Source organism: Rhizobium sp. BK379, assembly GCF_014193955.1.
In the GTDB taxonomy this organism is placed as follows: Bacteria; Pseudomonadota; Alphaproteobacteria; order Rhizobiales; family Rhizobiaceae; genus Rhizobium.
On record NZ_JACIAD010000006.1, the window covers coordinates 304042 to 361712 of the forward strand.

Consider the following 57671-nt stretch of genomic DNA (forward strand, 5'->3'; position numbering starts at 1 on the left):
GTACGGGAACGGGATATGAAGCTCGCGACGTTAAAAGACTCCACGAGAGATGGCCGGCTTGTCGTCGTCTCCCGCGACCTTACCCGCTGCTCCGAAGTCAGTCACATTGCCCGCACCCTGCAGGCAGCTCTTGATAATTGGGAGCAGGTGGCTCCGAGGCTCGAACAAATTGCTGAGGGCATCGAGGCAGGAGCACAGCCCACGATCCGGTTTCACGAGCACGATGCCGCATCGCCTTTGCCGCGGGCCTACCAGTGGGCCGACGGTTCGGCCTATCTCAACCATGTCGAACTGGTGCGCAAGGCGCGTGGGGCCGACATGCCGGCGAGCTTCTGGACCGATCCGCTGATGTATCAAGGTGGTTCGGACGGCTTCCTTGCGCCGCGAGATCCGATCGTGGTGGCTGACGAGAGCTACGGGATCGACATGGAGGGCGAGGTTGCCGTCATTACCGGCGACGTCGCCATGGGGTCCGGCCCGCAAGCTGCGCGCAATGCCATCCGTCTGGTAATGCTCGTCAACGATGTGTCGCTGCGCGGCCTCATACCGGACGAACTCGCCAAGGGATTTGGTTTCTTCCAGTCCAAACCGGCATCGGCATTTTCTCCGGTCGCGGTGACACCGGATGAGCTCGGGGAGGCCTGGGATGGCGGCAAGTTGTGTCTGCCGCTGCTTGTGAGCCTGAACGGCACGACATTCGGCAAGGCGAATGCCGGCATCGACATGGCGTTTGATTTTGGCCAGCTCGTCGCCCATGCCGCCAAAACCCGCAATCTGGTGGCCGGAACGATCATCGGCTCGGGAACGGTCTCCAACAAGCTGAATGGCGGAGCGGGCAGGACGGTCGGCGACGGAGGGGACGGCTACTCATGCATTGCCGAGATACGGACGATTGAGACGATCGAAACCGGGGCGCCGAAGACCCCGTTCATGAAGTTCGGGGATCAGGTCCGCATCGAGATGAAGGATCATGCAGGCCATTCGATCTTCGGGGCGATCGAGCAGACCGTCGAGAAATATCGATAATTCCCTCAGCCGGAATCGTCCTTTGAGGAGCAAGCTGCAGTGAACAACGTCGTTCTTTATGACTACTGGAGGTCATCGGCGAGCTATCGCGTCCGCATTGCGCTCAATCTCCTGGAGATCGATTACGAAACAGTGCCGATCAACCTGCTGGAGGGAGCGCACAGGAAGCCGGAATATCTGGCGCTCAACCCGCAGGGGCTCGTCCCGACATTGGTGATCGATGGGAAAATTCTGACTCAATCACTGGCAATCATCGAATATCTTTCCGAGCTTCGGCCGGAATGTGGGTTGCTGCCAGCAGATAGTTCCGATCGCCAGAAAGTGCGCGCCTTTGCATACGCGGTCGCCATGGACATCCATCCGATATGCAACACGCATGTCGTGGCGCATCTGATGACCGTAACGGACAAGAGCGACGCCCGCGAGGAATGGATGAAGCATTTCATCTCGGACGGACTTCGCAAGCTGGAGGCGATGATCGATCCGGCCGGCGACGGGTTCAGCTTTGGAGATACACCGACGATGGCGGACCTCTGTCTGGTTCCACAGGTCTACAATGCCCGCCGCTGGGGAGTGGATATGTCCGACTTCAAGCGGATCGTCGAGATCGATGGCAAATGCGCCAAATTGCCAGCCTTCCAGGCAGCCCATCCTGACCGCGCGAAACCCTGACGCAAAGACAGGTTTGCGGGAGTGCGTGAGCACAACCGATGAGCCCGCATCCCATCTCGCTGTGCTCCTCGAGCCGACCGCCGGTTAGCTTACGATGTCCGCTCGCATGAGCGCGACTGATCCTGTCTTACGCGCAGAAGAGGGGCGGACGATATCGCCGGCGTGGTGATATACTCGCTTGCGGAGGAGGTCTCGTGCTGGCCATCGAGGGGTTTGCGCGGTGACACAGGGCTTGGCCACGGCATTCCGCCGCGGCCCTGGAAGGGAAGGAGACAACGCATGAGCAATGTAGCGATCCACCCAATCGTGGATTCAGGATACCGGGCGACCGATGCGTCATTTGTCGGCGGCACGCTCGTATGCAATTGCGCGAGCAATCCGGTGAAAGTCCGCGTCAAGGGCGATATTGCCCATAACCATGCCTGTGGCTGCACGAAGTGCTGGAAGCCGAAGGGTGCGGTCTTTTCAGTGGTTGCCGTGGCGCCGACTGCCAACGTCGAGGTTCTGGAGAACGGAAACAAGCTGGCGGTCGTCGATCCGTCTGCGCTCATCCAGCGCCATGCCTGCAAGGATTGCGGGGTCCACATGTACGGGCCTGTCGAGCGCGATCATGCTTTTCAGGGCCTTTCCTTCGTTCATCCAGAACGGTTCCAGGAGAAAGGCTGGGCGGCACCCGGCTTTGCCGCCTTCGTATCGTCGATCATCGAAAGCGGATACGATCCCGGCAAAATGGGCGACGTACGTTCGCGCCTCAAGGGGGTTGGGCTTGAGCCTTACGATTGCCTTTCGCCCGGCCTGATGGACCTGATCGCCACCTGGACAGCGAAAAAAGCGGGGGTTCTCGCGGCCTGATGTGACGCAGATTCGCCGGATGCCGTCGCGATCCTCGCGGCGGTGCTCGGGCGCGAGATAGATTTCATGATATTGCACCGGGCAATTCGGCGAGTGCTCGGTATTTCAGCCGTCGACGTTCTTCGCGTGGATGTGCTCCGCGCTATCATAAGCCGCGCATCCCCTGAGGAAAATATCGACGCACATTCTCGCCCTCGAAGCGATCTCCTCGATATTCGGCGGCGGCAGCTGGCGCAGCATGGTGGCGCGTTGGGGCTCCATGATCATCATCCCGCGCAGCATGCCGCAAGCGGCGTGCGGGTCCTCGAGTTTGATCAGCCCGTGTTCCACCTGACGGCGCAGCCAGTTTTCCATCGACGCGTTGGTGCGCATGATCGCCTTGTCGTAGAAAGAGCTGGCGAGCTCGGGAAAGCGGTCAGATTCGCCGATGACGAGGCGTGTAATCGTGATCGTGTCCTGCGAAAGCGTCAGCATGCCATAGGCCATGAGCATGCGTTCCAGCCCCTGGCGGAGTTCGGCCGTTGCTAACGTGCCGGGATCGAGCGCCATGAGAAAGCGTTCCGTGCGATTCGAGACCATTTCGGAAAACAGATCTGCCTTGGTGGGGAACAGGCGATAGAGCGTCTTCGTCGAAACGCCGGCTTCCTGGGCGATTGCGGCGATGCTGACCGCGGCATAGCCATTCTCGTGAAACTGCTTGTTGGCGGCTTCGATGAGCACGCCGCGCGTATCCTCGTCACAACGCACCTGCGGCCTGCCACGTGGCTTCTTCTCGATATCGTGATTTTGGACCATCGTGATTTTCCAAATTCTTGTTGACTTCTCCTTTTTAACCCATATTTTGGAAAATATCAAGTTTCCTAAATTGGGCTTGAGCCGAATTTCAAGGCCGCAGCCGAGACGACGGCGACCTTCCACAAGGAGAGTGACGATGTCCGCCAAGAAGCTGTATGCCCTGAACAACAACGCCGCCACGGCCGATGGGCCGGTCACCGAAACGCCAGCGGAAGCCATGCCCGCGAGCCTCGATGCCGGCAAGACGCCGCGTGTCGCTGAGCCCGTCGCTCCGGCTGCGGAAGCGCCGGGTCGTAAACGTGTTGGCCGTTCCCTGCTGCTCGGTGTGGCCGCCATCGCCATCATCGCTGCGGCTGCCTATTATGGTCACGATTATTGGACGGTCGGGCGCTTCGAAGTCTCCACCGATGATGCCTATGTCAAGGCAGACAGCACGACGGTCGCTCCTAAGGTCTCAGGTTATCTTTCAAAGGTCCTCGTCAGCGACAATGAAACAGTGAAGGCCGGCCAGCCGCTTGCCCGCATCGATGACCGCGATTTTCGTACTGCGCTTGACCAGGCGAAAGCCGATGTCGCTGCTGCCGAAGCCACCGTCAATGCCAAGCAGGCTTCGCTCGACATCCAGCAGTCGACCATTGCCGCCGCTCGCGCCACGCTGGATGTCGACAAGGCCAACGAGACCTTCGCCGAGCAGAACAACAAGCGCTACACCAACCTTGCCACCAACGGTTATGCCCCGGTCCAGACGGCACAGCAGGCAGCGTCCGCGATTGCGGCTGCCCAGGCAACGATCGTTCGGGATACGGCGGCTCTCGACGCCGCAACCAAGCAGGTCGAGCTTCTGAATGCCGAACTTGCCCAGGCCAAGGCAACGCTTGCCCATGATCAGGCCGTCGCACAGCAGGCCGAGCTCAACCTCTCCTATGCGACGATCGTCGCTCCGATCGACGGTACGGTCGGCAACCGTACGCTGCGCGTCGGTCAATATGTCCAGGCCGGCACGCAGCTGATGGCTGTGGTGCCGACGACGGCTGCTTACATCGTCGCCAATTACAAGGAGACACAGCTGACCGATGTCCATGCCGGCCAGCCCGTCGCTATCGAGGTCGACATGTTCCCGGGCCGCACCTATCACGGCCATGTCGACAGCCTGTCGCCGGCAAGCGGACAGGAATTTGCGCTGCTGCCGCCCGACAACGCCACCGGCAACTTCACCAAGGTTGTTCAGCGTATCCCGGTAAAGATCGTGCTTGATGGTGATGCTGCCGAAAAGGGCGATCTGCGCCCCGGCATGTCCGTCCAGCCGAGCATCGACACCAAGGTCGATGCTACCAGCAACTAAGCGAAGGGGCAGGAGATCGTGTCATGTCCAGTATCGCAACAACATCAGGTGCCATCCCGCAGCCGGGTGCCAGCACCAAGGCCAGCACAAGGGATTGGATCGCCGTTCTCGCCGGCATGATCGGCGCCTTCATGGCGATCCTCAATATCCAGATCACCAATGCCTCGCTTCTCGATATCGAGGGCGGCATCGGCACAGGTGTCGATAACGGTGCCTGGATCTCCACCTCCTACCTGATCGGCGAGATCGTCGTCATTCCGCTGACGGCTTATTTCAGCAACGTTTTCTCGTTCCGCCGCTATATCCTCGTCAATTCCATCCTCTTTCCGCTCTTTTCGATGGCCTGTGCCTTCGCCCATGATCTCGGCACGATGATCCTGCTGCGCGGCCTGCAGGGCTTTGCCGGCGGCGTGCTTATCCCCATGGCCTTCACCATGGTGCTGACCAAGCTGCCGAAGAACCAGCAGCCGCTTGGCCTTGCCGTCTTTGCCTTGTCGGTCACCTTCGCCCCGGCCATCGGCCCGACGATCGGGGGCTACCTGACGGAGAATTACGGCTGGCAGACGATCTTCTTCATCAACACCATCCCGAGCCTCCTCATGGCGGCGGCTCTCGCTCTGACGCTTGAAAAGCAGCCGATGCAGCTTCACCTCCTGAAGGAGGGCGATTGGGCCGGCATCGTCACCATGGCAATCGGCCTTTCGGCTCTGCAAACCGTGCTGGAAGAGGGCAACAAGGACGACTGGTTCTCCTCGCCCTTCATTGTCAAACTCGCCATCGTGGCCTTCGTCTTCCTGGCCGCCTTCATCTGGATCGAGCTCACGGTCAAGAAGCCGCTGGTAAAGCTGCGCCTGCTTACCCAGCGCAATTTCGGTATCGGCGTGCTTGTCAATGTGCTGGTTGGCGTCGCACTCTTCGGCACCGTCTACATCCTGCCGCAATATCTTGGCCAGGTTCAGCGCTACAATGCCGAGCAGATTGGCAACGTACTCGCCTGGACCGGTCTGCCGCAGCTCCTGCTCATCCCGCTGGTGCCTGTGTTGATGAAGCGCTTCGACGCACGTTACATAGGCTTCCTCGGCATCTCGATCTTCGCGATCAGCTGCTTCATGAACATCACACTTTCGGCCAACAATGCCGGCGACCAGTTCTGGATCCCGAATATTGTACGTGCCATCGGCCAGGCTCTCGTTCTGACGCCGATCACCGCCATCACCACGGCCGGCATCGCACAGGCAGACGCTGCCGCCGCCTCTGGCCTGACCAACATGCTGCGCAATCTCGGTGGTGCGGTCGGCACGGCTTCGCTCGGCACCATCCTGACGAAGCGCGAGCAATTCCACTCGAACATCATCGGTCAGTCGATCACCTTGACCCGTGACGAGGTGCGCGACCGCCTGACCCAGCTGTCAGGCTACTTCACCCAGCACGGTGTCACCGATCCGGCGGTGGCATCGCAGAAGGCGATCGTCGCCCTTGGCCAGATCGTCAAACGTCAGGCACTGATCATGGGTTTCAGCGATACGTTCGCCGTCATCGGTGTGGTGCTCGCGCTGGCAGCAGTTGCTCTGCTTCTCACGAAAAAGCCGCAGGTCGGCGGAGGCGCGGGCGCCCATTGAGATGACGATCTCAATCCTGCCAGCCCAATCATCTGCAGCAGTTTGCACCCGGTCGGAGACGGCCGGGTGCACTCAGCTAAGTACCTCGGCATCAGCTTTGCGCCTTTCCGGCAGGGCGTCAGCAGATGGCACGGAGCCTTTCAGCAACGGCAGCAATTGGTTCCCCTGCCGCTTGATCTCCGAGAGATAAGGCGTGTCTGACAGCACGAAATGAGTGATGCCGAGCGCCTGGTACTTCCGCAGCGCGCGTGCGACATCCTCGGCGGACCCCACGAGCCAGGTCGTGCCCGCGCCGCCGCCGCCGAATTTGCCGGGCGCGGTGTATAGATTGTCGTCGAGCACTTCACCGCGCTGATGAAGATCGAGCAGCCGCTGCTGCCCTACGGCGACAGCCCGTTGGTGATCGTGCCAGCCGACACCGCTATTGTCAGCCATCTCCGCAACCTTCGCTTCGGCATCGGCCCAGGCCTCTTCGGTGGTGTCGCGGACCAAGGTTGTAATCCTCAGCCCGAATTGAAGCGGCGGCAGGTCGCGGTCGAGATCGCGGCTCAGCCGCTTCAAACGGTCGATCCGTTCGCGCACGCCATCGAGCGGTTCGCCCCAGAAAAGCTGCACGTCGGCTTCGGTGGCCGATACGCGCTCGGCCGCCTCCGATGCGCCGCCGAAATAGAGCTTCGGATGGCGACGCTCACCGCGGGCCTCGATGCGCGGCACCACGGTGGATTCGGTGACCCCGAAGTGCTCGCCTGCATAGGTGACGTTTTCCTCCGTCCATAGTTTTCGCACCAGCCGCATGAATTCCTTTGTGCGCGCATAGCGATGCGCCTGATCGCCTTCACTGTCGCCATAGGCCGCCAGATTGTCCTTGCCGGAGACGATGTTGACGCGCACGCGCCCACCGGTGAGGTGATCGAGCGAGGCTGCTGCCGAAGCGAAATTCGCAGGCCTCCAATAGCCGGGACGGATCGCAATCAGCGGCTCGAAGGTCGTCGTCCGCGCCGCAAGTGCGGTTGCAACGGTGAAGGTGTCCGGACGGCCCCAGCCTGTGCCGATGAGCGCACCCTTCCAGCCGTGCTCTTCGAGAGCCCTGGCATGGCTCGTCAGCGTTTCCAGGCTGTTGTGGCTTTCAACGGCGGAATCGCCGCGGTGGCCGGGTTTGACGGCATTGGGGATATACCAAAGGAATTCCGGATTGCTGGTCATGCAATATGTCCGCGGTTCTCTATTATCGAATTATCTGGAACGGGCGGCTGGGATTTTCCGCGAGCCACTCCGTATCTTCTTGGCGATGGATTACCCCGCCGCCCTGCTTTCTTCGCTTTCCTTCACCCTCAGAGCCAAGCCGTTCGGCGGGCGGTGAAGACCGAGATTCTCGCGCAGTGTCGCGCCCTCATAATCTTCACGGAACAGGCCCCGCTTGCGCAGGATCGGCACGACCTGATCGACAAAGTCAGTCAGTCCGGTCGGCAGGATCGGAGGCATGATGTTGAAGGCGTCGGCCGCGCCATTGTCGAACCATTCCTGCATCGCGTCCGCCACCTGTTCCGGCGTTCCGACCACCGTGCGGTGGCCGCGTGCAGTGGCGACAGCCAGATAGAACTCCCGTAGTGTCAGGTTGTTGCGGGAAACCAGATCGGTGACCAGCTTGAGGCGGCTCTTGTTGAGTTCGGTGCTGTCTGGAAGCGGCGGGGCCGGATCGTCCAGCGAATAACCCGAGAGATCGACGCCCTTATAGTGGCGTGACAGGATATTCCAGGCGACCGAGGGGTGGACGAGCGACTGGATATAGTCGTAATTCGCCTTGGCCTCAGCCTCCGTACCGCCGAGGACCGGGAAAATGCCAGGGCTGATCAGCAGCTCGTCCGGGCTGCGCCCGTAGCGGGCAAGACGTCCTTTGACGTCCGAGTAGAATTCCTGAGCGTCTTCCAGTGTCTGATTGGCGGTAAAGATCATCTCGGCGGTGCGTGCGGCGAGCTCGCGCCCGGGCTCCGATGCACCGGCCTGGACGATGACTGGATAGCCCTGAACCGGGCGGCCGACATTCAACGGTCCGCTGACACTGAAGAACTGACCCTTGTGGTTCAGCTGATGCACCTTGTCAGGATCGAGGTAGACGCCGCTTTCCTTGTCGCGGATGAAGGCATCGTCCTCATAGGAATCCCATAAGCCCTTCACCAGATCGACGAATTCTTCGGCCCTTGCATACCTGTCGGCATGAGCCGGATGGCCGGGGATAGAGAAATTCTTGGAGACGTCGGCGCCCGTGGTGACGACATTCCAGGCCGCACGTCCCTTGGAGATATAATCAAGCGAGGCGAATTTGCGGGCGAGCAGATAAGGGTCTTCGTAGGTGGTGGAGGCGGTCGCGACGAAGCCGATATGGCTTGTGGCCTGCGAAAGCGCCGCCCACAGGGTGATCGGCTCGAAATGAGCGCCCTGCGCTGTGCGGCGCAGGGCTTCCGGATCTTTTGCGCGTTCCCAGCCGGCGGGGCTGTCGGCAACGAAAACGAGATCGAACTTGCCGCGTTCCGCCGTCTGAACCAGGTCGCGATAGTGATCGATATTCAAGCCGGCATCGGCCTGCGCGTCCGGGTGGCGCCAGGCGGCGATATGATGGCCCGTTGCCATGATGAACGCGCCAAGCCTTATCTGTCTTTTCTGACTTGCCATGATGACGATCTCCGTTGGTTTCAGGCGGCGCGGCGGCCCGGGGCATCAACCCCGAGCCGGCTCAGAAGCCGGGTTCGGATCTGTGCGAAGCGCGGGTCGCCGTGGTCGCGAGGCACGGCCAGGTCGATGCGCAGATCCTCCACCAAGCGGCCCTCGTCGAGCACCAGGATCCGGTCGGCGAGTGAGATCGCCTCATCGACATCATGGGTGACGAGCAGGACGGCGGGGCGGTGTTTTGCACAAAGCTCCCGCAAGAGATCATGCATCTTCAGCCGGGTCAGCGCATCGAGCGCGCCGAAGGGTTCGTCAGCCAGCAGCAGGGCCGGCTCGCGCACCAGCGAGCGGGCAAGTGCCACTCTCTGCTGTTCGCCGCCGGACAGTTGGTTCGGCCAGGCAGTTTCGCGTCCTTCGAGACCAACTTCGGCGAGCGCCTTGCGTCCGGCTTCCTGTCCGGTTTCACCCGGCAGGCCGAGCGTGACGTTCTGAATGACCGTGCGCCAGGGCAGCAGGCGGGCATCCTGAAAGACCACCGAAAGCCTTTCCGGGGTCTCGAGCGTACCCGTTCCCTTGACCTCATGATCGAGGCCGGCAAGGGCTCTGAGAAAAGTGCTCTTGCCTGATCCGCTTTTCCCGAGCAGGGCCACGAATTCGCCCTCACCGATATCGAGATCCACACTGTCGAGGATGGTCTTCGCCGAAAAACGTCGCACGAGATTTTCGACGCGGACGGCAGGCTTCAGTTGGCCAGAGTGCGGCGCCATGACAGGACCCTCCGTTCGAGCAGGCGGACGAGACCGTCCGAGACGAGGCCGAGCAGCACGTAGACCACGAGGCCGACGAGAATGACGTCGGTCTGGCCATAGGTGCGGGCAAGATCGATCATGTAGCCGAGGCCGCTGGTGGAATTGATCTGTTCGACCACCACGAGCGACACCCAGCAGAGCGTGACGGCAAAGCGCAAGCCGAGGAGGAAGCCGGGCAGGGCGCCGGGCAGCACGACCTGGAAGACAAAGTCCTTCTGGCTCATGCGCAGCGTCTCGGCGAGTTCGACGTAGCGGCTGTCGATGCTGCGCAGTGCGTTGTGGGTGTGGATGTAGATGGGGATGATGACGGCAAGCACGATGGTCGTGACCTTCATGCTTTCGCCAATTCCGAACCACAGAATGAACAGCGGGATCAGCGCCAGCGTCGGGATCGCGCGTTTGATCTGGATTGGCCCGTCAATCAGCGCCTCGCCGATGCGTGATAGGCCGGCGATAACCGCGAGAGCCGTGCCGATGACGAGGCCGATGCTGAGGCCCAGCAGTGCGCGGGTCGCAGACGTCACGAAATTCTCCTGCAGGCGACCCTCGGCGATCAGCCGACCAAAGGCCTCGATGACCGTCCAGGGGGCAGAGAGAATGCGCGGATCGATCCATCCGAATGTCGATCCAGCGATCCAGGCAAGCACCAGCAATGCCGGGCCGATCTGAAGTCCGAACGGTATCTCGCGTCCGGGACCGAGCCTACGGCGAGCGCGGGAGGCTGCGTGTTTTGCTGTGGTTGTTATGCCGGCGCTCTCGCGCGGCGCTCGCCGTGAGGTCTTGACGTTATCTGCATCCCAGGTGGTTGCCATGCTTGCGATCTCCTCTCTTCGCTATGGAACGGCGCGCGTGATCACTGGCTTCTTGGCAGGGCGCCAGCAGCGATTTTTTCGAAGCGGTTGTCGAAGATCTGTTCGACGTCGAAGGGCTTGTAGCCAAGCTCGTCAGCCAGGAGGTTGATGGTTTCCTGATGGCGCTTCTTCACGTCTGCCCAGCTATCCGGAATGACCTGGGCGCCTGAGAGCTTGACGAGAAATTCGGCATCCTCGCGGCTGAGACCCTGCTGGCCAATATAATATTCCTTGATCCAGATCTCGGGGTTCTGATCGACCCATTCGGTTGCCCGTGCCCAGAGGCGGACGTATTCGGCCAGGGCGGCCGCCTTTGCGGGATCGTCCAGCACCCACTGCGGTGCATAGAGGTGGGAGGGGTCGTCACGAAGTCCGTGCTCGATTAGGCTCGCGCCATCGGAGCCATACTGGCCGACGTAGCGACGGATATTGACGCCGCCGAGCGGCGCAATATCGACCTGCTTGCTGGCGAGCGCCTTCGGATAGACGTCGCCGGTGCTCGGCAGTTCGACCAGTGTGGCGTCTTTCTTCGTCAGGCCTGCGGCATGAAGCGCACGAAGCACAAGTGTACCCTGGGCCTGGCCAGGACTGAAGGCGATGCGCTTCCCGCGGAAATCTGCGAGCGACTTGACATCGACGCCAGGCGCGATGCCGAAACGGTAGATTGGATTGGCAGTCGGGTCCTTCCGTTCGCGATAGGCGATGTTGCGGACCGGCAGGTTGTTCCAGGTTGCAAAGATCGACGGGATTTCGGCTACCGAGCCGACATCAAGTGCATGCGCGCGGAAGGCTTCGGATGTCTGGGGCCCACCGCTGAGATTTGCCCATTTGACTTCGAAGGTGAGTTCCTTGACGAGGCCGGAAACCTCGAGAGCCTTCTGTGTCACGGGATCGCCGATCGTCAGAACCGTCCCGGGCGGCACTTTGTCGAGCAGCGGTGCGCTTGCCTCTGTCGCTGCAACGTTGCTGAACATGCCGAGGGAGAGGAGCCCGAGCGCAACCGCTCCCAGAGTTTTTGCCAATGTCATCGTTGATGTTTCCCGTTTAAGGTTGCAATGTCAGGAGGCGATAACGGGAAGAGTGTCGAATTCTCTATTAAATCTATAGACTATTTATTTCTTTCGTTCGCCTGTTCGTGAAAAATCGTACCAATTGTGCCGGTGACGCGGACGCACGCATTGTTTGCTGAAGACGTGAAGATTACTGCGTGGGCGAGAAGACGCGGCCCGCCGTCGTAATGAGGTCGAGGTCAGTACAGTGAAGCCCATGCAATGCCGAGGGCTCCTCCTCGCGGATCATTGCAACCGGATCGCCTCTTAGCTTTCCGGAAACCTTGTCTTGCTTCGGGACGGCTTTGAAATTCTCGCACCGTGAGACTTGGTTACATTCCTTTACGTTCCGCTGTTAAAGTCACAGTCGAAATATCTGCTGAAGCGACTTAACAGTTGGGCTGACGATGCTTGGTGCCGAGATCCTTGCATTCCTCAAGGCGTGTCCAATGGCGGTGCTCGTGTTCGACACCGCTGGCCGCGTCATCTTTGTCAATGACGAAGCCGGACATCTCCTCCATCTCGAAAGTCAGCCTGCCGGAGTCGATATTGCCGAGCTCATGCACGAGTGGCCCTTGCTCTCAGGCGTCTCTACCGCCCTCGTTGGCGATCGTGCCGGTCATCGTCGATTATGCCGGGTACAGGTCATAAACTGGTCCACGGGTGCAGAGACGGTCACAGCCGCTTTCCTTGAGCCTGTCGATGACGAGCGTCCTGCAGGTTATGCGGCGCGCGAGGCAAATCTGCGCCTGCGCTATGTCATAGAGATGCTGCCGGAGGCGGTCTGTGTGTTCGACGCCAACGATCGCTATGTTCTCTGGAACCAGAAATATGCCGAGCTCTATGCTGATATAGCCGAGTACCTCAGGCCTGGCGCTGCGTTCGAGGATATTTTGAGGACCAGTCTCGCAGGGGACAGGATGCGTGAGCTCGTCGACGACAAGGAGGCCTGGTTCAGCGCTCGCATGCAGAAATTCCGTCAGCCGGTTTCGCAGGAGGAACAGCGGTTGCAGGACGGCCGCTGGCTGCGCCACGACGACCGGCGCACGCCCGACGGTGGCGCCATTGGTATGCGCATCGACATTACCGGCCTCAAGCAGCGAGAAGACTGGCTTCGCCAATTGTTCGATGCCAATCCCATGCCCATGCTTTTGTGCGATGGCGAGAGCCTCGCCATCCTCCAGGCCAACCAGGCGGCCGTCGATTTCTATGGCTTCCAACCAGCAACGCTATTGTCAAAGCGGGCCTGCGACATGCATGTCGACGGCGAACTCCAGGCATTTGAGAAGATCCTCCTTCATCTCGATGGTGACCGTGATGCACGGACGATCTGGCGGCAGGCGACGCTGGACGGATCGGAGCGCCATGTGCTGATCTATGTTCGCCAGCTCCACGAAGGGGCCGAGCGCCGGCTGCTGCTCACCGTGGCCGACGTCAGCGACAGAATTCTTGCCGAGGCTGAGGCCAACCGTTTGGCACATCACGATATTCTCACAGGCCTGCCAAACAGGATGCAGTTCTACAAAGCGCTCCAAAAAGCCCTTGCATCGGAGGACAGGGAGAGGGTCATCATCTGCTGCCTGGATCTGGATGGGTTCAAGCCCGTCAATGATACGTTTGGCCATGCTGCCGGCGATGAAGTCCTAAAAAATGTCGCCAACCGGCTGCAGATGCATGCGCAGGGCCATCTGGTCGCCCGCCTCGGCGGTGATGAATTCGCCATCCTGATGAGGGGGCAAAGAGGTGAGGCGATTGGTCTCGCCGAGCGCTGTATCGACGCCTTCGAACAGCCTTTTGCCATCAATGGTCTTGCTATCCGTCTCGGTGTCAGCATCGGCATTGCCGCGGTTGACGGAGTGGATGGAGAAGCGCTCATGCAGGAGGCGGACCGGGCGCTCTATCGTGCCAAGGCTGATGGCCGCAACACCTGGCGCATGACACCTCTCGATCTGCCTGTTCCGAAGCGGGCATAGGCCTGATCGGCCCGTCAGTTCTCCTGATTTGCAGCAAGCAGCCAATCACGAAGCGTTTTTGCCTCGCGCGAGAGGCCCTTTGCCTCGATGAGCCAGTAAGCCTTGTCCATATCGATAGCCCGGTCGAAGAGGGAAACGAGCGAACCTGCCGCGATCTCTTCTGCGATCAGGGCGGTCGGGCAAAGGCCGACGCCCTGGCCGCTGATCAACGAGCCGATCATGAGATTGAAGTCGGCAAAAATAGGTCCGGCTTTCGGCGAGGAATGGATGCCGGCGCCTGACAGCCAGCGCGCCCAGGCATCGGTCGTCTCGTCATGCAGGATTTCGCAGGCAAGCAGGTCGGCTGGCTTTTGAAAGGGGCCATGCCGGGCAAGGAATTCCGCCGAACAGGTTGGTCTGGTCTCGGCATCGAGGAGCTTTATGGCGCAGGAACCCGGCCGCACGCCGTGGCAGACGAGGAGATCGGCACCTGCCGCTTCAGGCGTCCTGGCATCCAGCGCGTAGACGATGTTGATCCGGATTTCGGGGAAGGCAATTCTCAGCCTCGGCAGTTGCGGAATGAGCCATCGCACCGCCATGGAGGGAATGCATGCAACGCTGACCGGGCGGCTGTTGGCTTCCAGCCTCAACTGCCCGGCGGCGACTTCAATATGCTTTAAGGCATGCGTGACGGCCGAGCCGAATTCCCTGCCGGCGGCCGTTAACGTCACGCCACGGCTATGACGCAGAAACAGGGGGATGCGGAGCCAAGTCTCCATTGCCTTCACATGCTGACTTATGCCGGCGGGTTTCAGGTTCAATTCGGCAGCTGCCCTGACGAAGCTTTCGTGGCGCGCGGCTGCTTCGAATGCCCGCAGTGATGCGAGAGGAAAGTTTCTCATGGCAGGATGACTAAGCAAAACTTGTCCAGAGAGCAAGGGACAGCTCAGTTGCCCATTGGCGTGGCCCAGCTAAGAGTGCTCGGAGATTATTGCGTGTCATCGGGCGCAACACCCGAAGACCGCTAGCGGAGCGAAAATATCAGGATGTCGAAACAGTCGATCGTGCCAGTTCCTTCCGACGCAACCGAACGGCGGTCAGCACCGCCCGTGGTCGTTTACCCAGTCGAAACTCTGCCATCCGCCGATCTCGGTCTGCTCGAGGCGGCCCGCCAAACGCTGACGAAGGTCGGCGAGGTAATCGTGCCGCCGCGCGAGGCAGGCAGCTTTCACGTTCCGCAGGGTCATTTCTTTCGCATCGTCAGTATCGACGGCCCGCAGGTCGGTGACCTCAATCTGTGGAACGCTGCAGACCTCTCCGAACGGTTTTTCAGCGGCAAGACACGAGCATTGCGGGCAACCCATGTCGGTGTCGGCGATCGTCTCTGGAGTACGCTGCCCTACCTGCGCCCCATGGCGACGATCACCTATGACAGCCTTGGCTGGTATGGGTGGGATGATGACGGAGCTGGCGTTCATGATGTCATCGGCACACGCTGCGACCCCTATACCAACCGATTGCTGAAGGGTAGCGATTACCATTACTGCTGCCATTCGAACCTGACGCGGGCGCTTGCGGCCGAGAGCGGCATGCCGCTCGAGCAAGCGGAAATGCACGTGCATGACGTCCTCAACGTCTTCATGTGCACCGGCTTCACTAGGGATACGCACCAGTATTTCATGAAGGCAAGTCCGGTACGGCCGGGAGATTTCATCGAGTTCTTTGCCGAAATCGATCTTCTTGGTGCCCTGTCGGCATGCCCGGGCGGCGATTGCGGCGCAAGCCATTCGAGCGATGTGGCCGCCTGCTATCCGTTGAAGGTCGAAATGTGGAAACCTGATCCCGCAGCACTTGCCGGTTGGACGCCGCCGGTGCGAAATCCCTATCCGAGAACGCATCGATAACAAGCACGTCGAGAAACTCCTTCGTGAAGGAGCGGTCAGACGATCAGGATTGCCCTGAAATCGTTGACATTGGTGCCGGTCGGACCGGTTTCGAAGAGGTCGCCGATCGCCTTGAAGCCGGAATAGCTGTCGTTGGCGTCGAGCACATTGCGCGGGTCGCGACCGGCGGCGCGTAGCCGCTTGACAGTCCCCCCGTCGGCAAAGGCGCCGGCATTGTTTTCCGAACCGTCGATACCGTCGGTGTCGGCGGCAAGCACGTGGACGGCGCTGTAGCCATCGATGGCCAGAGCCAGAGCGAGCGCGAATTCGCCGTTGCGTCCGCCTTTGCCGCCCTTTGCGCGCAACGTCACGGTCGTTTCGCCGCCCGAGAGGATGACGACGGGTTTCGTGAAAGGCCGGTCGCGACCGGCAACCTCGCGTGCGATTGCCGCATGTACCAGCGCCACGTCGCGCGATTCCCCTTCGACGGAATCCGACAGGATCGCCGGTGCGATGCCCTGCGAGCGGGCGAGTTCGGCGGCTGCCTCGAGCGACACGCCGGCCGAAGCGATGATGTGGTGCTCGTGACCGGCAAAGACCGCATCGTCCGGCCGTGGCGCATCGGCCTTCGGAGAATTCAGATGATCCATGGCAGCCTGCGGCAGCTTGAGGCTGTATTGCTGGATAATTTGAAGCGCATCATGCCGGGTCGAGCCATCGGGAACAGTCGGTCCGGAGGCCACGTGAGCGGGGTTGTCGCCGGGAATGTCCGAGACGATCAGGCTGACGAAGCGGGCCCTGGTCGCAGCCGCCAGCCGTCCGCCCTTGATCGTCGAGAGATGCTTGCGCACGACGTTCATGGCCGAGATCGGCGCACCGGAAGCCAGAAGCAGCTCATTGAGCAGAATCTCGTCCTGCAGCGTCAGTCCGTCAGGCGGGGAAGGCAGCAGCGCCGAGCCGCCACCACAGATCAGTGCGATGACAAGGTCATCCTCGCTCAATCCGGCGACGGTCTCGATCAATCGTCTGGAAGCGGCAAGGCCGGCAGCATCGGGCACGGGATGGGCGGCTTCTATGATCTCGATATTGTCCGTTTCGCAGCCATAGCCGTAGCGGGTGACGACCACGCCTTCGAGCGGCCCATCCCACACGCTTTCCAGTGCGCGCGCCATCTGCGCGGCACCTTTGCCGGCGCCTATCACGACCGTCTTGCCCTTTGGTTTTTTTGGCAGATGCGCAGTGATGCCGGTCAGCGGATCGGCAGCGCGCACGGCTGCGGAAAACAGGCTGGTCAGGAATTCGCGGGGGGAGAACTGGGTCATGATGATCTCTCTGGAGATACGGCAGGAGCGGGTAAGCTTCCGCTTCGTTAGCGATGACAATCGACATATCGCTTGTCAATGGAAGAGCCGTCCCCAACCGTTCGGTGTGATTGATAATGGTCCCGATGCGGCTATCTATTGAAGAGAAAAGCAACAATCATTTGGAGAATTTGCAATGGTCAACGAACAGCAGTTGATCTCGAAGATTACCTGGCGCCTCATGCCATTCCTCGGAATCCTTTACCTCATTGCCTATATCGATCGTCAGAACGTCAGTTTCGCCAAGCTGGAAATGGTCGATGCGCTCGGCATGAGCGAATATGCCTACGGCCTTGGCGCCTCGCTCTTTTTCATCGGCTATTTCCTCTTCGAAGTGCCGAGCAACCTGTTCCTCGACAGGTTCGGCGCACGCGTCTGGTTCGCGCGCATCCTAGTCTCCTGGGGCATCGTCACTATCCTGCTCTCCTATACGCAGAACGCGACGATGTTCTATATCCTGCGCTTCCTGCTCGGCGTCTGCGAGGCAGGCTTCTTTCCGGGCGTGCTCTATCTTTTGACGCTCTGGTTCCCCTCGGATTATCGCGGCCGCATGGTTGGCCTCTTCATGATTTTCAGTGCGCTCGCCAACGCCATTGGCGCGCCGGTTGGAGGCATGCTGCTCGATCTCGATGGTTTCCTCGGTCATGCCGGCTGGCAATGGGTCTTTCTGGCGACAGGCATTCCGGCCGTCATTGCCGGTGTCATCACCTTCTTCTATCTCTATGACCGACCGGAAAATGCGAATTTCCTCAGCAAGGAGGAGAAGAGCTGGTTGGCAGATCGCCTGGCGTCCGAAAATTCCGGCATGGATCACAATGCCGAGAACGGCTTCAAGGCGCTCGTCGACCCCCGTGTCCTCCTGATGGCGCTTTGCTACATCGCCTTTCCGCTTGCCGCCTACGGCCTCAGTTACTGGCTGCCGACCATCGTGAAAGCCTTCGGCGTCAGCAACACCGTGAACGGCTTCCTCAACATCATTCCCTGGATCCTGGTGGCCATCGCCCTCTGGGCGGTGCCGGCTGCTGCGGACAAGGTGAAGACCAAGACACCCTATATCGTCATTCCCGCCTTCATCGGTGCGGCCTGCCTGCTGCTCTCGGCGCTCGTTCCGAACAATACGCTGCAGTTCATTTTCCTCTGCGTTGCCGCAGCGGGCATCTTCGCTCCACAGCCGGTCTTCTGGAGCCTGCCGTCCCGCTTCCTCAAGGGGGCGGGTGCTGCGGCCGGCCTCGCGGCCATCAATTCTGTCGGCAATCTCGGCGGCTTCGTCGCTCAGAACGTCGTGCCCTGGATCAAGGACGAAACCGGCAGCACGATTGCACCGATGTTCTTCCTCGCTATCTGCCTTGCCGCCGGTGCGCTGCTCGTCTTTGCTGTCGCCATGATCATCGCGCGTAAGGAGCATGGTGCCGTGCCACGCGGCGTCTGAGACCTTCGAAATGTCGAAGCCCCGGCATCACAGATACCGGGGCTTCGTTCCGCCAACGCTGCCGAGTGCTAGGAGGAAATGTCCTCGAGCTTGCGCCCACCGGTCTCGATCATCTGCGTTGCGGCAAGCGCACCGATCACAGCGACGATCCCGAACATGATGAAGACCGACTTGATGCCCTGTGCGCCGACCATGTAGCCGACCGTCGTCGGGCCGACGGCCGAGGCGATGCGAAGCCATGATGTGGCAAGGCCCGTTCCGACCGCACGCATGCGCGTCGGGTAGATTTCCGGCGTGTAGAGATAAAGCACGGCGTTGACGGAGCCGACGACGCCATAGGCAAGTGTCGCCAGCAGAATGAGCGACCAAAGGCTGTTTGCACCACCACCGGCGAGTGCGGCCAAGAGTACAGCGCCGATCAGGAAGGAGACGACGGCCCAGGTGCGCCGCCCGACACGGTCGATGCAGAAGGCGCAGACAAGCAGGATCACGACCTGTGCGACATTGGTCATCGAGGCTGCCCTCAGCGCGCTGCCGAGTTCCAGCGAATAGACGGTGTGATAGAGCGTCGGCATCCAGTTGTTCAGGCTGTTGGCCACGAAGAACGAGCTCGCCCAGAGGATCCAGGCGACGACGGTGCGCATGCGGAACGTCGGTGACAATAGTTCCCGCCAGCGGCTGCGTGGTTGAGGGGCCGCCGTCTGACTTTGCCCTCCGAGCGCCAGCGTTGCTTCGTTATAGGCGCGGTCGTCGAAGGAATAGCCGGGATCCTTGCGCCGTGCGCTTTCCTCGGCCTGGCGGATCACTTTTTCGGCTTCGTCGAGGCGGCCCTGGCCGATCAGCCAGCGCGGTGATTCCGGCAGCCGATAAAGCAGATAGGCAATCAGCAGACCGGGAATCCCGCCGAGCAGGAACAATGATTTCCAGCCAAAGATCGGCACGATCACTGTGCCCACCTGGCCCGTTACCATCAGGCCTATCGGAAAGATCAGCTCGTAGAGCATGAAGTTGCGACCGCGACCCTTGGCGCGCAGGAGCTCGCTGATATAGGTGGCGGCAACGGGCATTTCGCCGCCGACACCAATGCCCTGGATCAGACGGCAGATGAACAGCATATGGAAATTGCCGGCCATAATGCAGGCGACACTCATGACCGACATCAGTGCGGTGGCGGAGGCGGCCATGTGGACGCGGCCGAGCGTTTCCGCAAGACGGCTGAAGATAAGGGCGCCGACGAGCTGGCCGATATAGCTTGCCGCGATCATCCAGCCGATCTGAGCCGGCGTCAGGGCCCAGAGCTTGATCAGGATCGGTAGAACGAAGGCCAGCGAAAGCGCATCGAAGGCGTCGAGGAACGTAGCGCTCCCCATGATGATACGCGCCCGGCGATGCCAGGGCGTAAAAGGGATCGCTTCGAAACGGGCCGTCAGAAACGCGGCGCGGCCTGCCAGTCGTGTCTGTTGCGGGCCGTCGTGCGAAACATCGCCTGCAGCCGACCCGGCAACCAGTATGCTATTGTTGTCGTGCATATCATCCTCCCAGATCGGCACGTTTTAACAGGCCGGCGGCATCCCCCTGCCGCCAGTTTCACCCTATTGGGTGACAGCTTCAATCATCTTGCCGATCGCCTTTGCGATGACGTCGCTACATTCGATTGGCGTCAGATGCCGGGCGCCTGGCAGGATCGTCAGGGAAGCCCCAGGGATTGCGTCCGCAAGCTGGCGTGCGCTCTCGATCGGGGTTGCATAGTCTTCTTCCCCGACAATGACCGAAACAGGGAAGTGAAAGCTGGAAAGCGCACTGCGTAGATCGGCATCGCCGAGCATGATGCAGGTCGCCTCATAGGCATCGAGATCGTTGCGGACAAAGATCTCCATCATCTCCTGGATCTTGCGTGGATTATCCGCCCTGAAACGGTCGCCAAACCAGCGGGTCGCCTGAAAGGCGGCCATCGAGGCGAGGCCTTCGGCCCGCGCTTTCTGAGCCCGTGCCCGCCATTCTTCAGGTGCCTTTTCCCCGTACCAGGCGGTGGTATCGATAAGGACCATTGCCGAAACGCGTTCAGGGTGGCGCGCGGCAAAAGCCTGCGTAATGCAGCCTCCCATCGAACAGCCAGCAACGATCACCTTATCCCAGCCGGCCTTGTCCAGAACCTCGGCGACGTCATCGGCGTAGCGTTCGATGGCGTAGGAAAGGGGCGCACGGCTGCTCCAGCCATGCCCCCGGCAGTCGATGCAGATGATCTCCGCCTGACCCTGCAGGCCTGAGATGACGTCCGTCCAGATACTGCCGTCAAGGGCAAGCGAATGGATCAACAGCAGGCGCGGCTTTCCGGGCGTGCCATAATGCCGGAAGGCGATGGTCGCCTCATCCGAGACGGTCACGAACTCGTAGTGACCGTCCATCTCACGGGTTTCTTGCTGCAACATCTGCTGTTCCGATCAGCCGGCCATGGCCAGCTCGTTTTCGCCGACAAGCGGCACGTTCCAGGCGTCATAGCCGTAGAGCCACGTCGTATCGTCGTTACCGCCCGACATCCATGTGTTGGCACTGGAGATGGCCTGAATGCGAGACGTACGCGGCTTGCGGTTCGCCTCGTAGCGGCGGAAGGCGCCTTCGATATCGTCATTGTCGACGGCCTCAAGGCAGCGCGCCAGCACTGCGGCGTCCTCGATCGAGGTTGCCGCACCCTGGGCCATGTAGGGCGTCATCGGATGGCAGGCGTCACCGAGAAGTACAACGCGGCCATCGCTCCAGCGCGGCAGCGGCTCGCGTTCGAGAATTGCCCATTTGTGGCAATCCGGGCAGGCGTTGAGAACCATTTGTACTTCCGGATGGAAGCCTTCATAGGCGGCTCTCAATTCCTTGACGTCGCCCTTCGCCGACCAGGATTCAGCCGTCATCCAGTCGGCGGATTCGGGAACGCTCGTGACGAAATAGAGCGAGCTGCGGTCTGCGGCCGTGTAGTAAATGACGATGTGCCGGTCGAGGCCCCACCATTTCGTTCGCGAAGGCGCGATCGTGCCACCGTTCATCAGGCTGGCATCGAAGACTGCGCGGTAGGCAATACGCCCCTTGTGCAGCGGTGCGTCGGGACCGACGATGATTTCGCGCACCAGCGAGTGAACGCCATCAGCGGCAATGACCGCATCGGCTTCGACCTTGGTGCCGTCGGCGAAGGACAGGCTGACGCCGTCGTTCTTCTGATCAAGACCGACGAGCTTCTTGCCGAGATGGACGATCTCGGGTGGAAGCACCGAGTAGAGTGCTTCGTGCAGATCGGCGCGATGCATACAGAGGAACGGCGCACCATAGAGGCTTTCCGGCATCGGCAGCTCGCGCTTGATCTCGCCGGTGTCCCAGACGCGGTTGAGGTGGGAATAGGGTTCGAAGGCAGTCTTCTTGAGGCGGTCGAGTACGCCGATGCCGCGTAGTACATGCGACGAATTCGGCAGCATCTGGATGCCGGCGCCGACGCGTGCAAATTTCGGCGCCTGTTCGTAAACCTGGACGTCGATGCCGACCTTGCGCAGCGTCGCCGCAGCGGCAAGCCCGCCCATGCCGGCGCCAATGATCGCGATCTTCGGTTTGCTCTTGGCCATGTCGTCTCCTCCTGATGTGCTCAAGTTGGGAGAAGCTTAGAAGCGTGACTTCTGCATGTAAAATATTTATATTGTTCAACACTTAAACTCAAAAAGTTCTAGGTGATCCGATGGAACTCCGGCATCTCAGATATTTCGTGGCGGTTGCCGAGGAGGGCAGTTTCAATCGCGCTGCCGAGCGCCTGCACATCCAGCAGCCACCATTGGGACAGCAGATCCGCGATCTGGAATATGAGCTGGGCGTCCAGTTGTTCGACAGGTCTCCGCGCAGGGTCGCACTGAACAGTTCCGGCGAGCTCTTCCTCGAAGAGGCACGCGATATCCTGAGACGCGCGCAATTGGCGGTCGACAATGTGCGGCGCTTCAGCAAGGGCGAAAGCGGCCGGCTTTCTGTCGGCTTTACGAGTTCGGCTTCTCTGCATGTGCTGGCGCCGCAGTTCCTCCAGCAGTTTCGCCGGGCCTTTCCACTTGCCGAGATTGTTGTCGAAGAGAGCGAGACCTATGAGTTGATTCTGGCCCTTCAGCAGCAGCGCATCGATGTTGCGCTACTGCACATCGATGCGAAGCGCTTTCCGGAGCTGACCGCACGGGCTCTATCCGAAGAGGATATGCTGGTCGCAGTCCCGCGCAGCCACCCCTATGCGAAGGCGGAAGATAAACCCATGACGCTCGATATGCTCCATGGTGTCGATATGGTCGTTTACCGGCGCACGGACGGGCCTGGGATATTCGAACGACTTACCGAAACTTTCCGTAGCGCCGGCGTTACACCACGGATCGTCGATGAGGTTTCTCGAATCATCGCCGCCATCAATCTGGTGGCCGGTGGCCGTGGCCTTACGGTGGTGCCGGCGTCAATGCGGGTGCTTCATCAGGAATCTGTGGTCTATCGGCCGCTATTGCCCGGTGAACTCCCACCCCTGCCGCTGTATGTCGCCCATCGGGCCGATGCGCGGCTTGCTCTCATCCGCAATTTCATCGATCTCACGGAAAAGATTGCATTCAGCTCACCCGGGACCGGTGAGGTCGCGCGAACCTAGCGGATTTCAGGCCGGTTCATCCTGCAGCGAGCGGCCGACGAGCGTCAGGAGCTCGTCCCTCACGCCGGGCGCTGCGGCGATGACCGGGCCGCCGGTTAAAAGCGTGCCCTCGCCGGGGAAGGCTTCGGTCCAGCCTCCGGCTTCACGGATCATCAAGAGCCCTGCCATGCAGTCCCAGGAGTTGATATGGGGTTCATAATAGCCGGCCAGCCTGCCGCAGGCGACCTGTGCCAGCATGAGCGCACCGGAGCCATTGCGGATAAACATGCCGCCCGCCTCCAGCAGCAGGTGGATGAAGATCGACACCGGCTTCAGCGGAACGCGGAAATTGGCGCCGACACCAAGAAGCCCGGTACCAATGCTGGTGGTCTTATCGACGTTAATCGCCTTGCCGTTCAGAAAGGCACCTTCTCCTTTCCTCGCCACGAAGAGATCGCCCGATGTCGGCTGGCAGATGAGGCCAAGCACGGTCTCATCGTCCTTCATGACGGCGATCGAGATGCACCACTGGTCTATACCGTGCACGAAACAGCTCGTGCCATCGATAGGATCGACAACCCAGAGATAGCCCGAGGGGCCTTCCGCCAAACCTTCTTCTTCCCCGAGCACGCCGTCATCGGGAAAGGTGGCGGTGATGCGGTCACGAATCATCGCCTCCACGGCCTTGTCGGCCTGGCTCACAACATCCTGGCCGTTCAACTTGTGGCCGGTTTCCAGCGAGGAGAGATCGGAAAAGTAGGAGAGCGCTTTTCCCGCCGCATCGAGGATTACATCCCTGGCAAGGACAAAGCGGGCGTCATCAGGAAATTCGCAAAGCATGAGATACTTTCAAGGGAATCAGGGTCTGAAGCTCTGGCGGATGATGAGCTCTGGAATGACCCGTTCATAGCCCGGTGACAAGTCCGGATTTGCCAAGCGCCGTTCCATCAGTTCGACGGCGCGCATCGCCATGACGAGCGGGTCCTGCCGGAAGGTCGTCAGCTGATAGCTGAGCCAGGATGCCTCGGGAACGTCGTCGAAACCGATGATGGCGACATCTTCGGGAACCCGCAGCTTCATTTCCTGCCGCACATGGTCCATCAGCCCGAAGGCGATCTGGTCGTTGGCGCAATAGACAGCGTCGGGGCGCACTTCTTTCGAAAACAGCGCGCGGCCCGCAGTAATGCCGCTCTCATAGTCAGAATCCGCACCGCGACCGATGAAGACCTCGGCGCCGAGCCCCTCTGCCGTCGACAGAAAGGCGCTTTCGCGCTCGATGATGCTGGGTGTACCGGTGTTGGAACCGGCGACCGCCAGCCGGCGCCGTCCGGCCTCGAAGAACATGGTCGCCGCCTTGCGGGAGGCCTCCGAATTGCCGGCGCGCACATGGTCTGCGTCCGGCTCGGAACGACCTATAACTACGAGTGGCTGCCCGTTGCGCTGCGCAAGCTCGAGGAAACTCGCCGGCGGCGAGCCCGACAGGATGATGATCGCCTCGGCGCGATGGCCGATCAACATCTTCTGGGCGGCCAGCAGCTCGTCCTCGGTCTGGCCGGTGTTGATGAGGATCGGAATACTGCCGCGCTGGATCAGGAATTTGGCAAGGGCGGCGGCGAGATGGGCGCGGAACCCGATCTCCGGTTTCGTGGCGACAATGCCGACGAGGCGGCTCTGATTGGCAAGCACGCCGCGCGCAAGATCGTTGACGTGGTAGCCGAGTTCCTCAGCCGCACGCAGCACCTTCTCCCGCGTCGCGGGCGCAACGCTTGCTCCCGGTGTGAAGGTGCGCGAAACGGCCGAGCGGGAAACGCCGGCAAGCTGCGCCACCTGTTCGGCGCTGACGAAGCGCATGCGCTCCTTCTTTGGCGCCTTGCCGTCGTTCACCGGACTATCAGTCATCGGCTTCCCTCAATCTCTCACGCACGACAAATTCCACCTTCTGGAATCAGCAGTCAGCATTGAAAACGGGTGTTGGGCGAGCCGCCTGCGTTCATTTCCATGGCGTTGCATAGGTACAACCATGTCGCACAGCCATGCAATTGACCAGGCCGACAACTAACGGCGGTTCTTTGCAGGCGAATGACAGATGAGGGTGTTCCAATTGGCGGGAATGGGTGGCAACTGGCGTGTCGCCGGCAGCTTTGGTCAATGCTGGAAAAGCATGGCCGGGATTGCAGTGCAATCCCGGCCGAAGGGGCGAGAGGCAGCGGCGATAACCGTAGATCAGGCCAACGCCGCTTTGGGCATCAGGCGATTCTTGAAGCCGTTAGTCGCAGACCCGCACGGTTTCGGTGTGATAGCCGCCATCATAGCGGTTGCGGACGTCACGATCTTCGTACCAGCAGCGCGGAGGCGGCGGGCCCGCATCATAATAACGGGGACCGTCGACATAGCGGGGGCCGCTGTTGACGATGGCGCCGCCGATCAGGCCGCCGACGACACCCGCTGCCAAGCCGCCGGCGATGGCGCGGCCGGTATTGTCGTGGTGATGATGGTCGCGGGCGGCAGCAGGCTGAATAGCCGAGCCCACAAGGGCCGTCGCAATCAACAGACTGCTAACAATTCTCTTCATAACATTCTCCTTAGTCGCAAATCGCCCCTATAGAACATAAAATGCTCCACGGCGGCGTTTGTTCGTTCAAATCTTGCACCTTTTGAGGCAAGCCGACCAATAAACGGCGCGCGGAGACCCAATTTCTGTGTTTTGCACTGAAATCCTCAGGGCGAAATCCGCCGGGTCAAACGCGCAATCGCAACTGGCGGCATCAGGTCGCCGATTCCGTTACTGTTTCTTCCAGCACGTCCTCGGGAATATCGTCGAAGGAGGCGTAGTTGAGGTTATAGAGCTTCGAGTAAAGCTTGCCGTTTTTCATGAGCTGCTGGTGATTGCCGCTTTCGACGATCTCGCCATTCTGCAGCACGATTATGCGATCGGCTTCGCGGATCGTTGCCAGCCGATGGGCGATGACGAGGCCGGTACGGTTTTCGAGCAGCTTCACCAGTGCCTTCTGGATCAGCATTTCGGTATAGCTGTCGATATTGGCTGTCGCCTCGTCGAGTACGAGGATCTTCGCGTCCGCCACCAGTGCGCGGGCAAAGGAGAGAAGCTGGCGCTGGCCGAGCGAAAGATTGCCGCCGCGCTCGCCGAGCATGCTGTCATAGCCCTGAGGCAGGCGCATGACGAAGTCGTGCGCGCCGACGGCCTTGGCGGCCTCGATTACCTGTTCGCGGGTGGCTTCCGTCTTGTGATAGCGGATATTCTCGAAAACGGTGCCGGTGAAGAGGAAGGGTTCCTGCAGCACCATGGCGATCTGCTGGCCAAGCGAATCCTGTGTCAGTTCGCGCACGTCATGGCCGCCGACAACGACCTGTCCCTGCTGCACCTCGTAGAATCGGTGGATCAACGACATGCAGCTCGACTTGCCCGAGCCGGTCGGGCCGACAAGGGCAACCGTCTCGCCGGGATTGACCCTGAAGCTTACGTGCTTGAGCACCGGATGCTTCGGATTATAGCCGAAGACGACATCGCGGAATTCGACGGAGCCGTCCATGTCGGGCGAAAGTACCTTGGCATCGGGAGCATCCTTGATGTCGACCGGCACGTCGAGCACGTCGGTCAGCCGCTGGCCTGACGCCATTGCGCGCTGCATGACCGAATATTGCAAGGTCAGAGAACGGATCGGGTCGAAGAAGCGCTGGATATAGAAGAGAAAGGCGACAAGCACGCCGACGTCGAGCGCCTGGTTCAACACGCGCGCACCACCGACGACAATGACGAGCGCCATGGCGATACCGGTCAGCGTATCGACAATCGGCACCATGATCTGCGCGTAACGGGCTGCGGTCAGATGCGTCAGCAGGTTGGCATGCGCCTTGTCGTCGTAAAGCGTGAAGTTGACCTCCTGCCGGTCCATGCTCTGGACGGCGCGCACGCCATGGATCGCTTCGGCCAGAGCGCCGTTCGCCACCGAATTGGTTTCATGCGCTGCCATGAAGGATTTGCGGGCGAGCGGCAGCCAGAACAGGCGCACGACGAAGAGAACCGGCAGTACGGACAGCGTCAGCAGGCCGAGCTTGAAGTCGAGATAGAGCATCACGAAGACGATGCCGAAGAGCAGGAAGATATCGCCGACGGACAACACGCAGGTTTCCAGGAATTCCTGCATCGAGTTGACGTCGCCCTGCAGGCGCGACATCAGCCGGCCAACCTCGGTCTTGTCCATGAAGGAGAGGGAAACGCGCTGGAGATGGGAGAACATTGCCTTGCGGATATCGAAGAGCACGTTTTCCGCGACGCCGCCGACCAGCGTTTCCTGAAAATAGCTGGCCCCGTAGTTGATGAGGATCGCGATCAGGAACGCGCCGATCGCCAAGGTCAGTGCGGAACCATTGTCATCGGGCTGCATGCCATGGTCGATCGCGTAGCGGATGATCAGTGGAATGAGAAGCTGCATGCCGGTAAAGACCAGCACCGAAATCACCGACAGGACGACATCACGCCGGTAGGGATGCACGAAGGCCCAGATTCGCTTGACGATATTGGAATCGAAGACCTTGCCGAAGATTTCCTCTTCGACACGCTGCGAACCGACGACCGCCCTTGGCGGGCGTCTGCCATCCTCGCGAACGTCTGGACGCTCGGTTTCCAGTTCCTCGGCCATCTTGTTTCCTCCTGCGCCGGTTTCTTACGCGCTCAAAGCGTCGTCGCCCGGTCGCACCTGCAGATCGTAAAGTGCCTTGTATCGGCCGCCGAGCGCCAGGAGCTCATCATGCGTGCCCTGCTCGACGATGCGGCCGTCCTCGATGAAGAAAATCTTGTCGGCATGCATCAGCGAGCTCAGACGATGGGCAACGATGATCGTCACCCGATCGGCGGCGTAGCGGCGCATGGCGCTGCGAATGCGCTGCTCCGTTGCCGCATCGATTGCTGCGGTCGAATCGTCGAAGACCATCACGGCTGGCTTCAGCATCAGAGCACGGGCGATCGAGAGCCTCTGGCGCTGGCCGCCCGAAAGCGAGACGCCGCGTTCGCCGACGACCGTGCCGTAGCCGGTCGGCAGGCCGAGCACGTAATTGTGGAGTTGTGCGCTTTCGCTGGCGCGCTCGATACGGCCTTCCTTGGCCCAGGGGTCGCCATAGGCGATGTTGTTTTCGATCGTCGTGGTGAAGAGGAAGGAATCCTGCTGTACGACGGCGACAGAGCGGCGCAGCGACTGCAGCTTCGCCTTGCGGATATCCTGCCCATCGATGGTGATCTTGCCGGCAGTCGCATCATAAAAGCGCGGGATCAGATGGGCGAGCGTCGACTTGCCGCTACCCGGCGGGCCGACGATCCCGATTGTCTCGCCACGCCTTGCTTCGAAGCTGACGTCATGGAGCACTTCATGCATCGGCGAGGCCGGATAGGCGAAGCTGACATTCTCGAAGCGCAGCGTGCCGTCGGTGACCGCCAATTCCTTGGCATCCGGCGCATCGCGCACGGCAATTTCGAGGTCCAGCAGTTCGAAGAGGCGCGTGCCGCAAGTCGAGGCGCGGGCGAAGGCGTTGACCATGAGGCCGAGCTGGCGCACCGGCATCTGCAAGATGGTCATGAAAGTCAGGAACGAGGCCAGCGTACCAACGGTGATCTCGCCGGAATGCACCTTGCCGCCACCGATCCACAGCACCAGGCCCATCGCCACAAAAAAGGAAAAGGTCATGGCACTGGTATTGATGACGCGGATACCGACGCGCTGGTGGGCAAGTTCCAGCGCATTCTTCGAGGCTGCTTCAAATTTCGAAAGCTCGTGATCCTGTGCTGCGAAGGCGCGAACGACACGAATGCCGCCGAGATTCTCTTCCATGATACGCGTCAGCACCGACAGCCGCTGCTGCAGGTCGAGCCAGGTGGCACGCAGGCGAAGCTGGGTGATTGAGGAGCGCCAGCCGACAAAAGGAACGAAAGAGAGCGCCAACAGCCCAAGCACGACGTCAGTCGACAGGAGCATATAGGCACCGATGCCGATCAGCATGGAGAGAAGGAAGACGCGCACGAGCGCCGTCGAGAAATACATACGAACGCCTTCCAGATCGAGCAGGCCGACAGTGATGAGGTCGCCCGAATGCACGGTGTCGTGGAAGGAAAAAGAGAGACGTTGGATCTTTTCATAGCAGGCAAGGCGCAGCTCATAGCCCATATGGTGGCCGACCGCCTCGCTGTAATAGTTCTGGATCATCGTGAAGATGCCGCGGAGCACACTGGCGCCGAGCAGCAACAGCGCCGTCGTCAAAAGCGCATCCTGTGCCTGCTGTCCAAGCGTGCCGCCGTGAAGCGCCACCTGCGTATGGTCGACCGCCTGGCCGAGCAACCGGGGAATCAGAAGCTGGAAGGTTGAGGCGATCAGGGTCGCGCCGATGGCAAGACCTGCTTGCCAAGGATGGCGGAAGGCCATGACGGTGATGCGGAACAGTGTGTAGAGGCCCTTGCCCCACCCTGCCGCGGTTGCAAGCGCCATCGAAGCCGAAGGCTTCGTCGCGCGTATGGACGCATCGCTGCTCACGGTATTTTTCCAATAGATGTGTGCTCGGACCAAGCGAGCCCGGAAAGACGGCAAATCCATGAAGGGATTGATAGCGCACCCACATTTGCCGATTCCGACAGGGGGTTCAAGTAAAGAATTCACCAGTTGGTTATTTTTACGTGAGCCTTCCTCGCGTTGAACGGTAACGCTACCGCCACACCCAGCTGACTACGTGCCGCAGGCGGATTCGTCTGCCGGAAAACGAAAGTCTCGGCGCTGTGCATCGCCAGTGGAAATCCATGTGGCGCGCATGTATGGTCCGCTCGCCAACCAGCACGAAGAGGGCGTTCGATGTCATCCACGGTCCGGATCGCAAATCAGTTTCTCACTGTCGACGTTTCCTCGCTCGGCGCCGAAATGCAGGCGCTGACATCAAGCGACGGCCGCTCCTGGGTCTGGAACGGCGACGCCGCCTTTTGGACCGGCCGTTCGCCGATCCTGTTTCCGATGGTCGGCAAGGCGCCGAATGACGTTCTGAAGGTTGCCGGTCACAGCGCCCCTATGGGCCAGCACGGCTTTGCCCGTCGCAGTGAATTCGCGCTGGCATCCTCGTCCGAAGCGAGTTGCCGCTACGAGCTTGCTGCTTCAGAGGCAACGAAGGCGGTTTATCCCTTCGATTTCCTGCTGGCCGTCATCCATAGTGTCGAGGGTCGGGCTTTAACCGTTGCCGCCGAAGTTACCAACCGCGATAACCGGCCGATGCCTTTCGGTATCGGTTTTCATACCGCTTTCCGCTGGCCGCTGCAGGATGCTGAAAACAAGCCGCACACGGTCACGCTGGACAATGGAGCCGAGCCGGCGCTCGTCCGCCTTGAGGGCGGCTTGATCTCGCCGAAGAAACTTGCTTCACCTTTTGTGGCAGGCAGGCTTGTGCTCGACCATTCCATGTTCGAGCAGGATGCCATGATCTTTCCGGAAGGTGCAGGCCCCGGTCTGCGTTATGGAGCCGAGGGCGGTCCGTCCATGCATTTCAGCTTCGAGAACCTGCCCAATCTGGCGCTCTGGACCAAGCCCGGCGCGCCTTTCCTCTGCGTCGAGCCCTGGCACGGGACGGCTGCCGAAAATGGCGGTTCTGACGACCTTGAGGGACGCCCTTACACCAAGGTGCTTGCACCGGGCGAAACGACGCGCTTTTCCTACACCGTCGAAATCCTCGCATAGGCGGGCTCGTTTTCCGTTTTGGATCAGGGTGTTGGGCAGGTGGTAAAATAAACCTCTTGCCACATCGAGCTTTTCACGCTTTCATACACGACTAGTTTAATAGACTATGCGGCTGGGATGAGGGTCTCGTCCAGCCAGGCCGGTTTCCAATGGAACCCGAGCCGGTGGTGAACGTTTTGCGTGGCCGCGTGAACCTGCCCAACGCATGACCTCGGACGTCCTGCGTTGAAACCTTGATCGAAACACATGCGGATGAGCCGCAAGGGAGTTGAGATGACGGTTCAGGGACTTTTTTCGAGTAAGGCGAGTGCGGCGGCTCAGATTTCCGCCGTGCCGCGTATTGCGATCGTCGGCCGCGGCTTTTCCGGCATGATGATGGCGGTGGCGTTGATGCGCACCGTGCGCACGCCTTTTCACCTCCAGCTTTTCGATCCGAACTCCACGGTGAACGGCGGCCAGGCGTTGGCGTCTGCAAGGTCTTCGACCATCCTCAATACGCGTGTGCGTGATCTCTCCGTTTCGCTTGGCGATCCCGATGATTTCAACGACTGGCTTTGTAGCAACGCCGAATTCCGCGCCGCCGTGCCGGCCGCAATTCCCGGCTTCCGGCAGATCTTCGTCCCCCGTGAAATCTTCAGCGACTATGTCTACCAACGCTTTTCAGAAGCACTCGCCGCCCGCCGGGATATCACCGTCCAGGTCTGTCACGATCCGGTCGTGGCAATTCGCAGGAGCCACGGCAGCCGATTCGTGCTTGAAAGCGCAAATCCATCCAATCCGCTTTTCGATACCGTGATCCTCGCGACAGGCTACGGCCTGCCTCGACCCGAGGTCGACGAGCCGGAGGTGTCGCCGGTCAGGGCGCAGCGTCTCGTCGCCCGGCCGCATACGGTGATGCTCGGCAGCGGTATCAGGGTCGTGGACCAGCTGCTGCAGCTTCGCGATGCTGGCTATACCGGCCAGGTGACAATCATTTCGCGACATGGTTTCCTGCCGCAGAGCCACACGCCGAATTCCGCCGATCCGGTTTTTCCGGCCGAAGCGCTGCCGCAAAACCTGCCGGACATCGTTAGTTTCATCCGTCAGGCCTGCCGCGAAGCGGAAGAGGAGGGGCGAAGCTGGCAGTCGGTCATGAACGGCCTTCGCAAGCATGCCCGCTCGCTCTGGCGGTCGCTCCCAGCCCGTGAGAAACGGCAATTCAACCGGCATCTGCGGGCGATCTATGACAGTCACCGCAACCGCCTGCCGGAGGCGATGCATCTGCGCCTTCAGCGGGAACTTGCCGAAGGTCGTACAGTGCTCAGGCGTGGCCGCGCCGGGCGCAGAGGTCTCAGCGGCCTGTTCTTCACGCCGGCCGGTTCGTCGAGCGAAGAAGTCATCCATGCCGAACGTATCGTCGATTGTCGCTGCCATGCGCCTGATCTTTCCGCTCCACTGATTCAAAGCTTGCTGGCGGCGCGCCTTGCCATGCCTGACGAGCTCGCGCTTGGCCTGGCTGTCAATGCCCGCGGCGAAACGTTCCTGGACGACGGCTCGTCGATCGATGGGCTATTTGCGGTCGGCCCGCTTGGTCTCGGCAGCCTGCCGGACATCGATCTCGTGCCCGAAATCGTTACGCAGGCCTACGCGGCCTCCGATCGAATTGCGGAGCGCTTCTATCCACGAAGCCAGGCGGTTTAGCGAAATTCGTCACTTCCTTTGGAACCATCTGCCTGGGCCGGCGTTATGCTGCGCTGGTAATTCGTTTAGAGGGGCAGATGGAAGCCGTGGATCGATATGACGCGTCTCTTCAAGGCGAAGGGCGTTTTCGTCTCCTTGTCGATGCGATCACCGACTATGCGATCTACATGCTCAGCCCCGAAGGTTATGTGACGAGCTGGAATTCGGGCGCTCAGCGTTTCAAGGGCTATCGCGCCTCGGAAATTCTCGGCCAGCATTTTTCCCGGTTTTATCTGGATGCCGATCGGGAGGCTGGATTGCCTGCACGCGCGCTCAGAATCGCCGCGACGGAAGGGCGCTTCGAGGGGGAAGGCTGGCGACAGCGCAAGGATGGTACACGCTTCTGGGCGCATGTGATCATCGATCCGATCCGAGATTCCTCCGGTGAGCTGATCGGCTTTGCCAAGATCACCCGCGATCTGACGGAGCGCAAGGCGGCCGAGAACGCGCTGAAGCGCAGCGAGGAGCAGTTTCGTCTGCTCGTCCAAGGCGTCTCCGATTACGCCATATACATGCTGGATCCTGAAGGCCACGTAGCAAGCTGGAATTCCGGCGCCGAGCGCATCAAGGGTTATACCTCGGAAGAGATTATTGGCCGGCATTTCTCCACCTTTTACACCGACGAGGACCGCCTCAACGGATTGCCGGCGCGGGCCCTGGCCACTGCGAGCCGGGACGGGCGCTTCGAAAGGGAAGGCTGGCGAGTGCGCAAGGACGGCTCGCGCTTCTGGGCGCATATCGTCATTGATGCGATCAAGGATGATTTCGGCGATATTATCGGTTTTGCGAAGATCACCCGCGACATCACCGAGAAGATGGAGACCCAGCGTGCACTGGAGCGGACTCGTGAGGAGCTTTTCCAGGCACAGAAGATGGAGGCGATCGGCCAGTTGACCGGTGGCATCGCGCACGATTTCAACAACCTCCTGATGGCGGTGCTCGGGAGCCTCGAAATCCTCAAGAAGCGCATGCCGCAGGATCCTGCTCTGTCGCCGCTTGTCGACAATGCCATGCTCGGGGCGCAGCGTGGTGCGGCGCTGACCCAGCGCATGCTCGCCTTTTCCCGCCGACAGGAGTTACAGGTCGAAAAGATCGATGTCTCCGCGCTCTTGCGCGGCATGATGGACATGGTCTCGCGTTCCCTCGGTCCGATCGCCACGCTTGAGACCGAGTTTCCCGAGAGCCTGCCGACGATTGCGACCGACCCGAACCAGTTGGAGGCGGCGGTGCTCAACCTCGTCGTCAATGCCCGCGACGCCATGCCTGGTGGCGGGCCTATTCGGATCAGAGCCACTGAGGAACTCGTGCCTGACGGCGGTACAATGCCGGCCGGCCACTATGTATGTGTCGCCGTTGCCGATGAGGGCGAAGGCATGAGCGACGAGACGCTGAAGCAGGCGGTGACTCCGTTCTTCACGACCAAGGGCATCGGCAAGGGAACGGGTCTCGGGCTCTCGATGGTGCAGGGGCTCGCTGCCCAGTCCGGCGGCAGGCTCGTGCTGAAGAGCCGGCTCGGTGAAGGCACGACAGCTGAGCTATGGTTTCCTGTTACCGGAGCCGAAAGCATCGTTAAAGAACCTGAACAATTCGTGCCGGAAGCCGCAAAGAACTCACGGTCGCTGCGCATCCTCGCCGTCGACGACGACGGGTTGGTTCTGATGAACACCACGCTCATGCTGGAGGATCTCGGCCATACCGTAATCGAGGCGATGGCCGGTGCTGACGCGCTCGACATTCTTCGCATCGAAAACGTCGATCTGGTAATCTCCGATCATGCCATGCCGCGCATGACAGGCTCGCAGCTTGCCGTGGCCATTCGCAACGAATGGCCCGATATGCCGATCATACTCGCGACCGGTTTTGCAGAGATTCCCGAGGGCTCCGGCATCACCGACATACAACGGCTCGGCAAGCCCTTCTCGCAGGCGCAGCTGGCAGAGGCGATCAATCGCATTGCCCAATAAACGCCTCGCTAAGAGGCTCTGCGGATTCTGATCTCGCTCCGTATGATATAGGCCAGGAGCCCCGCCACCATGAGCGCCAGCACATACCAGGTGATGGCGTAAACAAGGTGGTTGTTGGGGAAATCGAGTACTGTCAGTCCACCCACGGGCACGCCACCGGCATTGGGCGTCGCGTCCGCGTCGATGAAGAAGGGGGCAACGTTCGAAAGACCGCGCTTCCCGGCAATGGCCGTGACATCGCGCGAATACCACCGATCGGAAGCCGGATCATTGGAACGGAGCAGCATGCCCTTCGGCTCTGTCATGCGCATCAGTCCGGTGACCCTGGCCTGTCCGCCGAGCTCGCTTTCCGGTCGCGAGGCCGGATCGCGGCGATCAGGTGGGACAAAACCGCGATTGACGAGGATCGCGCTTCCATCCGCGAGCCTCAGCGGCGTCAGCACCCAATAGCCGCTGCCGAGCGCTGTCGAGGCCGTGACCAGCGTTTCCTTGTCGTTCTCGAAAATGCCTGATGCCGTTACCCGCCGGTATTCATCATCGGCGGGATTGACCTTGTTCCAGTCGGCTTGTGCGGGCGGCGCGACGGGCTGAGCATGGACGCGCGCATCGACGCGGGCGATCAGATCGAGCTTCCAGGAAAGGCGATAGACCTGCCAGGTGCCGAGGGCGATCAATGCGGCGGCGAGAGCCAGAAGCCCAAATCCCAGGATCGCAAGGGTGACGGGCGAACGCTGCCTGTCCGGATGGTCGGAAGAGATATCGCTCATTGACAACCGCAACGGGCGGCGTTGCCGCCGCCCGCTCCTTTGCCGTTACGGCATGTTTTTCATCATTTCAGGGCTCATCGGCATCATGTTCGTATTCAGGTGATACATGACCCAGAGCGAGCCCGAGAGCGCGATGGCGACGATGATGATCGTGAAGATCAGCGCCATGATCGTCCAGCCGCCTTCCGACTTCGTGTTCATGTGCAGGAAGAAGATCATGTGAACGACGATCTGCACGGCGGCGAGCGCCATCACCAAAATGGCAGTTACGGTATGGTTTTCGAAGACGCCGCCCATGACCAGCCAGAAGGGAATGGCGGTCAGGATGACGGACAGGACGAAGCCCGTCATGTAGCTCTTGAAGGTGCCGTGGCCAGCCTGATGTCCGTGGCTGTGGCCGTGATGAGCCTCGTGGGCATCCTCATGTACGGGTGCTTGCGAACTCATCCGAGAACTCCCATCAGGTAGACGAAGGAAAAGACGCCGATCCAGACGACGTCGAGGAAGTGCCAGAACATGGAAAGGCACATGAGGCGTCGGCGGTTGGCTTCGATCAGACCATGCATGGACACCTGCACCATCAGGGTCACCAGCCACACGAGGCCGAAGGTCACGTGCAGACCGTGTGTGCCGACCAGCGTGAAGAAGGACGACAGGAAGGCGCTGCGCTGCGGGCCGGCGCCCTCGTGGATCAGGTGCACGAACTCGTAGAGTTCGAGGCCGATGAAGGCTGCACCGAAGAGGCCGGTGATTGCCAGCCAGAACAGCGTTTCCGCCTTCGCGTTTCTCTCCATTTGCAGCATGGCGAAGCCATAGGTGATGGAGGAGAGCAGCAGCATCGAGGTGTTGATGGCCACCAGCGGCAGATCGAAGAGATCGGCCGGCGACGGACCGGCCGCATAGTTACGGCCGAGCACGGCGTGAGTGGCAAACAGCACCGAGAAGATCAGGCAGTCGCTCATCAGGTAGAGCCAGAAGCCCAGATTGGTGCTGTTCTCCGGATGATGATCTTCGGTGAGGTAGAATTCAGGCTTCTCGGCCGTGTCGATAGTATGATCGCTCATGGTCTCTTACACCTGCTCGGCAAGCAATTGCGTGCGCTTGCCTTCCGTTTCGGTGACTTCGTCCGAGGGGATGTAGAAGTCGCGCTTGTAGTTGAACGTGTGGCCGATCGCGACGACCAACATGGCGACGGCGGAGAGCACGACCATCCACCAAATGTACCAGATCAGGCCGAAGGCGAGCGTAATGCTGAAGGCCGACAGAATCGCACCAGTGCCGGTGTTCTTCGGCATGTGGATCGGCTTGAAGCCGCCGAGCGGGCGCTCGTAGCCGCGGTTCTTCATGTCATACCAGCTGTCATGATCGTGCACGACCGGCGTGAAGGCGAAGTTGTAATCCGGCGGCGGCGAAGAGGTCGACCATTCCAGCGTGCGGCCATCCCATGGATCACCGCTGTCGTCGCGCAGTTCTTCGCGCTTCCTGAAGGAGACGACGATCTGGATCAGGAAGGACGCGATGCCGAGAGCGATCAGCCCGACGCCGAAGGCAGCAATGATGAACCAGATCTGCAGCGACGGATCATCGAACTGGCTCATGCGACGGGTGACGCCCATCAGGCCAAGGATATAGAGCGGCATGAAGGCGAACCAGAAGCCGATCTGCCAGAACCAGAAGCTCATCTTGCCCCAGAAGGGATCGAGCTTGAAGCCGAAGGCCTTCGGGAACCAGTAGTTCACGCCGGCGAACATGCCGAACAGGACGCCGCCGATGATCACGTTGTGGAAATGCGCGATCAGGAACAGCGAGTTGTGCAGCACGAAGTCTGCAGGGGGAACGGCAAGCATGACGCCGGTCATGCCGCCGATGACGAAGGTCACCATGAAGCCGACCGTCCAGAGCATCGGCACCTCGTAGCGGATACGGCCGCGATACATGGTGAAGAGCCAGTTGAACATCTTCGCCCCGGTGGGGATCGAAATGATCATCGTGGTGATGCCGAAGAACGAGTTGACGGAAGCGCCCGAACCCATCGTGAAGAAGTGGTGCAGCCACACGAGGTAGGACAGGATCATGATCACGCAGGTGGCGTAGACCATCGACGCGTAGCCGAACAGGCGCTTGCCGGAGAAGGTCGCAACCACTTCCGAGAAGATACCGAAGGCCGGCAGGACGAGGATGTAGACTTCCGGGTGGCCCCAGATCCAGATGAGGTTGATATACATCATCGGATTGCCGCCGAGGTCGTTCGTGAAGAAGTTCGTCCCGGCATAGCGGTCGAGCGACAAGAGAGCGAGCGTTGCGGTCAGGATCGGGAAGGAGGCGACGATCAGGATGTTGGTGCAGAGTGCCGTCCAGGTGAAAACCGGCATCTTCATGAAGGTCATGCCCGGCGCGCGCATCTTCACGATGGTGGCGATCAGGTTGATGCCCGATAGCGTGGTCCCGACACCGGCGACCTGCAGGCCCCAGATATAATAGTCGACGCCGACGCCGGGACTATAGGCGGCACCCGAAAGCGGCGGATAGGCGAGCCAGCCGGTCTGGGCGAATTCGCCGATGAAGAGCGAGATCATGATGATGATCGCGCCCGCCGTCGTCATCCAGAACGAGAAGTTGTTGAGGAACGGGAAGGAGACGTCGCGCGCGCCGATCTGCAGCGGCACCACGAAGTTCATGAGGCCGGTGACGAAGGGCATCGCCACGAAGAAGATCATGATGACGCCGTGGGCGGTGAAGATCTGGTCGTAATGGTGCGGCGGCAGGTAGCCTTCGTTGCCGTTGAAGGCGATCGCCTGCTGGCCACGCATCAGAAGCGCGTCGGAGAAGCCGCGCAACAGCATGATGACGGCCAGAATCACGTACATGATGCCGATCTTCTTGTGGTCGACACTGCAGATCCAGTCGCGCCAGAGCGGACCCCAGAACTTGAAATAGGTGATGACGCCGAGCACCGCGATGGCGCCGATGACGACGCCGATAAACGTCACGACCAGAATCGGCTCGTGATACGGGATCGCGTCGAGGGTTAACCGGCCGAAGATGAACTTCAGGAGGTCAGGATTGGAAAACATGGAACAACCCGTTCATTATGTCTTACGACGCAAAGCGCCAGGTTAATTGTTATTGTTGAGCTGCGCAGGCGCAGGACCGCCGCCATTGCTCATGCCGGGCATGGAATGGCCATCATGCTGCATGTCCATTCCGGGCATGTTCTGCATGCTGTTGCCATCAGTGCTTTCGGCAGGCTCGCTGCGTGCGGGAGCGCCTGTTGCAGGTACCGTCGCCGCGGGCGCGACGATGCCCTCGTCAGCATGGCGATTGTCGTAGGTCAGCTTTTCGCGGTTTTCTTCGCTTTCCTTGCCGCCGCCGCCCATCATGTCGATGTGCATCATCTCGTTCATGCACATTTTGCCGGGCGTGGCGCACATGTTGAGGATCGCGTCGTAGAGATCGGCATCGGCGCCGGCATAGTAGCGCACTGGCTCTTTCTCGCTCGGCTTTTCGAGCTTCAGATAGGCGTCGCGGTTGAGCATCGTGCCGCGCTGCTTGACCTGCGCCACCCAGGCATCGAAGCCCTGCTGGTTCAGGCCGTGGAATTTGAAGCGCATATTCGAGAAACCTTCGCCGCTGTAATTGGCGGAGAAGCCGTCATATTCGCCTTCCTTGTTGATGACGGCGTGCAGTCTCGTCTGCATGCCCGGCATGGCGTAGATCTGGCCGGCAAGGGCGGGGATGAAGAAGGAGTTCATCACCGACGAGGAGGTAATCTTGAAACTGATCGGGACATCAACCGGTGCTGCGAGCTCATTGACGGTCGCAATGCCGAGGTCCGGGTACAAGAACAGCCATTTCCAGTCGAGCGCCACGACCTCGACGGTCAGCGGCTTGGTATCTGCCGGGATGGCGCGCTCCGCGTCGATACGGTCGAGCGGGCGATAGGGATCAAGCTTATGCGTCGAAATCCAGGTGACCGCGCCGAGCGCGATGATGATGGCGAGCGGTGCTGCCCAGATCACGATTTCGAGACGCGTGGAATGATGCCATTCGGGCGCGTAGTTCGCGGCCGTATTTGAGCGCCGGTAACGCCAGGCGAAAAACAGTGTGAGGAAGATCACCGGAATGATGATCAGAAGCATCAGCACCGTCGAGACGATGATGAGGTCGCGTTGCTGGGCAGCAATATCGCCCGAAGGCGACATGACTACCAAGTTGCATCCTGCCAAAAAAAACAGCGGCAAGATTAATAGAAGGCGGGAAAACTTTGGCAGTTTTTGCACGTCTCTAAGCTCTTTTTGTTTCGTTCAATTGCCGACTAAAGCACTGGCACAAGCAGCGATATGAGGTCTTTGGTCGCAGTGCAACATGCATTTTGCACCGCGGGAGAAGTCAGCTTCCACGGCGCCCCTAAAATCCTGATAACAGTAAGAAGGAATTTCTCCGGCGCCGCCTTGTGTATAGCTGAAAAGCAGGGCCTTGCCCAATAAAACTCTGGAATAGGTTGGGATAGGTATCACGCGATTTTGACGTCGCATCGATTTTTGAGAATTCGGCGTCAACTATTTACGCGATCAGGACTTGATAAGCTGCAAATATGGAACAAGATCAGCTTGAGGTGCTTTGTAAAAAGCACCTTGAACGAGGGAGGCGTTTCATATGGCTACTGTAGCCCATTTAGGACCATCATCTTCATCGCTGGAACGGGATGCGCGGCGCATCCACGATGACAAGCCGGTTTCGCCCGGCAGCATCGCGGTCGGCGTGGTGATCGGTCGCATGTCTGAATTTTTTGATTTCTTCGTTTACGGCCTCGCATCCGTACTCGTGTTTCCACAACTTGTATTTCCCTTCGCGCCGGATCGGCTGACTGGTACGCTCTATTCCTTCGCGATTTTCTCGCTGGCGTTTCTCGCCCGTCCCGTCGGCTCGGTCGTCTTCATGACGATCGACCGCTTCTATGGACGCGGCACCAAGCTCACCATCGCACTCTTCCTGCTCGGTGGTTCGACGGCATCGATTGCCTTCCTGCCGGGCTATGATGAAATCGGCTACTGGTCGATTGCGCTGTTGGCACTTTTCCGCCTGGGCCAGGGTTTTGCGCTCGGTGGTGCCTGGGACGGTCTCGCTTCCCTGCTCGCACTTAACGCGCCGCCGAATCACCGCGGCTGGTACGCAATGATTCCGCAGCTCGGCGCGCCCATCGGTTTTGCGCTGGCGAGCATCCTGTTCGGTTACTTTGTCGCCAATCTTTCCTCAGAGGACTTCCTCTCGTGGGGCTGGCGTTATCCGTTCTTCGTGGCCTTCGCGATCAATGTCGTCGCGCTTTTTGCCCGTCTTCGCCTCGTCATGACCAAGGAATTTGGCACGTTGCTCGAACAGCACGAGCTCGAAGCGGCACCAATCCTCGACGTACTGCGTGTCCACGGCCGTGATATCCTGATCGGCGCTTTCGTGCCGCTTGCAAGCTTTGCCATGTTCCACCTCGTCACGATCTTCCCGCTCAGCTGGATGAACCTTTATGGCAACCAGCCGATCGGCGCCTTCATGGTGGTTCAGGTCGTTGGCGCCATGGTCGGTATCTTCGCGATCATTGCGTCGGGTGTGATTGCCGATCGTATCGGCCGGCGTAAGCAACTGGCGATCTGCGCGGTGCTGATCGCGATCTTCAGCTTCGTTGGTCCATTCCTGATCGGCGCCGGCAATAGCGGCCACGATGCCTTCGTCATCATCGGCTTCGGCGTGCTCGGCCTTTCCTTCGGCCAGGCGACCGGTTCGATCTCCTCGCGCTTCGGCCGCGGCTATCGCTATACGGGTGCGGCCTTCACCTCTGACCTTGCCTGGCTCATTGGCGCGGGCTTCGCACCGCTTGTCGCACTTAGCCTGTCCAGCGAGTTCGGCCTGACCTTCGTCGGCTACTACCTGCTGTCGGGCGCGATTTGCACGCTCGCTGCCCTCGCCTTCAACAGGGCGCTGGAACAGCGCGAGTAGGCCACCGAAGGACACAACGAAAAGGCCCGCCTGGGAAACCCGGCGGGCCTTTTCGTTTACAATCTATATTCGGAGTTTCACTGTGCCATCTGCGGCTGCTTGGCTGAACGTGCGGCGGTCAGTTCGGCAGTCGTATGGTTGAGCCGGTCCGCGAGCACACGCATGATCTCCACGGCCATCTCCGGAAAATCGCTCAGAAGCTTGAGGAAATGTTCCTTGCTGATGCGCAGGACTTCGAGCGGTGAGGTGGCGCGCACGGTCGCGGTACGCGAGACATCGCAGAGAATGGCGATTTCGCCGACAATGGAATTGACCTCGACATCGGCGACCTTGATTTCGCCGGCAGGCGAGGAAACGATGATATCGGCCGTGCCTGACAGAACGACGTAGGCGGCGTCGCCGACATCGCCCTGACGGAACAGGTTTTGGCCTGGGTGGTACGTCATGCGGTCCGAGGTGAAGGCCAAGAGCTTGAGTTTCGCTGGTGCGATCCTCGAAAAGATCGGCACCCGCCGCAGCATTTCTACTTCATCTCTCAACAGCATGAGTGCTACACCCCCTGCCGCATGGTCCTTGATCATGCGCTAAAAACCAACTCCAAGCGCCTTGCAGGCGCCGTCTCTGCCGCCCCAATAGAGTATTACGATAACAGTTCCTTGAACATACCGTTTTTCTCGGAAAGTTCCGGATAGTTGCCCGCCTCGGCAAGATCGCCGCGATCGAAGAGCAATATTCGATCGAAGATTTCCGCCAGCTTGGCGTTGGACAACACCCAGATAATTGCCGGGCGTTTGCCTTCCTCGTGAAGGTCTTCAATGATGTTGTGGGTAATCTGGTCCTGGATGCGCTGGTCGAGCGCCGGGATCGGCCGGTTGAAGATAAAGTAATCGGAACGCTTGAGCAGCGCCCGGGCCAGATTGAGTTTCTGTCGCTGTACCCCTGTCAGGCGCTTGCCGCCGGAGCCGACATCGAATTCCAGCCCGATCGACAATACATCGTCATAGAGATCGAGCGCATCGAACAGTTCGCCCATGATCAGGCGGATGCGATCGGAAGCATCGGCCTGCTGATAGGCGATGCGGCCGAAGAGCACATTGTCCATCAGGCTCGCGGAGGCCGTGAAGCGGCTTATGTCATAACGCTCGATCAGCTCGGCGAGATCATCGGGGATGTTTTGATGGAACTGCTTGCGGGCATTGACAATCTTGTCCATCAGCGCCTGCGTCAAGAGACCGAAGCGGTGCCGCGGTTCGATATAGGCAAAGCTCAGGCGGATGATGCTTGCCCGGTCTTCAGGCGTAGCATCCTCGAAGCGCTTGCCCTGCAGCTTCTGCAGCAATGCCTGGTAGGTCGGAATGTCATCCGCCGTCATGAAGGTAAGCTGCTGGAAGAAGGGGTGGTCCGGCGGCAGGTCGTGGAAGAGTTCCACCGCGTTCTCGGCAATTTCCAGGCCCATCGCGTAAAGGTCTGTGCTCAGCCCGGTGTCGCGGAAGAGCTGCTGAAAATAGGGATGGCCGGCGAGCCGGCGGTTGTTCATCAGCGGCCGTTTCATTGTGCCGAAGAGGAGGTTTTCGCCAACAGTCGCCTGCGTGTTGTAGGCGTCGAAATCAAAGGGCACGACGATGGCGTCAAGATTTTCAGCGGCAAGTCGTTCGCGCAGCGATGTTCTGAGCTCCACGATATGGCTGCCAAGTGCGGTATGCACTTCGGTATTCACGGTCGAGCGCAATGCCAAATCCAGAATGTCCTGCGACATCAGCACGGCGTCGAGTACCGGCCGGATCGCTTTCAGCAGATCTTCAGGTCCCTTGGCGCCGGCAGAGTTATAGTCGACCCAGTCGCTGTTGAGATCGAGGATCGGATTGCCGGCCTTCTGTGATTCCGTGACATGCCATTTATATTCCTGCGCTGTCTTGTCGTCATATTCAGGCTCTTTCATCGGCGCGTGCTTCAGGCCGTAGAGCAGGTTGTCGCGCAGCGTGCCGTGGAAGAAATAACTGTCGGCAGAGGCATAGGAGATGCGCCGGCCGGTGATGGATTCGGGCAGATCCAGCAGGTCCTGTCCGTCGATGGTGATGCGGCCGGAATCCGGCCAGACGAGGCGGCCAAGCGCTTCGGCGAAGGCTTCCGCACCACTGCCGTTCGGTCCGACGATCGCAACCGTCTCGTTCGGCTTGATCTCGACCGAGACGTGATCGACGAGACGTGCGCCGCTATCGTCGCTGACGGAGAGGTTGGTGACGACGAAGGCACTCGTCAGGGGTGCCACCGGCGCGGTGGCGAGTTCCTGGATACGGCTGTCGATCAGCGGCTCAACATTGAATTGTTCGTAGACCTGGGCGTACTTGACCTGCACGTCCTGGCGCATCTGGTCCCAGTCGATCAATTCTTTCAGTGGGCCAGGCAGATCCTTGTACGCGGAGATAACGGCGACGAGCTGACCGATGTCGAGCCGACCTTGCAGCGCCAGATAACCGCCGATCGCGTAAAACAGGAAAGGTGTGACCTGGGCCAGGAAGTTGTTGATGAACTTGACCAGGAATTTCCACTGATAGAGGTCGTAGCGGATCGAGAAGATGCGTCCGAGGCGGGTCGCGATATCGGCGCGCTCGAAGTTGGATGTGTCGTTGCCGTGGATCGTGCCGATGCCGTCGACGATCTCGCCGACGCGGCCCGAGAGTTCACGTGCCGTCAGCTGGCGCTGGCGGCCGAGTTCGAGCAGACGCTTGCGCATGCGGGGAATAACCACCGCCTGCACGCCCACAATGGCAGCCGCGATCATACCGAGCCAGAAATTTTGAATGATGATGAAGGCAAGTGCGGTAATCGCCTGGCCACCGAGAAGGGCGGGGGAGACGAATGCGTCGCCGGTGAAGCCGCCCATCGGCTCCACCTCGTCCTTGATCATGGTGGCGATTTCAGCGGATTTGACCCGCTTGAAATGGGCAGGCGGGAAGCGCAGCACGCGATCGATGAGTTCGAAGCGGATGCGGCGCAACATGCGCTCGCCGAGCCGGCCCTTGTAGGTATTGATGTAGAACTTGAAAAGGCCGTTCAGCACCACCAGGGCCAGGAAGACCAGGCTCAACGCCATCAGCATCTGGAAGCGATTGAGTTCCAGGCCCTTGAAGAACTCGACATGCCCGATCAGCGGGATGTCATAGGCGATGTGCATGAAAATCTGTCTTGCACCAGGCCCGTCGAAGCCGTCACCCTGGATAGGTCCGTTGACGATTTGCTTCGGCAAGTCGAAGGACAAGAAGTAGGGTACCATGGAAGCGGCGACGACCAGCAGAATCCAGAGCTGCTGCAGCCGCGTGTTCTTCCAGATGTAGCGCGCGAGGCTTTTTTCCATGGTTAACCGTCAGACTGTGGGAAAAGTCCGCACTGCAATCCTGATGCTGGGGAAGAGGGAATCTCCGAGTACAGGACCATGCAGTCAGACCGCCGATATCGCAACGAAAACAAGGCGGAGCGGACTGATGTCGAAACGCCGATTCTCGCCGGAATTTTCCTTATATCACATGAATTTTAGAATAGGCGAGGGTTTCAGCCGATCATTGAACGAATGATGGCTGCACTTTTTGCGGCACCGTCTAAATCCAGCGAAACGGCGGGGCGCAACGGTGCTGCAAGTGCGCGTTCGACAGCGGTTTTGACATCGTCGAGCGTCAAGCCCGCCTCCGGCAGGATTTCGGCAAGGCCAAGTGCCTGCAACCGTTCGGCCCGCACGGTTTGCTCTGTCTCGCCTGCCGCCACGAAGGGGATGAGGATCGAGCGGCACTGCGTGCGAAGCAGGTCACCGACCGTGTTGTAGCCAGCCTGCGAGATCGAGACTTTGGCACCACGCAGCAGCGAGGGGAAATCCTTGCGGAACCGTACCAGCGTGACATTGGCAGGCGCATCCTGCGACAATAGGGCAAAATCAGCCGCGGGAAGGTTGGGGCCGGTGATCAGCAGCCATTTGATATCGGTAGGCAAGAGTACCGCCGCATCCCGCGCGGCGCGGATCAACTCCAGCCCGACGGCGCCGCCGCCTGCCGAAGCGATGATGTCGAACGTCTCGGATGGTTCGGGTGCGGGCGGCGGGGCAACGAGACCGGTGTAACGAATTCGATCAGCGATCTCAGGCGTCAGCGGGAACGTATCCTCCAGACGCACGAAGTTCGGATCGCCATGGACCAGCACGGCATCGAAATGCTCCTCGACCAGCTTGACGGTTTCCTCGTCACGGCCGGCCTTCCGGTTTTCCTGCAGGATATCGCGCACGGAGCTCAAAAGCTTCGGCCGCGGGTTGGCCCTTTCGATCGCATCGAGCAGGGGCAGCAGTTCGAAACGCATCTGCCGGCGGCCAAAGGGGAAGGCCTCGACGATGACGACATCTGGCTTTTCCTCTTCGAAGGCTTTTAGAAGGAGGTCGCGGCGCCTTGAAAGGAACTCCTCGCCTGCTGCCTGCCCATTGGCATCGGCAAGGCCGGAAAAGCCGATATTGCTGGCGACCACCGGCGGCAGCTCGATGGTCTTCACGCCTTCGCCGGGAAAGCCTGGCACCGGCAGGCCGCCGGTGACGACCGTGACGTCGAAGCCATCCTTTACCAGCGCATTGGCGATACGGCTGGCGCGCGCAATATGGCCGATGCCGAGCAGATGCTGGACATAGAAGAAGATGCGGGGAGCCGTCATGACGCCTTCTGCCATTCTGCCTCGAACAGGCCGCTCAACTGCCGGATGCTGGAGTGATAATCGAAATGGCCGCGCACGCGCTCTTCGGCCGCATCCCCCAGCCGCTTGCGCAGATCGGGATTGCGGATCGCCGTCTCAAGCGCTTTTGCAAGGGCTGCCGGGTCTTCCGGTGGCACGACAAGGCCGTTTTCGCCATCGCTCAGCAGCTCCGGCACGCCTGAGACATTGGTGGAGAGACAGACGAGTCGCTGGCTGGATGCTTCGACGAGCACATTCGGCAGCCCGTCGCGGTCGCCATTGGCGGCGATGCGGCAGGCAAGGGCGAAGATGTCGGCGCGGCGATAGTGATCGAGCACTTCTTCCTGCGCCAGTGCACCCTTCCAGGTGATACGGTCGGCAAGGCCGAGTTCAGCGGCGAGCTTCTTCAGCTTGGAAAGCTCCTCGCCGCCGCCGATATGATCCATGCGCCAGTTGATTTCCCGAGGCAGCAGGGCAAGGGCGCGCAGCAGCACGTCATAGCCTTTCTTTTCCACCGCCCGGCCGACGCTGAGAATGAAGGCGGGATCGGCGGAATCGCTGCCATCGCGGTTCGAGCGCTCGCCTGCAAAGTGGCCGAAGCGGGCGAGGTCGAGTCCATGATAACTCAGATGTACCGCGTCCTTGCGCGCCGTCAGTGCTTTCATGTGTTCGTAGCCGCTGCGGGTACAGGTGACTGCCCAGCGGGCACTTCCGAGCTTCTGGCCGAGGTCCCAGTCGGGCGAAGTCCAGATATCCTTGGCATGGGCCGAGCAGGTCCAAGGCGTGCCTGTCAGGATGCTCGCATATTCGGTCACTGAGGCAGGTGTATGGATGAAATGGGCATGCAGCCACTCGCCCTTGTCGGGCCATTCGCGCGCCAGTACCAGCGCCTGGCCGAGCCTGCGGAAACGATTGCGGGAGATATCGCGCGGCAGATCGGCGAAGAACCGTTTCATCAGTGCGCCGAAGCCTGGTCTGGAAAAACCGGCGAAAAGACCTTTCAACACACGGATCGGCTCCTCGTGCAGATATTCCGGCAGATAGACGACGCGCGCCTTGATTTCGTCATGCACGGGATGACGCTTCTTGTCGGTCGGTCGACGCATGGAGATCAGCGTCAGGTCGAAGCCGGCCTCTTCGAGGCCGAGCAATTCCTGGGCGATGAAGGTTTCCGAAAGGCGGGGGTAGCCTTTCAGCACGACGAGAATCTTGCGGCGTGGCGGCAAAGGAAGGCTCTTTATTCTGCGCCCACGAGAGAAAGGTGGCGTCCACGGCCGTCCAGCCATCCACCAACCGTGCGGGAAATCTGATTCAGCCCCTCCAGGTGCATGTTGCTGCCGCTTTTCGATGGCGGAAGCCGCGAGGGCAGGCGCTTCAGCGTCTCGGCCATGATAGTCGGGTCTCCGGATTGCTCCGGCAGCAGCATGTCGACCAGGCCGAGTTCGCTGGCGCGGCGGGCACGCAGAAGCTGCTCCTCGCGCGGGGCGACGCGCGGGACGATAAGGGCGGGCTTGTCGAAGGAGAGGATCTCGCAATAGGTGTTGTAACCACCCATGGCGACAACGGCAGTGGCACCGTCGATCAATTCCTCCATGTGATTGTCGAACTCGATCACCTCGATATAGGGAATGTTCTCGCCCTTGCGCACGAGTTTCGCGCGCTCGGCGGCCGGCATATAGGGACCGAGCACGACAAGCGCTTTCTGTGTCAGCGTCTCGTCGGCCTCATAGGCGTTCATGACGTCGTGGACGAGATCGGAGCCATCACCGCCGCCGCCGGTCGTCACCAGGATATAGTCGTCCTTGCGGGCATTCAGCGAGTTCTTGCCCTTGGAAACGCTGCGCTGCAGGAAGCCGACGAAATCCATCTTGCGGCGGACGCCCGAGGGCACGTCGAGGCCGACCAGCGGGTCGTAGAAATCCGGTGGTCCATAGACCCAGATGCTGTCGTAATACTGATCGATCTTCTGCATGATGCCGTTTTTCTTCCACTCGGCTTCGAGCAGATGCGGCGCGTCCATGACCTCGCGAAGGCCCAGCACCAGAGTGGTGCCGCGAGCTTTGAGATAGGCGAGCGTTTCCTCGACCTCGCCTTTTAGCCCCATCGGCTCCTTGTCAACGATGAAGATGTCAGGCTGAAAGGTCTCGGCGGTGTGCCGGATGCTCGATTCGCGCATCTTCAGCGTATCCTGAAGGTCGATATGGCTGGCGAGTGACGTATATTCGCCGTTTCGCAGCTTGATGACGCTCGGGATTTTCACGAAGTCGACTCGGGCACGGTAGTCGAAGGCCCCGGCAATCGTCGCGCCCGATATGATCAGAATATTCAGGCCGCGATAATCCTCGACGAGGGCATGGGCGATCGCCCGGCAGCGGCGCAGGTGGCCAAGGCCGAATGTATCATGGCTGTACATGAGGATGCGCGCATCTTCGAGACGTCTGGCCATCGGTGTGCCCCTTGAGGTGGACGACATACTTCTACCACCCCCGCATGCCGGAGGCCACGATGCGGCGGAGGTGAAACACCCCGCCGAATTCACCGCTATTTGTAGGGATCTGCCGCATCGCGCAAGCCGTCTCCCAGAAAATTGAATGCCAAAATCACCAGGACTACCGGAACGATCGGAAACAGCAGCCACGGATAGAAGGCGATGACGCTGACGCTCTTGGCCTCCGTCAGCAGGATGCCCCAGCTGGTAATGGGTGGCCGGAGGCCGAGGCCGAGGAAGGAAAGCGCCGTCTCGCCGAGGATCATGCCCGGAATGGAGATGGTGGCGGATGCTATCAGATGCGACATGAAGCCCGGCACCAGATGCCGGCCAATGACGCGCGGTGTGCTCGCCCCCATAAGCTGGGCGGCCTGCACATAATCTTCCTCGCGCAAGGCCAGAAGCTTGGAGCGCACGGCGCGGGCAAGTCCCGTCCAGTCGATTATGCCAAGGATGACGGTGATGCCGAAATAGATGACGATCGGGCTCCAGGTCACCGGCATGATGGCAGCCAGCGCCATCCAGAGCGGCAGCGATGGAAGGGATTGCAGGACTTCGATCAGTCGCTGCACGACAAGATCGAAGATGCCTCCCCAATAGCCGGCGAGCCCGCCGATGACGATGCCGAGCACGAAACTGATGGAGATGCCGATCAGGCCGATGGTGAGTGAGATTCTTGCACCGTAGAGGATACGCGACAGCACGTCACGGCCGAGACGATCGGTTCCGAGCAGGAACATCTGTCCACCGATCGCCGGGCATACAAGATGATAGTTGGCGGCGACGAGCCCCCAAAACTTGTAGCCATCACCACGGCAGAAAAAGCGGATCGGCTGGATGTCGTTTTGCTTGTCGCTGTATAGCCGGTGCAGCGTATCGATATCGAGCGTCATCTGCCGTCCATAGACGAACGGACCGACGAAATTGCCCTCGCTGTCGAAAAGATGGACGCGCTGTGGCGGCGAATGGATGAAATCGACGTTGCGGGTATGGAGCCCGTAGGGCGCCAGGAACTCCACGATCAAGATCATCAGGTAGACGGCGGCAAGGAAAATGCCTGAAGCCAGCGCCAGCTTGTGGCGCTTGAACTTCCACCACATGAGCTGCTTCTGCGAGGCAAGGTGGATACGCGACTGTGCCGAGGTCATCGTCTCCGTTGCGATCGGATCGAACGGGGCAGTCGAAACATAGTGCGGCAGCGGCGCACCGGGCGCGGGTAGGGGCGACATTATTTGGTGCTCCTGCCTTGCAGACGGATGCGGGGATCGAGGAAGCCAAGGGCGATATCGGAAATCAAGACGCCGATGACGTTCAGGAAAGCGAGGAACATCAGGAAGGAGCCGGCAAGGTACATGTCCTGGCTTTGCAGCGCCTTGATCAGCATTGGCCCGGTCGTTTCCAGCGACAGAACGATGGCGACGATTTCCGCACCCGAAATGATCGACGGCAGGATCGAGCCGATATCTGCGACAAAGAAGTTGAGCGCCATGCGCAGCGGATATTTGACCAGCGCCCGCATCGGATGCAGGCCCTTGGCGCGCGCTGTCGTCACATATTGCTTCTGCATCTCGTCGAGCAGATTGGCGCGCAGGCGGCGGATCATGCCGGCCGTGCCGGCCGTGCCGACGATGATGACGGGAATCCAGAGATGCGCGAGGATCGACTTCGCCTTTTCCCAGCTCATCGGCTGGTTGAGATATTGCTGGTCCATCAGATGGCCGATGGAAAGCCCGAACCAGACATTGGCGAAATACATCAGGATCAGCGCCAGCATGAAGTTCGGAATTGCAATGCCGAGCAGGCCGAGGAAGGTCAGGCCGTAGTCGCCCCAGCTATATTGATGGGTTGCCGAATAGATGCCGATCGGGAAGGCAATCAGCCAGGTTAGAAGGATGGTCGTGAAGGAGACGAGGATCGTCAGCCACAATCGGTCGCCTACGACGTCGGAAACCGGCAGCTGATATTCGAAGGAATAGCCGAAATCGCCATGCAGCATTCCCCCGACCCAGAAGAAGTAGCGCACGATCTCCGGCTGGTCGAAGCCGTATTGATGGCGCAGCTCCTCGATTTCCTGCAGGTTTGCGGTCTCGCCCTGGGCGCGCAGTTCGGCGATCTGGCTTTCGAAGAAGTCGCCGGGCGGCAGTTCGATAATGACGAAGACCAGCGCCGATATCACGAGCAGGGTCGGCACCATGGCGGCGATACGCCAGAGGATATAGCGGATCATCGCTTAGGCCTCCTTGAACCAGAAGGTGTCCGGCATGTAGACGCCGAGGAAGGAGGTCGGATCGAAGCCGTAAAGCGCGTGCTCCGGCACGTTCTGCATTTTGGCGGACCTGAGGATCGGCTGTAGCGTGCTGTTGATGAGGCCGATCGAAAAGACCTGCTGGGTATAGAGGGACAGCATCTTGTGCCAGATAACCTCGCGCTCTTCCGTCGTAGCACTTGCGCCCCACTGGTTGAGGAGATCCACAAGCTCGGCCGCCTCCGGCAGATCGGGCGCCTTGCCCTCCTGACCGGCCGAAAGATAGTACATGCCCCAGAGCGGCCATTGAAGCTGGTCATCCAGCGTAGGGGCTAGTCCATAGGGAGACATGTCGGCGGTCGGCACGCCGTTATCCAGCCCGTACCAGATCGACATCATGATCGAACCGCTCATGGCGCGATTGCGGAAGACGTCGCGCTGCGAGGTGCGGGTGAAGAGCGCCAGACCGATATTGGCCCAGTGATCGTGCACGAGTTCCAGAACGTCCGTGTCGAGATTGCTCTCGCCGGCTGTCTCGACGGTGATCTCGGCGCGGCGTCCATCAGGCAGCAGGCGGATACCATCGCTGTCGCGCTTGTCGAGGCCGAGTTCGTCGAGCAGCTTATTGGCCGTGTCAGGGTCGAAATTCACATAGGCGTCGGCATATTCCGGTTTGAAGAGCGGGCTTTCCGGCAGCACCGTATCGGCACTCGCCTTGCCGAGGCCGTAGAAGGCCACCATGTTGATCTCATGCCGATCGATTGCCAGCGACAGGGCTCGGCGGAAGCGTACGTCGCGGAACAGCGCGCGCCAGGTTTCGTCGGCGACATTGAGGTTCGGCAACAGCGTGATGCGCGAGCCGCGCGCCACCTTCCAGAGATTGACCTTCACAGCGAAGCGCTTTTCCGCCTCTTTCAGGAAGGTGTAGTCATTGAAGTCGATGCCCGTCGCCTGCAGGTCGGATTCGCCCGCGCCGGCCTTGGCGGCGATGATCGAGGAAGACGAGACGTTCAGGATGAAGCGATCGAGATAGGGCAGTTGCATGCCATTCTCGTCGACGCGGTGGAAGAAGGCATTACGCTCGAAGACGAACTGGTCGGCCGGCGGCGCCGTGCGGTTCTGCCAGGGATCGAGCGTCGGCAGATCGGGATTGTTGGGCCGGGAAGCGAGCGCCATCTTGATGTGCAGGTCGGCCCACTTCTTGGCGCGGTTCTTCTTCATCAGCTCTTCAAGCTTGGCCTTGTCCTGAAAGCCCTTGTGGAACTGTTTCAGGTAATGGCCCGGGCCATAGATAACGAGCGGCAGAGGTCCGGCAAGCGCCGACAGGAAAACCGGGTTGGGCTTGTCCCAGCTGTAGCGCACAGTCAGCTCGTCGAGCACTTCGAAGCGCGGCAGGGAGCCGTGCGGACGCAGCTCCAGCGCGCCGCCGCCGGGCGTCAGTTCCTTGTTGAGGATGACGTCTTCCCACCAGTAGCGGAAGGCTTCCGCCGTGAAGGGATGACCGTCCGACCATCTGTGCCCCTCGCGCAGCCGGAAGGTGAAGACAGTGTCATTCTCCGAGGTGAAATCGCGCAGGATATCGGGCTGGAACTGCAGCTTGGTGTCGTAGCCAACCAGCCGCGAATAGCCGTAGACGGTCATGTAGCGGATATCGCGCACACCGCCGATGATGGTGCGCACATTGCCGCCATAGGTGCCGGGCACGCGGCCCATCTCCTTGAGATTGACGATACGCGGCTCAGTCGGAATGCGCTCGGCCATTGGCGGCAGACTGCCGTCAGCGACCCTGGCCCTCAAAATTTCTGGCTCGGCGAGCTGCTGTGCCCGGAGCACCGAAGGCGCGATGGCCGAGCCGATCAGGCCGCCGAGAAAGATACGGCGCGTCACCATCAGACCAGTTCCTTCGCATCGGCACCCTTGCGGGCGCGCACCAGATGGCCGCCGCCGAGATCGGCAAAGGCAAGTTCGGAGGCGTCATCGTGGTCCGCCCTGAAGACCGGGCCCCAGTTCTGCTTGTCGGCTGCACCATTTTCCTGCAGCGCCTTGAAGTCGAGCGGCCGGTCGAGATCCGGGAAGGGAACGGCGGCAAGCAATGACCTGGTATAGGGGTGAACCGGATTGCGCAGAATGATTTCGCGCGGCGCGATCTCGACAATACGGCCCTTGCACATGACGGCGATGCGGTCTGCCATGTAGTCGACGACTGCGAGGTTGTGCGAGATGAAGAGGTAGGTGAGCCCCAACTCCTTCTGCAGATCCTTCAGAAGATTGAGGATCTGTGCCTGCACGGATACGTCGAGGGCCGAGACCGGTTCATCAAGGATGACAAGCTTGGGGCCGAGCGCGAGCGCGCGGGCAATTCCGATGCGCTGGCGCTGGCCGCCGGAGAAACTGTGCGGATAGCGGTTGAGATAGCGCCGGTCGAGGCCGATCGCACCCATCAGCGCCTCGACTTTGGCCTTGCGCTCGGCACTGTTGCCGCGATCATGGATTTCGAGAGGCTCGCTAAGGATATTGCGCACCGTCATGCGCGGCGAAAGCGAGGAAACCGGATCCTGAAACACCATCTGGATCTTGGTGCGAAGGTCCTGCAGTTCCGATCCCTTGACCGAGAGGACGTCGATCACATCCTTGCCGTCGTTGAACGTCACCGTGCCACTGTCAGGCGTGACCGCGCGCATGAGAATCTTGCTGACGGTCGTTTTGCCGCAGCCCGATTCGCCCACGAGCCCCAGACATTCGCCGCGGCGGATATCGAAGCTGACATCGTCGACAGCGCGCAAGATGGTGGCTTCCTGGCCACCGAAGAAGCTACGCTTGCGCGTCTTGTAGGTCTTGGAAAGATTGGCGACGGAAAGGAGCACGCCGGGCGCTTCCTTTTCAGCCGGCTTCTTCTTGCCGATCAGCGATTCCAGATTGACCGGGACGTCCCGCAGGGCCTTCAGCCGTTCGCCTGGCTTCATGTCGAAATGCGGGACCGCGGCCATGAGGGCCTTGAGATAGGGATGTTGCGGATTGCGGAAGATGGCCTCGACCGGGCCTGCTTCCATGATCTCGCCGTGATAGATGACCACCACTTCGTCGGCCATATTCGCGACGACGCCGAGGTCATGGGTGATCAGCAGCATCGCCATGCCGAGCTTGGCCTGCAGGTCGCGCAGCAATTCGAGGATCTGTGCCTGGATCGTCACGTCGAGCGCCGTGGTCGGCTCGTCGGCGATCAGCAGCGCCGGCTTGCAGATCAGCGCCATGGCAATCATCGCGCGCTGTCGCATGCCGCCCGAGAGCTCGAACGGATACATGTCGTATGTGCGCTTCGGATTGGAAAAGCCGACGAGGCCGAGCATTTCCTCGGTGCGCTCGCGTGCTTCCTTCTCGTCTGCCTTGGTGTGGATCAGCAAGACCTCGCTGATCTGGTTGCCGACCGTGTGGAGCGGCGAGAGCGATGTCATCGGCTCCTGGAAAATAGTCGCCATGCGCCGGCCGCGCAGGTCTCGCATCTCGGCGCTGTCGCGCGACAGCGAGAGAATATCCGTGGCCTTGCCATCCAGCGGGTCGGTAAACAGGATACGGCCGCCGGCATGGGCGGGGGCCGGAAGGATGCCCATGATCGACTGGCTGATAACAGATTTGCCGGAGCCGCTCTCGCCGACGAGGGCGGTCACTTTGCCTGGCAGAATCCGAAGATTGGCTTCCTTTACGACACGCAGCCGGTCGCCGAAAACGGAGAAGGCGACGTCCAGATTCTCAATACGCAACAGATCGGCAGCTGACGCCATACCAATGAAATTCCCCAGTCCTTATGTGTTCCCGTTAAGGCACACTATCGTACCGTCAACTGGGTGTCCAGTTGATGACAGGCATGGGAAAAAGCAACCCATGGCGCCTGTTTTACAAAGCGCTTGATGCAGGGGTTGTCATATACGGCGCAGCGGTCAAAGCGCTGCAATGTTCGCGTGTAGTTACTGGATGAATTTTTCGATAGGCGTGCGTTTTACCTGTTTCTTGTCGCGGTGAAGCATGATGACCTGTTCGGCTTCCGAAAGGCCGTTCTGAACGGCTTCGCGGAAACCTTCGTCGACCCGGATTGCAGATGCCGGCGCCCGCGGCTGCAGCACCGTCACCTTCTGACGGATGCCGCGCAGCTTTTCCTCGCCAAGCGTGATCCATTCGCCGCCGCAGTAGCCGGCAAAGGCCTGGCTCGCGACAACCTCGCGGCTATATTTCTTCGTCAGGACCTGTAGACGCTGTACCTCGTTCACTGCCGAGCCGAAGGCGGAGAAGGTAAGACGATCCTTCAGGCCGACATTGCCGAACATGACGTTGCCGACATGCAGACCGATGCCGTAGCCGATTTTCGGCAGCCCCTTTGCCTCGCGATCCTTGTTCAGTTCGGCAACCCGCGCCTGCGCATGATGGACGGCGGAAAGCGCTGCCTCGCAGGCGATTTTGGACGGATCCTTGTGGCGACCGCAGGGATAGACGGCGAGGAAGCCGTCGCCGAGGAAGCTCAGGATTTCGCCGCCGTTGCGGTTGAATGGCGCAGCGATCGCATCGAAAAACTGATTCAGCGTATCGATGTAGGCCTGCCTTCCCTCCTTCTCCGCATACATGGTCGATTCACGCATATCCGCCATGACGAGAGCGGCTCGGATGGTCTCACCATCGCCACGGCGAACCTGTCCGTTCAAAACGCGCTTGCCGGCATCGCCGCCGAGATAGGTGGTCAGCATGTTGTTGGCGAGCTTGGCAAGCACCGCCATCTTGGCAGCGACCGCCAGATGGTTCTGCATGCGCAACAGTGCGTCAATCATGTCGTCGGAAAAGCCGGCCGGGCTGTCGGTCGACCAGGAGCCCATCATGCCCTGCACCGACCCGTCACCGAAGGGTTGCACAAAGGCGAGGTAATCTGTGACCTTTTCTTGCCTGAGATCTTCGAAGATCGGAAATTCACTAGGGCCGTCAGGCATGATGCGGCGGCGGATATGCTGCAGATTGTTGTCGAGAAGATAGAAATAGGGGCTTTGCAGAAAACGGTCCGGCTTCTGGCCGGCCGGCATGCGGAAGCCTTCGATCGTCACGCCGCTCGAGCGCTTCCAGGTGAAGCTCAGCGCGTCATAGAGCGGGTGCAGCATCGAGAAGGTCAGGTGTACGCGCGCGAGTGGCAGGCCGGCGGCCGCGAGCCGCTCGCAGAAACCGCGCACAATGTTTTCAAGGTCGTCACCGGCCAGCGAAGAATTCGTCAGCCATTCAGCAACACGGTCCAACAAAATGGAGGATACGCTGGATTCGATCGTGCTCATTCTTGGTATTATCCTCATGTCGCACGTCCATCCCGAAACGCAAAAAACAGCCCAAACCTGCCCATTCACGATGGACAGATGGTAAGAAAATCAGGATGTACGAGCGGTATTATCGTGTCAACGATTGCCGACAACCGGCTGTGACACCCGCCAGCTTCCGACCTCCTGGAAACGGGCGAGCAATCTTTGCAAAGCAGTTCATTATCATTTGCCAAAATAGGCACGCTGAAAGTGCGAAACAATGGCATCAGTAAATTTTTTGTGCGTTCCGGTTGCCGGGATCGGCCGCCCCCAATCATTTTGTCTATATCCGGCTCACGAATTCAGGCCGCGGGAGGGTCAGGCGCTGCCAAAGAGGCCGGGTTTTATTTGCTGCGATCATGCATTAGATCAGCGTTCGGATTCACTTTTCGCAAGAGGCACGGCCTTGGACGCAAGCTCTTCCACCTTCGAGACGCTTTCAAAGAAGATTGAGGCCCGTACTGCGCGCGCCGGCATCATCGGCCTCGGTTATGTCGGCCTGCCGCTGGCGATGGCCGTGGCGCGCAGCGGCTTTGCCGTGACCGGCTTCGATATCGATCCGAAGAAGATCGTCGCGCTGGATGCCCGCCGTTCCTATATCGATGCGGTGACGAAAGAGGCGCTGACGGCCGAGATCGATGCGGGGCGGTTCTCCTCGACGAGTGATTTTGCCGGCCTTTCGGATTGCGACGTGATCGTCATCTGCGTGCCGACGCCGCTCACCAAACATCGGGATCCCGATCTTTCCTTCGTGGAAGCGACGTCGCGATCGATCGCCGCCCATCTGCGGCCGGGCCAGCTCATCGTGCTGGAATCGACGACCTATCCCGGAACGACCGATGATATCGTGAAGGTCATTCTCGAAGGGACCGGGCTGAAATCCGGTTCCGACTTCTTCGTCGGCTTCTCGCCGGAGCGTGAGGACCCCGGCAATCAGCATTACCACACTGAGACCATCCCGAAGGTCGTTGCAGGCGACGGCCCGCAAGCCCTGTCGCTGATGAAGTCCTTCTATGGTGCCGCCGTCTCGACCGTAGTCCCGGTCTCCTCCAATGCCACGGCGGAAGCGGTCAAGCTCACCGAAAACATCTTCCGCTCCGTCAACATCGCGCTCGTCAACGAGCTGAAGACAGTCTACGCCGCGATGGGGATCGATGTGTGGGAAGTCATCGACGCAGCCAAGACCAAGCCATTCGGTTATATGCCCTTTTATCCCGGCCCGGGTCTCGGTGGCCACTGCATTCCGATCGACCCTTTCTACCTCACCTGGAAGTCGCGCGAATACGAGCTGCCGACACGTTTCATCGAGCTTGCCGGCGAGATCAATTCGGCGATGCCGCGCTATGTCGTGGGCAAGCTGGCAGAGGCACTGGATATTCGTGCCGGCAAGGCACTCAGCCGCTCTCGCGTTCTCGTGCTTGGTCTCGCCTACAAGAAGAATGTTGCAGATATCAGGGAAAGCCCGTCGTTGCGCCTGATCGAAATCATCGAGGAGCGGGGCGGCAACGCGGATTATCATGACCCCTTCGTCGCGGAGATCCCGTCGACCCGTGAATATCAGGCTCTGAAGGGCCGGAAATCCATCGACCTGACACTGGAAGCCGTTGCCGGGTATGATGCGGTTCTCATTGCGACTGACCATGACATGATCGACTACGCGGCTCTTTCGAAGAGCGCCAAGCTGATTGTCGACACCCGAAACGTCTTAAGCCGGCTCGGCCTCTCGGCCGATCACGTCATCAAGGCGTAACGAGCACGCCGGAAAGCTGCTTGCCGGTGATCTGGCTGGCGGCGACGGCGTAACCGCCAGCTGCGCCGTCGATGAAGTG

The 57671-nt window shown here is 60.2% G+C and carries 45 protein-coding genes and 1 pseudogene (1 of these 46 running past the window's edge); 14 read left to right on the forward strand and 32 right to left on the reverse strand.

Annotated features, from left to right (window positions below):
• Nucleotides 1-15: 15 nt before the first annotated feature.
• The 3 genes from FHT93_RS25385 (at nucleotide 16) to gfa (ending at nucleotide 2550) form a co-directional block, all read left to right on the forward strand.
• Nucleotides 16-1026 (forward strand): fumarylacetoacetate hydrolase family protein, encoded by a 1011-nt coding sequence (locus FHT93_RS25385; protein ID WP_183850003.1) that lies wholly within the window; start codon nucleotides 16-18, stop codon nucleotides 1024-1026.
• Between the two features lie 39 nt (nucleotides 1027-1065).
• A complete protein-coding gene (gene maiA / locus FHT93_RS25390; protein ID WP_113014533.1) occupies nucleotides 1066-1698 on the forward strand; it encodes a maleylacetoacetate isomerase in 633 nt (210 codons plus the stop codon).
• A gap of 279 nt (nucleotides 1699-1977) precedes the next feature.
• Complete coding sequence (gene gfa / locus FHT93_RS25395; RefSeq protein WP_183850005.1) at nucleotides 1978-2550, forward strand: S-(hydroxymethyl)glutathione synthase; 573 nt, start codon at nucleotides 1978-1980, stop codon at nucleotides 2548-2550.
• 105 nt (nucleotides 2551-2655) lie between these two features.
• On the opposite strand, the gene FHT93_RS25400 is transcribed toward gfa, so the two are convergent.
• Nucleotides 2656-3345 (reverse strand): TetR/AcrR family transcriptional regulator, encoded by a 690-nt coding sequence (locus tag FHT93_RS25400; protein WP_183850171.1) that lies wholly within the window; start codon nucleotides 3343-3345, stop codon nucleotides 2656-2658.
• A 136-nt stretch (nucleotides 3346-3481) separates the two neighbouring features.
• Here FHT93_RS25400 and FHT93_RS25405 point away from each other — a divergent pair, with 136 nt between their 5' ends.
• Both FHT93_RS25405 and FHT93_RS25410 read left to right on the forward strand, forming a co-directional pair.
• Nucleotides 3482-4687, forward strand: a complete 1206-nt coding sequence (locus FHT93_RS25405) for an HlyD family secretion protein (RefSeq protein ID WP_183850007.1) — start codon at nucleotides 3482-3484, stop codon at nucleotides 4685-4687.
• Between the two features lie 23 nt (nucleotides 4688-4710).
• Complete coding sequence (locus FHT93_RS25410; protein ID WP_183850009.1) at nucleotides 4711-6306, forward strand: DHA2 family efflux MFS transporter permease subunit; 1596 nt, start codon at nucleotides 4711-4713, stop codon at nucleotides 6304-6306.
• 138 nt (nucleotides 6307-6444) lie between these two features.
• Here FHT93_RS25410 and FHT93_RS25415 read toward each other — a convergent pair.
• From FHT93_RS25415 to FHT93_RS25435, 5 genes and pseudogenes are all read right to left on the reverse strand, one after another.
• A pseudogene (locus tag FHT93_RS25415) lies at nucleotides 6445-7509 on the reverse strand (LLM class flavin-dependent oxidoreductase); the annotation flags it as partial.
• 90 nt (nucleotides 7510-7599) lie between these two features.
• On the reverse strand, nucleotides 7600-8976 hold the full coding sequence (locus FHT93_RS25420) for an LLM class flavin-dependent oxidoreductase (protein WP_183850012.1): 1377 nt from the start codon (nucleotides 8974-8976) through the stop codon (nucleotides 7600-7602).
• A 20-nt stretch (nucleotides 8977-8996) separates the two neighbouring features.
• On the reverse strand, nucleotides 8997-9737 hold the full coding sequence (locus FHT93_RS25425; protein WP_183850014.1) for an ABC transporter ATP-binding protein: 741 nt from the start codon (nucleotides 9735-9737) through the stop codon (nucleotides 8997-8999).
• Nucleotides 9713-10591 (reverse strand): ABC transporter permease, encoded by an 879-nt coding sequence (locus tag FHT93_RS25430; RefSeq protein WP_183850016.1) that lies wholly within the window; start codon nucleotides 10589-10591, stop codon nucleotides 9713-9715. The genes FHT93_RS25425 and FHT93_RS25430 overlap by 25 nt, the downstream gene beginning before the upstream one ends.
• Nucleotides 10592-10632: 41 nt before the next feature.
• Nucleotides 10633-11604 (reverse strand): ABC transporter substrate-binding protein, encoded by a 972-nt coding sequence (locus tag FHT93_RS25435; protein WP_246781737.1) that lies wholly within the window; start codon nucleotides 11602-11604, stop codon nucleotides 10633-10635.
• Between the two features lie 482 nt (nucleotides 11605-12086).
• Between FHT93_RS25435 and FHT93_RS25440 the strand changes: the two genes are divergently transcribed.
• Complete coding sequence (locus tag FHT93_RS25440; protein WP_348649805.1) at nucleotides 12087-13652, forward strand: diguanylate cyclase; 1566 nt, start codon at nucleotides 12087-12089, stop codon at nucleotides 13650-13652.
• A gap of 14 nt (nucleotides 13653-13666) precedes the next feature.
• On the opposite strand, the gene FHT93_RS25445 is transcribed toward FHT93_RS25440, so the two are convergent.
• Nucleotides 13667-14533, reverse strand: a complete 867-nt coding sequence (locus FHT93_RS25445; RefSeq protein WP_183850027.1) for a LysR substrate-binding domain-containing protein — start codon at nucleotides 14531-14533, stop codon at nucleotides 13667-13669.
• Between the two features lie 144 nt (nucleotides 14534-14677).
• On the opposite strand from FHT93_RS25445, the gene FHT93_RS25450 reads away from it, so the two are divergent.
• Complete coding sequence (locus FHT93_RS25450; RefSeq protein ID WP_113014523.1) at nucleotides 14678-15535, forward strand: DUF1989 domain-containing protein; 858 nt, start codon at nucleotides 14678-14680, stop codon at nucleotides 15533-15535.
• A 35-nt stretch (nucleotides 15536-15570) separates the two neighbouring features.
• On the opposite strand, the gene FHT93_RS25455 is transcribed toward FHT93_RS25450, so the two are convergent.
• Nucleotides 15571-16836 (reverse strand): glycerate kinase, encoded by a 1266-nt coding sequence (locus tag FHT93_RS25455; RefSeq protein ID WP_183850029.1) that lies wholly within the window; start codon nucleotides 16834-16836, stop codon nucleotides 15571-15573.
• A 175-nt stretch (nucleotides 16837-17011) separates the two neighbouring features.
• Between FHT93_RS25455 and FHT93_RS25460 the strand changes: the two genes are divergently transcribed.
• Entirely contained in the window at nucleotides 17012-18304 is a 1293-nt protein-coding gene (locus tag FHT93_RS25460) for an MFS transporter (RefSeq protein ID WP_183850031.1), read from the forward strand.
• A 68-nt stretch (nucleotides 18305-18372) separates the two neighbouring features.
• Here FHT93_RS25460 and FHT93_RS25465 read toward each other — a convergent pair whose 3' ends face one another.
• The 3 genes from FHT93_RS25465 to FHT93_RS25475 all read right to left on the reverse strand — a co-directional run bounded on the left by FHT93_RS25465 (nucleotide 18373) and on the right by FHT93_RS25475 (nucleotide 21906).
• On the reverse strand, nucleotides 18373-19833 hold the full coding sequence (locus tag FHT93_RS25465) for an MFS transporter (RefSeq protein WP_113145199.1): 1461 nt from the start codon (nucleotides 19831-19833) through the stop codon (nucleotides 18373-18375).
• A 63-nt stretch (nucleotides 19834-19896) separates the two neighbouring features.
• Nucleotides 19897-20733 carry an alpha/beta hydrolase gene (locus FHT93_RS25470; protein ID WP_112546125.1) on the reverse strand — a complete coding sequence of 279 codons (837 nt, stop codon included), beginning with the start codon at nucleotides 20731-20733 and terminating at the stop codon, nucleotides 19897-19899.
• A gap of 12 nt (nucleotides 20734-20745) precedes the next feature.
• Nucleotides 20746-21906: an FAD-dependent monooxygenase gene (locus FHT93_RS25475; RefSeq protein WP_112546126.1), complete on the reverse strand. Its 1161-nt coding sequence runs from the start codon at nucleotides 21904-21906 to the stop codon at nucleotides 20746-20748.
• 110 nt (nucleotides 21907-22016) lie between these two features.
• On the opposite strand from FHT93_RS25475, the gene FHT93_RS25480 reads away from it, so the two are divergent.
• Nucleotides 22017-22946 carry a LysR family transcriptional regulator gene (locus FHT93_RS25480; protein WP_112972669.1) on the forward strand — a complete coding sequence of 310 codons (930 nt, stop codon included), beginning with the start codon at nucleotides 22017-22019 and terminating at the stop codon, nucleotides 22944-22946.
• Between the two features lie 6 nt (nucleotides 22947-22952).
• Here the strand turns inward: FHT93_RS25480 and FHT93_RS25485 are convergent, their stop codons facing one another.
• The 5 genes from FHT93_RS25485 to FHT93_RS25505 all read right to left on the reverse strand — a co-directional run bounded on the left by FHT93_RS25485 (nucleotide 22953) and on the right by FHT93_RS25505 (nucleotide 29464).
• On the reverse strand, nucleotides 22953-23765 hold the full coding sequence (locus FHT93_RS25485) for an inositol monophosphatase (RefSeq protein WP_112972668.1): 813 nt from the start codon (nucleotides 23763-23765) through the stop codon (nucleotides 22953-22955).
• An 18-nt stretch (nucleotides 23766-23783) separates the two neighbouring features.
• Nucleotides 23784-24824: a LacI family DNA-binding transcriptional regulator gene (locus FHT93_RS25490; RefSeq protein ID WP_113114519.1), complete on the reverse strand. Its 1041-nt coding sequence runs from the start codon at nucleotides 24822-24824 to the stop codon at nucleotides 23784-23786.
• Nucleotides 24825-25191: 367 nt separating this feature from the next.
• Nucleotides 25192-25497 (reverse strand): hypothetical protein, encoded by a 306-nt coding sequence (locus FHT93_RS25495; protein WP_112546130.1) that lies wholly within the window; start codon nucleotides 25495-25497, stop codon nucleotides 25192-25194.
• A 193-nt stretch (nucleotides 25498-25690) separates the two neighbouring features.
• The gene (locus FHT93_RS25500; RefSeq protein ID WP_112546131.1) at nucleotides 25691-27586 is read right to left on the reverse strand and encodes an ABC transporter ATP-binding protein; all 1896 of its coding nucleotides are present in this window, start codon (nucleotides 27584-27586) and stop codon (nucleotides 25691-25693) included.
• A gap of 24 nt (nucleotides 27587-27610) precedes the next feature.
• The gene (locus FHT93_RS25505; protein WP_183850033.1) at nucleotides 27611-29464 is read right to left on the reverse strand and encodes an ABC transporter ATP-binding protein; all 1854 of its coding nucleotides are present in this window, start codon (nucleotides 29462-29464) and stop codon (nucleotides 27611-27613) included.
• A gap of 312 nt (nucleotides 29465-29776) precedes the next feature.
• Here FHT93_RS25505 and FHT93_RS25510 point away from each other — a divergent pair, with 312 nt between their 5' ends.
• The 3 genes from FHT93_RS25510 (at nucleotide 29777) to FHT93_RS25520 (ending at nucleotide 34329) form a co-directional block, all read left to right on the forward strand.
• On the forward strand, nucleotides 29777-30646 hold the full coding sequence (locus FHT93_RS25510) for an aldose 1-epimerase family protein (RefSeq protein ID WP_183850035.1): 870 nt from the start codon (nucleotides 29777-29779) through the stop codon (nucleotides 30644-30646).
• A 273-nt stretch (nucleotides 30647-30919) separates the two neighbouring features.
• Complete coding sequence (locus FHT93_RS25515) at nucleotides 30920-32326, forward strand: FAD/NAD(P)-binding protein (protein ID WP_183850037.1); 1407 nt, start codon at nucleotides 30920-30922, stop codon at nucleotides 32324-32326.
• Nucleotides 32327-32403: 77 nt separating this feature from the next.
• Nucleotides 32404-34329, forward strand: a complete 1926-nt coding sequence (locus tag FHT93_RS25520; protein WP_183850039.1) for a PAS domain-containing sensor histidine kinase — start codon at nucleotides 32404-32406, stop codon at nucleotides 34327-34329.
• 8 nt (nucleotides 34330-34337) lie between these two features.
• Here FHT93_RS25520 and FHT93_RS25525 read toward each other — a convergent pair whose 3' ends face one another.
• From FHT93_RS25525 to cyoA, 5 genes are read right to left on the reverse strand one after another with little or no spacing between them, the layout of a single operon-like run.
• Nucleotides 34338-35096, reverse strand: coding sequence for an SURF1 family protein (locus FHT93_RS25525; protein WP_183850041.1), 759 nt, complete (start codon nucleotides 35094-35096; stop codon nucleotides 34338-34340).
• Nucleotides 35097-35141: 45 nt separating this feature from the next.
• Nucleotides 35142-35543, reverse strand: a complete 402-nt coding sequence (gene cyoD / locus FHT93_RS25530; protein ID WP_112968984.1) for a cytochrome o ubiquinol oxidase subunit IV — start codon at nucleotides 35541-35543, stop codon at nucleotides 35142-35144.
• A complete protein-coding gene (gene cyoC, locus FHT93_RS25535) occupies nucleotides 35540-36160 on the reverse strand; it encodes a cytochrome o ubiquinol oxidase subunit III (protein WP_112546136.1) in 621 nt (206 codons plus the stop codon). The genes cyoD and cyoC overlap by 4 nt, the downstream gene beginning before the upstream one ends.
• Before the next feature lie 6 nt (nucleotides 36161-36166).
• A complete protein-coding gene (gene cyoB, locus FHT93_RS25540) occupies nucleotides 36167-38170 on the reverse strand; it encodes a cytochrome o ubiquinol oxidase subunit I (protein ID WP_183850042.1) in 2004 nt (667 codons plus the stop codon).
• A 42-nt stretch (nucleotides 38171-38212) separates the two neighbouring features.
• On the reverse strand, nucleotides 38213-39376 hold the full coding sequence (gene cyoA / locus FHT93_RS25545) for a ubiquinol oxidase subunit II (protein WP_112546138.1): 1164 nt from the start codon (nucleotides 39374-39376) through the stop codon (nucleotides 38213-38215).
• A gap of 376 nt (nucleotides 39377-39752) precedes the next feature.
• Here cyoA and FHT93_RS25550 point away from each other — a divergent pair, with 376 nt between their 5' ends.
• Entirely contained in the window at nucleotides 39753-41084 is a 1332-nt protein-coding gene (locus FHT93_RS25550; RefSeq protein ID WP_112546139.1) for an MFS transporter, read from the forward strand.
• A 77-nt stretch (nucleotides 41085-41161) separates the two neighbouring features.
• Here the strand turns inward: FHT93_RS25550 and FHT93_RS25555 are convergent, their stop codons facing one another.
• The 10 genes from FHT93_RS25555 to FHT93_RS25600 all read right to left on the reverse strand — a co-directional run bounded on the left by FHT93_RS25555 (nucleotide 41162) and on the right by FHT93_RS25600 (nucleotide 55821).
• Nucleotides 41162-41629, reverse strand: a complete 468-nt coding sequence (locus tag FHT93_RS25555) for a cyclic nucleotide-binding domain-containing protein (RefSeq protein ID WP_112546343.1) — start codon at nucleotides 41627-41629, stop codon at nucleotides 41162-41164.
• 95 nt (nucleotides 41630-41724) lie between these two features.
• Nucleotides 41725-44439, reverse strand: a complete 2715-nt coding sequence (locus FHT93_RS25560; protein ID WP_112968987.1) for an ABC transporter transmembrane domain-containing protein — start codon at nucleotides 44437-44439, stop codon at nucleotides 41725-41727.
• A 194-nt stretch (nucleotides 44440-44633) separates the two neighbouring features.
• Nucleotides 44634-45767 carry a glycosyltransferase gene (locus FHT93_RS25565; protein WP_183850044.1) on the reverse strand — a complete coding sequence of 378 codons (1134 nt, stop codon included), beginning with the start codon at nucleotides 45765-45767 and terminating at the stop codon, nucleotides 44634-44636.
• Nucleotides 45764-47011, reverse strand: a complete 1248-nt coding sequence (locus FHT93_RS25570) for a glycosyltransferase (protein ID WP_183850046.1) — start codon at nucleotides 47009-47011, stop codon at nucleotides 45764-45766. Before FHT93_RS25570 ends, FHT93_RS25565 begins: the two co-directional genes overlap by 4 nt.
• Before the next feature lie 11 nt (nucleotides 47012-47022).
• Complete coding sequence (locus tag FHT93_RS25575; protein WP_112546142.1) at nucleotides 47023-48231, reverse strand: glycosyltransferase family protein; 1209 nt, start codon at nucleotides 48229-48231, stop codon at nucleotides 47023-47025.
• Between the two features lie 95 nt (nucleotides 48232-48326).
• The gene (locus FHT93_RS25580) at nucleotides 48327-49502 is read right to left on the reverse strand and encodes an ABC transporter permease (RefSeq protein WP_162710161.1); all 1176 of its coding nucleotides are present in this window, start codon (nucleotides 49500-49502) and stop codon (nucleotides 48327-48329) included.
• Nucleotides 49502-50500 carry an ABC transporter permease gene (locus tag FHT93_RS25585; protein ID WP_112546144.1) on the reverse strand — a complete coding sequence of 333 codons (999 nt, stop codon included), beginning with the start codon at nucleotides 50498-50500 and terminating at the stop codon, nucleotides 49502-49504. The genes FHT93_RS25580 and FHT93_RS25585 overlap by 1 nt, the downstream gene beginning before the upstream one ends.
• A 3-nt stretch (nucleotides 50501-50503) precedes the next feature.
• Complete coding sequence (locus FHT93_RS25590) at nucleotides 50504-52408, reverse strand: ABC transporter substrate-binding protein (protein ID WP_112968989.1); 1905 nt, start codon at nucleotides 52406-52408, stop codon at nucleotides 50504-50506.
• Nucleotides 52408-54297, reverse strand: coding sequence for an ABC transporter ATP-binding protein (locus FHT93_RS25595; protein WP_183850048.1), 1890 nt, complete (start codon nucleotides 54295-54297; stop codon nucleotides 52408-52410). The genes FHT93_RS25590 and FHT93_RS25595 overlap by 1 nt, the downstream gene beginning before the upstream one ends.
• Before the next feature lie 183 nt (nucleotides 54298-54480).
• Nucleotides 54481-55821, reverse strand: a complete 1341-nt coding sequence (locus FHT93_RS25600; RefSeq protein WP_112546147.1) for an adenylate/guanylate cyclase domain-containing protein — start codon at nucleotides 55819-55821, stop codon at nucleotides 54481-54483.
• Between the two features lie 427 nt (nucleotides 55822-56248).
• Here FHT93_RS25600 and FHT93_RS25605 point away from each other — a divergent pair, with 427 nt between their 5' ends.
• Nucleotides 56249-57592, forward strand: coding sequence for a nucleotide sugar dehydrogenase (locus FHT93_RS25605; protein WP_183850050.1), 1344 nt, complete (start codon nucleotides 56249-56251; stop codon nucleotides 57590-57592).
• Here FHT93_RS25605 and FHT93_RS25610 read toward each other — a convergent pair.
• Nucleotides 57582-57671: the 3' end of a DUF3095 domain-containing protein gene (locus tag FHT93_RS25610; RefSeq protein ID WP_183850052.1), read on the reverse strand. Its footprint extends 1086 nt past the window's final position; only the last 90 of its 1176 coding nucleotides appear in the window; its start codon lies off the right edge, out of view — the gene reads right to left on this strand; it ends in the stop codon at nucleotides 57582-57584. The genes FHT93_RS25605 and FHT93_RS25610 overlap by 11 nt on opposite strands.

Excerpts from the sequence above, each read along its gene's own strand:
- FHT93_RS25480 (WP_112972669.1), top strand. The coding sequence starts at position 22,017 with ATGGAACTCCGGCATCTCAGATATTTCGTGGCGGTTGCCGAGGAGGGC.
- FHT93_RS25465 (WP_113145199.1), bottom strand. The coding sequence starts at position 19,833 with ATGCACGACAACAATAGCATACTGGTTGCCGGGTCGGCTGCAGGCGAT.
- FHT93_RS25405 (WP_183850007.1), top strand. The coding sequence starts at position 3,482 with ATGTCCGCCAAGAAGCTGTATGCCCTGAACAACAACGCCGCCACGGCC.
- FHT93_RS25455 (WP_183850029.1), bottom strand. The coding sequence starts at position 16,836 with ATGACCCAGTTCTCCCCCCGCGAATTCCTGACCAGCCTGTTTTCCGCA.
- FHT93_RS25385 (WP_183850003.1), top strand. The coding sequence starts at position 16 with ATGAAGCTCGCGACGTTAAAAGACTCCACGAGAGATGGCCGGCTTGTC.
- cyoC (WP_112546136.1), bottom strand. The coding sequence starts at position 36,160 with ATGAGCGATCATACTATCGACACGGCCGAGAAGCCTGAATTCTACCTC.
- FHT93_RS25460 (WP_183850031.1), top strand. The coding sequence starts at position 17,012 with ATGGTCAACGAACAGCAGTTGATCTCGAAGATTACCTGGCGCCTCATG.
- FHT93_RS25580 (WP_162710161.1), bottom strand. The coding sequence starts at position 49,502 with ATGTCGCCCCTACCCGCGCCCGGTGCGCCGCTGCCGCACTATGTTTCG.
- FHT93_RS25440 (WP_348649805.1), top strand. The coding sequence starts at position 12,087 with ATGCTTGGTGCCGAGATCCTTGCATTCCTCAAGGCGTGTCCAATGGCG.
- FHT93_RS25520 (WP_183850039.1), top strand. The coding sequence starts at position 32,404 with ATGGAAGCCGTGGATCGATATGACGCGTCTCTTCAAGGCGAAGGGCGT.
- FHT93_RS25400 (WP_183850171.1), bottom strand. The coding sequence starts at position 3,345 with ATGGTCCAAAATCACGATATCGAGAAGAAGCCACGTGGCAGGCCGCAG.
- FHT93_RS25575 (WP_112546142.1), bottom strand. The coding sequence starts at position 48,231 with ATGGCCAGACGTCTCGAAGATGCGCGCATCCTCATGTACAGCCATGAT.
- FHT93_RS25435 (WP_246781737.1), bottom strand. The coding sequence starts at position 11,604 with ATGTTCAGCAACGTTGCAGCGACAGAGGCAAGCGCACCGCTGCTCGAC.
- FHT93_RS25515 (WP_183850037.1), top strand. The coding sequence starts at position 30,920 with ATGACGGTTCAGGGACTTTTTTCGAGTAAGGCGAGTGCGGCGGCTCAG.
- FHT93_RS25450 (WP_113014523.1), top strand. The coding sequence starts at position 14,678 with ATGTCGAAACAGTCGATCGTGCCAGTTCCTTCCGACGCAACCGAACGG.
- FHT93_RS25585 (WP_112546144.1), bottom strand. The coding sequence starts at position 50,500 with ATGATCCGCTATATCCTCTGGCGTATCGCCGCCATGGTGCCGACCCTG.
- FHT93_RS25565 (WP_183850044.1), bottom strand. The coding sequence starts at position 45,767 with ATGACGGCTCCCCGCATCTTCTTCTATGTCCAGCATCTGCTCGGCATC.
- FHT93_RS25500 (WP_112546131.1), bottom strand. The coding sequence starts at position 27,586 with ATGGCCGAGGAACTGGAAACCGAGCGTCCAGACGTTCGCGAGGATGGC.
- cyoB (WP_183850042.1), bottom strand. The coding sequence starts at position 38,170 with ATGTTTTCCAATCCTGACCTCCTGAAGTTCATCTTCGGCCGGTTAACC.
- FHT93_RS25470 (WP_112546125.1), bottom strand. The coding sequence starts at position 20,733 with ATGTTGCAGCAAGAAACCCGTGAGATGGACGGTCACTACGAGTTCGTG.
- FHT93_RS25430 (WP_183850016.1), bottom strand. The coding sequence starts at position 10,591 with ATGGCAACCACCTGGGATGCAGATAACGTCAAGACCTCACGGCGAGCG.
- FHT93_RS25410 (WP_183850009.1), top strand. The coding sequence starts at position 4,711 with ATGTCCAGTATCGCAACAACATCAGGTGCCATCCCGCAGCCGGGTGCC.
- FHT93_RS25420 (WP_183850012.1), bottom strand. The coding sequence starts at position 8,976 with ATGGCAAGTCAGAAAAGACAGATAAGGCTTGGCGCGTTCATCATGGCA.
- FHT93_RS25445 (WP_183850027.1), bottom strand. The coding sequence starts at position 14,533 with ATGAGAAACTTTCCTCTCGCATCACTGCGGGCATTCGAAGCAGCCGCG.
- FHT93_RS25525 (WP_183850041.1), bottom strand. The coding sequence starts at position 35,096 with ATGAGCGATATCTCTTCCGACCATCCGGACAGGCAGCGTTCGCCCGTC.
- FHT93_RS25560 (WP_112968987.1), bottom strand. The coding sequence starts at position 44,439 with ATGGAAAAAAGCCTCGCGCGCTACATCTGGAAGAACACGCGGCTGCAG.
- FHT93_RS25495 (WP_112546130.1), bottom strand. The coding sequence starts at position 25,497 with ATGAAGAGAATTGTTAGCAGTCTGTTGATTGCGACGGCCCTTGTGGGC.
- gfa (WP_183850005.1), top strand. The coding sequence starts at position 1,978 with ATGAGCAATGTAGCGATCCACCCAATCGTGGATTCAGGATACCGGGCG.
- FHT93_RS25600 (WP_112546147.1), bottom strand. The coding sequence starts at position 55,821 with ATGAGCACGATCGAATCCAGCGTATCCTCCATTTTGTTGGACCGTGTT.
- FHT93_RS25555 (WP_112546343.1), bottom strand. The coding sequence starts at position 41,629 with ATGCTGTTGAGAGATGAAGTAGAAATGCTGCGGCGGGTGCCGATCTTT.
- cyoD (WP_112968984.1), bottom strand. The coding sequence starts at position 35,543 with ATGAGTTCGCAAGCACCCGTACATGAGGATGCCCACGAGGCTCATCAC.
- FHT93_RS25485 (WP_112972668.1), bottom strand. The coding sequence starts at position 23,765 with ATGCTTTGCGAATTTCCTGATGACGCCCGCTTTGTCCTTGCCAGGGAT.
- FHT93_RS25550 (WP_112546139.1), top strand. The coding sequence starts at position 39,753 with ATGGCTACTGTAGCCCATTTAGGACCATCATCTTCATCGCTGGAACGG.
- FHT93_RS25490 (WP_113114519.1), bottom strand. The coding sequence starts at position 24,824 with ATGACTGATAGTCCGGTGAACGACGGCAAGGCGCCAAAGAAGGAGCGC.
- FHT93_RS25475 (WP_112546126.1), bottom strand. The coding sequence starts at position 21,906 with ATGGCCAAGAGCAAACCGAAGATCGCGATCATTGGCGCCGGCATGGGC.
- FHT93_RS25595 (WP_183850048.1), bottom strand. The coding sequence starts at position 54,297 with ATGGCGTCAGCTGCCGATCTGTTGCGTATTGAGAATCTGGACGTCGCC.
- FHT93_RS25590 (WP_112968989.1), bottom strand. The coding sequence starts at position 52,408 with ATGGTGACGCGCCGTATCTTTCTCGGCGGCCTGATCGGCTCGGCCATC.
- FHT93_RS25425 (WP_183850014.1), bottom strand. The coding sequence starts at position 9,737 with ATGGCGCCGCACTCTGGCCAACTGAAGCCTGCCGTCCGCGTCGAAAAT.
- FHT93_RS25510 (WP_183850035.1), top strand. The coding sequence starts at position 29,777 with ATGTCATCCACGGTCCGGATCGCAAATCAGTTTCTCACTGTCGACGTT.